This window comes from Pelagicoccus sp. SDUM812005, assembly GCF_031127875.1.
Classification (GTDB): domain Bacteria; phylum Verrucomicrobiota; class Verrucomicrobiia; order Opitutales; family Opitutaceae; genus Pelagicoccus.
The window spans coordinates 115,343-173,013 of the sequence record NZ_JARXIA010000001.1 but is presented as its reverse complement, the minus strand read 5'-3'; the positions used below and the strand labels follow the sequence as shown (position 1 = coordinate 173,013).

41 protein-coding genes and 1 tRNA gene (1 of these 42 cut by a window edge) are annotated in these 57,671 nt (G+C 57.7%); 17 read left to right on the top strand and 25 right to left on the bottom strand.

The genetic code is table 11. The features are described from left to right. Nucleotides 1-4,215, bottom strand: the 5' portion of a protein-coding gene (locus QEH57_RS00650; protein ID WP_309004726.1) for a glycosyl hydrolase. Its footprint begins 222 nt before the window's first position; 4,215 of the gene's 4,437 nt are visible here — the first part of the coding sequence; the start codon lies at nt 4,213-4,215; its stop codon lies off the left edge, out of view. A 293-nt stretch (nt 4,216-4,508) separates the two neighbouring features. On the opposite strand from QEH57_RS00650, the gene QEH57_RS00645 reads away from it, so the two are divergent. The 3 genes from QEH57_RS00645 to QEH57_RS00635 are packed head-to-tail and all read left to right on the top strand — an operon-like array spanning nt 4,509 to nt 11,189. Then, entirely contained in the window at nt 4,509-6,914 is a 2,406-nt protein-coding gene (locus QEH57_RS00645) for a glycoside hydrolase family 2 TIM barrel-domain containing protein (RefSeq protein ID WP_309004725.1), read from the top strand. Next, nucleotides 6,914-10,597: a sialate O-acetylesterase gene (locus tag QEH57_RS00640; protein ID WP_309004724.1), complete on the top strand. Its 3,684-nt coding sequence runs from the start codon at nt 6,914-6,916 to the stop codon at nt 10,595-10,597. Before QEH57_RS00645 ends, QEH57_RS00640 begins: the two co-directional genes overlap by 1 nt. Before the next feature lies 1 nt (nt 10,598). Beyond that, a complete protein-coding gene (locus QEH57_RS00635) occupies nt 10,599-11,189 on the top strand; it encodes a hypothetical protein (protein WP_309004723.1) in 591 nt (196 codons plus the stop codon). Between the two features lie 186 nt (nt 11,190-11,375). Here QEH57_RS00635 and QEH57_RS00630 read toward each other — a convergent pair whose 3' ends face one another. From QEH57_RS00630 to QEH57_RS00610, 5 genes are all read right to left on the bottom strand, one after another. Beyond that, complete coding sequence (locus QEH57_RS00630) at nt 11,376-12,599, bottom strand: hypothetical protein (protein WP_309004722.1); 1,224 nt, start codon at nt 12,597-12,599, stop codon at nt 11,376-11,378. A 214-nt stretch (nt 12,600-12,813) separates the two neighbouring features. After that, nucleotides 12,814-13,467, bottom strand: coding sequence for a DUF3826 domain-containing protein (locus tag QEH57_RS00625; protein WP_309004721.1), 654 nt, complete (start codon nt 13,465-13,467; stop codon nt 12,814-12,816). Between the two features lie 167 nt (nt 13,468-13,634). Beyond that, nucleotides 13,635-16,988, bottom strand: coding sequence for a TonB-dependent receptor (locus QEH57_RS00620; protein WP_309005296.1), 3,354 nt, complete (start codon nt 16,986-16,988; stop codon nt 13,635-13,637). 865 nt (nt 16,989-17,853) lie between these two features. Further along, nucleotides 17,854-20,166, bottom strand: a complete 2,313-nt coding sequence (locus tag QEH57_RS00615; RefSeq protein ID WP_309004720.1) for a TonB family protein — start codon at nt 20,164-20,166, stop codon at nt 17,854-17,856. Between the two features lie 218 nt (nt 20,167-20,384). Next, complete coding sequence (locus QEH57_RS00610; RefSeq protein ID WP_309004719.1) at nt 20,385-21,383, bottom strand: aspartate-semialdehyde dehydrogenase; 999 nt, start codon at nt 21,381-21,383, stop codon at nt 20,385-20,387. A gap of 7 nt (nt 21,384-21,390) precedes the next feature. On the opposite strand from QEH57_RS00610, the gene QEH57_RS00605 reads away from it, so the two are divergent. The 3 genes from QEH57_RS00605 (at nt 21,391) to QEH57_RS00595 (ending at nt 25,097) form a co-directional block, all read left to right on the top strand. After that, nucleotides 21,391-21,927 (top strand): L,D-transpeptidase, encoded by a 537-nt coding sequence (locus QEH57_RS00605; protein ID WP_309004718.1) that lies wholly within the window; start codon nt 21,391-21,393, stop codon nt 21,925-21,927. A gap of 144 nt (nt 21,928-22,071) precedes the next feature. Then, nucleotides 22,072-22,860, top strand: a complete 789-nt coding sequence (locus tag QEH57_RS00600; RefSeq protein ID WP_309004717.1) for a hypothetical protein — start codon at nt 22,072-22,074, stop codon at nt 22,858-22,860. A 128-nt stretch (nt 22,861-22,988) separates the two neighbouring features. Beyond that, a complete protein-coding gene (locus tag QEH57_RS00595; RefSeq protein WP_309004716.1) occupies nt 22,989-25,097 on the top strand; it encodes a helicase C-terminal domain-containing protein in 2,109 nt (702 codons plus the stop codon). 11 nt (nt 25,098-25,108) lie between these two features. Here the strand turns inward: QEH57_RS00595 and QEH57_RS00590 are convergent, their stop codons facing one another. After that, the gene (locus tag QEH57_RS00590; RefSeq protein WP_309004715.1) at nt 25,109-25,399 is read right to left on the bottom strand and encodes a hypothetical protein; all 291 of its coding nucleotides are present in this window, start codon (nt 25,397-25,399) and stop codon (nt 25,109-25,111) included. Between the two features lie 159 nt (nt 25,400-25,558). On the opposite strand from QEH57_RS00590, the gene QEH57_RS00585 reads away from it, so the two are divergent. Next, nucleotides 25,559-25,861: a tetratricopeptide repeat protein gene (locus QEH57_RS00585; RefSeq protein WP_309004714.1), complete on the top strand. Its 303-nt coding sequence runs from the start codon at nt 25,559-25,561 to the stop codon at nt 25,859-25,861. A gap of 268 nt (nt 25,862-26,129) precedes the next feature. On the opposite strand, the gene QEH57_RS00580 is transcribed toward QEH57_RS00585, so the two are convergent. Next, a complete protein-coding gene (locus QEH57_RS00580) occupies nt 26,130-26,582 on the bottom strand; it encodes a helix-turn-helix transcriptional regulator (protein WP_309004713.1) in 453 nt (150 codons plus the stop codon). A gap of 484 nt (nt 26,583-27,066) precedes the next feature. On the opposite strand from QEH57_RS00580, the gene QEH57_RS00575 reads away from it, so the two are divergent. Continuing rightward, on the top strand, nt 27,067-28,290 hold the full coding sequence (locus QEH57_RS00575; RefSeq protein WP_309004712.1) for a DUF455 family protein: 1,224 nt from the start codon (nt 27,067-27,069) through the stop codon (nt 28,288-28,290). Nucleotides 28,291-28,477: 187 nt separating this feature from the next. Here the strand turns inward: QEH57_RS00575 and QEH57_RS00570 are convergent, their stop codons facing one another. From QEH57_RS00570 to QEH57_RS00535, 8 genes are all read right to left on the bottom strand, one after another. Beyond that, a complete protein-coding gene (locus QEH57_RS00570) occupies nt 28,478-29,377 on the bottom strand; it encodes a carbohydrate kinase (RefSeq protein ID WP_309004711.1) in 900 nt (299 codons plus the stop codon). Continuing rightward, entirely contained in the window at nt 29,374-31,437 is a 2,064-nt protein-coding gene (locus tag QEH57_RS00565; RefSeq protein ID WP_309004710.1) for an HAD-IIB family hydrolase, read from the bottom strand. Before QEH57_RS00565 ends, QEH57_RS00570 begins: the two co-directional genes overlap by 4 nt. Before the next feature lie 21 nt (nt 31,438-31,458). Then, complete coding sequence (locus QEH57_RS00560; protein WP_309004709.1) at nt 31,459-32,817, bottom strand: glycosyltransferase; 1,359 nt, start codon at nt 32,815-32,817, stop codon at nt 31,459-31,461. A gap of 250 nt (nt 32,818-33,067) precedes the next feature. Beyond that, on the bottom strand, nt 33,068-33,799 hold the full coding sequence (locus tag QEH57_RS00555) for a PRC-barrel domain-containing protein (protein WP_309004708.1): 732 nt from the start codon (nt 33,797-33,799) through the stop codon (nt 33,068-33,070). A gap of 50 nt (nt 33,800-33,849) precedes the next feature. Beyond that, entirely contained in the window at nt 33,850-34,344 is a 495-nt protein-coding gene (locus QEH57_RS00550) for a hypothetical protein (protein WP_309004707.1), read from the bottom strand. A gap of 265 nt (nt 34,345-34,609) precedes the next feature. Next, nucleotides 34,610-36,376 carry an ATP-binding protein gene (locus QEH57_RS00545; protein WP_309004706.1) on the bottom strand — a complete coding sequence of 589 codons (1,767 nt, stop codon included), beginning with the start codon at nt 36,374-36,376 and terminating at the stop codon, nt 34,610-34,612. 33 nt (nt 36,377-36,409) lie between these two features. After that, a complete protein-coding gene (locus tag QEH57_RS00540) occupies nt 36,410-37,762 on the bottom strand; it encodes a sigma-54 dependent transcriptional regulator (RefSeq protein WP_309004705.1) in 1,353 nt (450 codons plus the stop codon). Between the two features lie 52 nt (nt 37,763-37,814). Beyond that, nucleotides 37,815-38,363 carry a DNA starvation/stationary phase protection protein gene (locus QEH57_RS00535; protein WP_309004704.1) on the bottom strand — a complete coding sequence of 183 codons (549 nt, stop codon included), beginning with the start codon at nt 38,361-38,363 and terminating at the stop codon, nt 37,815-37,817. Between the two features lie 252 nt (nt 38,364-38,615). Between QEH57_RS00535 and QEH57_RS00530 the strand changes: the two genes are divergently transcribed. Both QEH57_RS00530 and nhaC read left to right on the top strand, forming a co-directional pair. Further along, nucleotides 38,616-39,905, top strand: coding sequence for a glycosyltransferase (locus QEH57_RS00530; RefSeq protein ID WP_309004703.1), 1,290 nt, complete (start codon nt 38,616-38,618; stop codon nt 39,903-39,905). A gap of 204 nt (nt 39,906-40,109) precedes the next feature. Then, entirely contained in the window at nt 40,110-41,609 is a 1,500-nt protein-coding gene (gene nhaC / locus QEH57_RS00525) for a Na+/H+ antiporter NhaC (RefSeq protein WP_309004702.1), read from the top strand. Between the two features lie 99 nt (nt 41,610-41,708). On the opposite strand, the gene proB is transcribed toward nhaC, so the two are convergent. The 5 genes from proB to QEH57_RS00500 all read right to left on the bottom strand — a co-directional run bounded on the left by proB (nt 41,709) and on the right by QEH57_RS00500 (nt 48,345). Then, entirely contained in the window at nt 41,709-42,797 is a 1,089-nt protein-coding gene (proB, locus tag QEH57_RS00520; RefSeq protein WP_309004701.1) for a glutamate 5-kinase, read from the bottom strand. A 441-nt stretch (nt 42,798-43,238) separates the two neighbouring features. Continuing rightward, nucleotides 43,239-43,313 (bottom strand) — tRNA-Met (locus QEH57_RS00515). Between the two features lie 129 nt (nt 43,314-43,442). Further along, nucleotides 43,443-44,405 carry an alpha/beta hydrolase-fold protein gene (locus tag QEH57_RS00510; protein WP_309004700.1) on the bottom strand — a complete coding sequence of 321 codons (963 nt, stop codon included), beginning with the start codon at nt 44,403-44,405 and terminating at the stop codon, nt 43,443-43,445. A 23-nt stretch (nt 44,406-44,428) separates the two neighbouring features. Beyond that, a complete protein-coding gene (locus QEH57_RS00505; protein WP_309004699.1) occupies nt 44,429-45,808 on the bottom strand; it encodes a DUF1552 domain-containing protein in 1,380 nt (459 codons plus the stop codon). An 11-nt stretch (nt 45,809-45,819) separates the two neighbouring features. Further along, entirely contained in the window at nt 45,820-48,345 is a 2,526-nt protein-coding gene (locus tag QEH57_RS00500; RefSeq protein ID WP_309004698.1) for a DUF1592 domain-containing protein, read from the bottom strand. A 545-nt stretch (nt 48,346-48,890) separates the two neighbouring features. Between QEH57_RS00500 and QEH57_RS00495 the strand changes: the two genes are divergently transcribed. Next, nucleotides 48,891-49,538, top strand: a complete 648-nt coding sequence (locus tag QEH57_RS00495; protein ID WP_309004697.1) for a response regulator transcription factor — start codon at nt 48,891-48,893, stop codon at nt 49,536-49,538. A gap of 201 nt (nt 49,539-49,739) precedes the next feature. On the opposite strand, the gene QEH57_RS00490 is transcribed toward QEH57_RS00495, so the two are convergent. After that, the gene (locus QEH57_RS00490) at nt 49,740-50,579 is read right to left on the bottom strand and encodes a CbiX/SirB N-terminal domain-containing protein (RefSeq protein ID WP_309004696.1); all 840 of its coding nucleotides are present in this window, start codon (nt 50,577-50,579) and stop codon (nt 49,740-49,742) included. 93 nt (nt 50,580-50,672) lie between these two features. Here QEH57_RS00490 and QEH57_RS00485 point away from each other — a divergent pair, with 93 nt between their 5' ends. Both QEH57_RS00485 and QEH57_RS00480 read left to right on the top strand, forming a co-directional pair. Next, the gene (locus tag QEH57_RS00485) at nt 50,673-51,251 is read left to right on the top strand and encodes an OmpA family protein (protein WP_309004695.1); all 579 of its coding nucleotides are present in this window, start codon (nt 50,673-50,675) and stop codon (nt 51,249-51,251) included. Nucleotides 51,252-51,553: 302 nt separating this feature from the next. Beyond that, nucleotides 51,554-52,024: a hypothetical protein gene (locus tag QEH57_RS00480; protein WP_309004694.1), complete on the top strand. Its 471-nt coding sequence runs from the start codon at nt 51,554-51,556 to the stop codon at nt 52,022-52,024. 85 nt (nt 52,025-52,109) lie between these two features. Here the strand turns inward: QEH57_RS00480 and xerD are convergent, their stop codons facing one another. After that, nucleotides 52,110-53,033: a site-specific tyrosine recombinase XerD gene (gene xerD / locus QEH57_RS00475; protein WP_309004693.1), complete on the bottom strand. Its 924-nt coding sequence runs from the start codon at nt 53,031-53,033 to the stop codon at nt 52,110-52,112. Nucleotides 53,034-53,077: 44 nt separating this feature from the next. Continuing rightward, nucleotides 53,078-53,350 (bottom strand): translation initiation factor IF-1, encoded by a 273-nt coding sequence (gene infA / locus QEH57_RS00470; RefSeq protein ID WP_185659066.1) that lies wholly within the window; start codon nt 53,348-53,350, stop codon nt 53,078-53,080. A gap of 116 nt (nt 53,351-53,466) precedes the next feature. Between infA and tadA the strand changes: the two genes are divergently transcribed. Together tadA and QEH57_RS00460 are read left to right on the top strand one after the other, a co-directional pair. Beyond that, nucleotides 53,467-54,000, top strand: a complete 534-nt coding sequence (tadA, locus tag QEH57_RS00465) for a tRNA adenosine(34) deaminase TadA (protein WP_309004692.1) — start codon at nt 53,467-53,469, stop codon at nt 53,998-54,000. Nucleotides 54,001-54,073: 73 nt separating this feature from the next. Further along, nucleotides 54,074-54,679 (top strand): superoxide dismutase, encoded by a 606-nt coding sequence (locus QEH57_RS00460; RefSeq protein WP_309004691.1) that lies wholly within the window; start codon nt 54,074-54,076, stop codon nt 54,677-54,679. 112 nt (nt 54,680-54,791) lie between these two features. Here the strand turns inward: QEH57_RS00460 and QEH57_RS00455 are convergent, their stop codons facing one another. Beyond that, entirely contained in the window at nt 54,792-56,000 is a 1,209-nt protein-coding gene (locus tag QEH57_RS00455; protein WP_309004690.1) for a hypothetical protein, read from the bottom strand. Between the two features lie 135 nt (nt 56,001-56,135). Between QEH57_RS00455 and QEH57_RS00450 the strand changes: the two genes are divergently transcribed. Then, nucleotides 56,136-57,185, top strand: a complete 1,050-nt coding sequence (locus QEH57_RS00450) for an Mrp/NBP35 family ATP-binding protein (protein ID WP_309004689.1) — start codon at nt 56,136-56,138, stop codon at nt 57,183-57,185. A gap of 171 nt (nt 57,186-57,356) precedes the next feature. Beyond that, a complete protein-coding gene (locus QEH57_RS00445; protein WP_191616210.1) occupies nt 57,357-57,578 on the top strand; it encodes a hypothetical protein in 222 nt (73 codons plus the stop codon). Nucleotides 57,579-57,671 lie beyond the last annotated feature (93 nt).

Below are 57,671 nucleotides of genomic sequence, written 5' to 3'. Positions count from 1 at the left end.
GAACGCGCCGAAATAGAACATCACCCAAACGTCTCCCATCTTAACGATCTGAGGATCGCCGGTAATGGCCCACGGCAGCTCGCCTTTATTGTAGACCACGTTCTTCTCGCCGTAACGATGCCACGCCTTCATGTCGCGCGACACCGCCATGCCGATCGCCTCGTGCCCGCCACCACGCTCTTCCTTGCCATTGTAGTACATGACGAAGGGCCAGCCGAGCTGCTCCGCCTTATCCCAAACGATGTGAGACTTGTAGACGGTCTTCCGCTCGAAGGGCCGCGCGTATTCGTGGTTTGGCGACAAAATAGGGTTGCCCTCGTAACGCGTCCAGGCTTCCACCTTATGCGGATCGCTTGTCCAAGCCAGTCCGGCCGACAGAGGATCCGTCTCGTAGCCCTTCATCGAGCCGCCGATATACGACATCCAATACTTCCCATCGTACTGCTGCAGAGCGGCCGATCCACCCCATTCGTGATCGATCAACGACAGCCCGCCGTCTCCTTGCCACTTGTCCCAGCCGCTTTCCGCAAACGGCAAAATCGTCCCAAGCCGCTTCCAGTGAAGCAGGTCGTCGCTCTCGGCCAGGTAAGTCTGGTAGCCTACACCGTCCGTAATGCCGACGAACATCATGTACCACTTGTCGCCATGTCGGAATACGTTCGGGCAATCGAGCAACTCGCCCTCGCCGCCCGCCAGGACGACACCGTACTTGAACGGCGTTTTCGCCTCCTCGTATATCTCCTGCATTACCGCTGCAGGAACCGGCTGCGAATCGCTTTTCAAGGCTTCTGGAAACGGAATGACTACTCTAGCAGGCGAGCGTCCCGGTACTTCGCAACGAATCAAGACTGGTCCCAACAAGCCTGCCTCCCGCAGAGGCTCATCTTTCAAGCGGAAGGGAGCGTTCGTCCAAAGCTGCTTTTCTTGCGGGCGGCGGGCCTCATCCGCGATCAATTGATTCTTCCAGGTATTGGTCACTTCAATACGAATCTGGTTCTCTCCAGAACGCAGGTGTCCCGTCACCTCCACTTGCCACGGAGCGGTCCAAAGCACACCGAGGGATTCCCCATTTAGGATCACCTCCGCAACATCGGCCACCATTCCGAGGTCGAGCCACACCCGGCCTTGGGCTACCGACGGCTCGTAGTCAAAAGTACGCGAATAAGTCGCCGTGCCAGAAAAATGCTTTACCTCCGCATCTTCGTGCAGGGTCCAACTATCGAGGTAGCGCTTGTACTCCACCGGTTCCGTACGCTCGGGAAACTGCACGGTCCACGGACCATCGAGGCGTTGATGAGGTACCGACTCCGCCGTATTCAAGCTGTCACGACTTCCGCCCCTGGTTCCTTCCTCCTTGAAAACGAAAAATAGGGACTGGTTCGCGTGCAATCGGATCCCGAGCTCCGTCCTGCTAGCCTCGCTTTTCCACGAATCGGCGAAACGCCGTTCTCCGGTCACAGGATCCCAAACCTCCGGACGCAGTCCAGCGACGCGGAAGGAAAGCCGCAAATCCCGCAGCTTCCCCGATTGATTGGAAACGAAATAGAGCTCTCCCTCAGGAGAACGTCGATGCGTCCAGGCCACTTCTCCAGCAAGCGTTCCTCTCGTACCAATGATCCGGATATCCTGCGAAATTCCGAGAGCGTCCAAATCGCTCTCGCTCCATGGACCGAGGTGAACGCTGGGCTGATCGGCCAAATCCCGCGCCAGCGCTCGCAACGCGTCCTCTCCATCCAGCAAGCTGAGCGGCAAGCGCGGTTCTGATTCGAGGATTATCGGCAACCCTTCTTTGGCGAAACTCACCAGAGCACTTGCCAACGCGCTTGACATGCGAACGCCTCCTTCCGGATTCAAGCGATGCTTCCCAGGGACCACCAACACTCCGTACTCTGCGCCGCTTTTTAGTCGCAACCTACCCTCGTGTACGCTCGCTCCGTCCAACAAGACGTCGAGGTTCAAGGATTCGTAGGTGTATCCAGAGAGTGGATCGCACCAGTCAGAAAGGTCGCTAATGCCCGCCGATGCCTTTACCCCTTTCGGCTCTTCCCGCAGCTTGTTTCCGGCGTTCGCCAGGCGTTCAAACTCTTCATGCAAACGTGCCTCGCCCGCTAAACCGGGCAAAACGCCCAAGACACGATCCGGCAGCAGCGCTCGCGCTGGACGCTCCTCGCCCGCAAACACAGCGATATCGACTACCGGCTCCCCGAGCTGCAAAAGGGCCTGACAACGGGAGAGGTACTCTACCCAAGCCTTGCCCTGGTTCCACCAGGTTTGCCCTCTCTGAAAGAAGAGACCGACTCCGTTGAGCGATACGCCGGGAACCTTGTCGACCCATGGCGTCTGCATAAAAACGTGAAACACGAAGCGGTTCACGCCCAAGGCAAAATGCCTATCTCCCAGCGCCTTCAAGTTATGCGGCGCCTCGTCCCATGCGATCCGCAATTGCGTAAAGGCCTCGGCTTGCACGATGCGCTTGCCGTAGATGTGAGCGCCCGAAACCGCATCTCGCATATCCATGGGCTTGTCATGGGTGGGGCTCTTCAACCAAAATTCTCCCATCGGCAAGTCTACCGTTCCATGATGTCTCAGATTATCGGATACCATGGTCGGCGAAACCGACTCTGAACTGAATTCGCAATTATATTGGCGGGCGAGCTCACTCAGGGTTTCGAAATAGGAATCGTTGAGCAGCTCTGAGATGGTCAGACGGAGATCGTAGAGAAATCGCTCCGATCGTTCCGCGCTTTCCACCACCACGCCGGCCATGGCAGGCAGCATTGCGATCGGGTCGTAGCCCCGCCGCGCCCGAAATTCCTCCGCCAGTCCCTGCGTCCAGTTCTGGCTCTCCGCCTCCCAACTGTCCGAGTGCAGCACCCGGACCACTTCCGAAAATAGCTCCGGCCCCACGCGACGCGAGGTTTCCGCAAACCAGGAATCGAACTGCAGTTTAATCGCTTCCGGATTAAGCTTGTCGGCTTCCAAGCCTTCCCCTGCTCCGCCGGTGTAGTTGGTTGCTCCGGTGCTGGTATGCCCCATGCGCAGAAGGGTCCACTTCCCTTCGGGAGCATCCCAACGGAGCGAACCATCAGCCTCCATTCGGGAGCTTAGGTCAATAACGTCCTCGCGAGCCACCGCCAGTCCAGCTGGCACCTGCTCCTCGTCCGTCCACTCTGCAACGCGCCATACCGCAGCGGATTTCCCTTCGAACTGCTCCAAGCGGGGCATACTTGAAAGTTGGATACGCTTCACCTTTAAGATCGGCTTCCACTTCGCCCAGTCCAGGTCCTCCGCCCCGGGCTCGCTTCCCTCCGGATCGAAAACGAAGCGAAATACCTTTGCTCGCGTTTCCGGAACCGAAAAGCTTAAGCTTTGCCCGACGCTCTGGCCCCCGTCCTGCCATCCATGGCGAGGCGGCACGAACTGTTTGACCAAGTCGAAATTCTCTCCGTCCACACTGGCCTCCAATCGCAAACGCAGCGCCTGGTAGGAGTTTCCGTGCGGCCGAATCTTCACGGAGCGGACTGTCACCAATTCTGGATACGCATATTCGATCCATCCAGCCTCGCTCATGCGCAACGGTTCCCCATTCTCCGCAAGGGCCAAGCGCGATACCGACTCTCCCGCGTTCGTCGTCACACGCGGCGCCAAGGAGTCCGCCTTCTTTTCAAAATCCTCGCGCTCGCGCACCGCGAACAAAGCAATATCGCGATAGTAACCCTGCCCCGTCGGCGGCTGATCGAGAGAGATCTCCACCCGCCTTCCGCCTTCCACCGATACCTCGCTCCAAACCACACGCTGCATCGAGAGCTCCGGCGTGATCCATGGACCGCCCGCCAAAGAAAAACCTGGCCCCACATGCAACCCGAGCTTCAGCCCGCGCTCGCGGGCCTCCTCCATGGCATGCCCCACCAGCTCCCAATACTCGTCCGACAACGTCTCCACCGGCGGCTCCCAAAAAGGTTCTTCGTCCGGCGAGATCAACGGCATCAGATAGGCGCCCGCCAGACCGACTTCCTTCATCGCTTCGAGGTCGGCCGCAATGCCCTCCTTCGAAACCGCCCCTTTCAGCCAATACCAAATCGTCCACGGCTTGGCGCTTTCGGGCGGGCGATCGAACGCCCGCTCCCAATCGCTCTCGGCTGCCGCCAAAGCAGGTCCACACCACGCCGAGACCGCGAACGCCGCAAACGCGATGCGGGTCCCTAACGCTCGCATGCCACGCGACACCGTAGAACGGCGTCCCGGCCCTGCAATAGCCTGGAGAATGAGTTTACGAAAGGAAGGGATCAAGGTCTTGAAGGGGTTAAAGACTGGTCTTTATTTCACATGAAATAATTGATATTTCGTTATGTTTCATAAAATCCTTGTGTCAAACGCAATCCCGCCTACTCACTTATAGACCTCAATCTATGGCGAACCTCGCACGCCTAGGTACCTCAGTGAAATATACTTTTGTTTCATTATAGAAACGCCCCAACTCAAGCACTTGAACGATTCGAACTGAAGCGATGTACCCACTTCCCTTGAACCCCGGCTTCCGCGCCGCCAAAGCTCTCGCCCACGGACTCCTGGCTGCGGCCCTCCTCCCTCTCGCCACCGGCCGCGAAACCGTCGAACTAACGCAGGGCTGGGAATTCGCCCGGGTCCAGCCGGGCGCCGCCCCGCGCTGGCAGGAGGTCAGCGTACCGCACGACTGGAGCATAGATTTGGTCCGTTCCGCCGCAGAGCCGAGCGCCGGAGGCGGCGGTTTCTTTCCGACCGGCTCGGGTCGCTACCGACTCGAGCTCCCAGCCCCCAAACGCTGGATCGACCAGAAGCTCATTCTCGACTTCGAAGGCGTCTATCGCAACGCGACCGTCTACGTAAACGGCGCCCAAAAATGGACCACAGAATCCGGCTACACTCCCTTCTCGATCGACATTACCGAAGAGGTGGAGCTCGGCGCCAGCAACCTGATAGAGGTCCACGTCGACAACTCCGCCCAGCCAAACTCGCGTTGGTACACCGGATCCGGCCTCTACCGCCCCGTATCCCTGCGCGTAGTTGATCCAATCCACATCGACCCGCGCGAGGTATCCGTTGCCACATGGTACATCTCGGAAGACGGCATGCTCGGCACCGTCGACATTTCGGCCACCGCCCGAAATCAAAGCGCCGCCGCCGCGGATATCCAGATCGACCTCGCCATTATCGATCCGGATGGACTGCCCATCGCCCATTATTCCGAAACAGGCGAGGCTCCTGCGGGCAAGTCCTTCACCGTCACGCCCAAGCTCGGCGTGCCCCATCCTCGCCTCTGGAGTCCCGACACCCCGCACCTCTACCGCCTGGTCAGCCGCAGCTTCGTCGACGGACGTCTCACCGACCGCCAGGAAACGAGCTTCGGAATCCGCACCCTCAAGTTTTCGGCGAGCGAAGGCTTCCAGCTCAACGGCCAATCCTTTGAACTCTTCGGCGGCAACGCGCATCACGACCACGGCCCGCTCGGCGCCGCAGCGTATCGCGATGCCGAATACAGGAAAGCGCGACTCTTGAAAGAGGCTGGATTCAACGCGGTTCGCACCGCCCACAACCTCCCTTCCACTGCCTTCCTCGACGCCTGCGACCACTACGGGCTTCTCGTGATCGACGAAGCCTTCGACGGCTGGAAGAGCAAGAAGCTCAAGCACGACTACGGCGAGATTTTCGACGCGAACTGGCAACAAGACCTGGAAGCGATGATCCTCCGCGACCGCAACCACCCCAGCGTTATCATGTGGAGCATCGGCAACGAGGTCTACGAGCGCGGCAAGGAGAGCGGCATCGAAATCGCGGAAAAGATGGCGGCCACCATCAAAGCCATCGACAAGACCCGTCCCGTGACCGCCGGCATCAACGGTCTCGGCAAGCCCGAGGATTGGCCCAAGCTCGACCGCCTCTTCTCCCACCTCGACGTAGTTGGATACAACTACGAAATCGACCGCCACGCCGCTGACCACGAGCGCTTGCCCAAACGGATCATTTACGCTTCCGAAAGCTACCTGGACGACGCTTTCAAATCCTGGAAAACCAGCGTCGAAAACAGCTACGTCATCGGCGACTTCGTCTGGAGCGCCATCGACTACCTCGGCGAAGCGGGCATCGGACGCGTCTTCCCTCCCGACCAAGAAGCCCGCCCCCACTGGGAAGGCAGCCACTTCCCTTGGCACGGCGCCGCCTGCGGCGACATCGACATCACCGGCGCCCGAAAGCCCATCTCCCACTACCGAAACATCGTTTGGGATCGCGGCGAAACGCTCTACGCCGCAGTCGAACCGCCCAGCACCGACGGAAAGCCGTGGAACAAGCACAATTGGGCCAGCTCGCCCCGGCTCGCTTCCTGGACCTGGCCCACCGTCAAACCTGGCAGCAAGCTCACCGTGGAAGTCTATTCCCGCCACCCCCGCGTAGCCATCCAGCTCAACGGAAACCGCATCGGAACCCGTCCCACCGGCGAAAAGCAGGAATTCAAAGCCGTATTCGAAGTTCCTTACAAAAAAGGCACCCTCAGCGCCATCGGCCTCGACGAAAACGGCAACGAAGTCGAACGCTTCGAACTAAAAACCGCCGCGGCACCACAAACGCTCAGCCTCATGGCAGAGCAGCCCCTACTCGGCAAAACGCCCAACTCCCTCCGTTTCGTTCACCTCGAGATCGCCGACCAGGAGGGACTCTGGAATCCCGCCCACGACGCGCCAATCAGCTACACCCTCACGGGGCCCGCCCGCATCCTAGCCATCGGCAGCGGCGCTCTCGACAGCAACGAACGCTACGGGGCGAATCCTCGATCCACCCACCAAGGCCGCGCCCTCGTAGTCGTGGAAATCAGCGGCGACGCCCCCGTCACCCTCTCCGCCTCCGCAAACGGCCTAGGATCCGCCCAAATCAACCTCTGATGCTCCCGCCTTTCCAGAATCCCCAAAGCCGCTCAGCTCGTCAGCAGACGTTTCTCGCAAGGCCCTGCCACGGTATCCAGACCTTACTGACGCTTGCAACCGCACTCCTCTCTACGCTCGCATCCGCAGCCGTCGATTGCCCGCCCATCTTCAGCGATCACATGGTCCTGCAACGCGACCAGCCCGTCGCCATCTGGGGAACCGCCGCCCCGCACGAAGCAGTCACGGTCACCTTCGCCGACAAAGAAGCGAAGGCCACCGCAAGCGCCACCGGCGATTGGAAGCTCAAGCTCCCTGCCTTGGCAGCCAGTTTCGAGCCCCGCACGCTTACCATCAGCGGCGAGAACACGATCCGTTTCGAGGACGTGCTCGTAGGTGAAGTTTGGCTACTCTCCGGCCAGTCCAACATGGACAAACCTCTAGGCGAGAAGAGAGGACAAAAGCCCAGCCTCGGCTACCCTGAGGTTCTCGCCGAAGGCGACCTGCCAAGCCTGCGGCTTTTCCGCGTTCCCAACAACGTCAAGATCTCCAACCCCGAACTCGAATCCAACTGGGTCCCCTGCTCCCCTAAGATTCTCGACCCCATGCAATTCTCCGCTGCCGGTTTCCACTTCGGACAAAAACTCCTGGAGGAACTCGACGTACCCATCGGACTGATACATTCCGCCTTCGGCGGTACTATGATCGAGGCCTGGATGCCCGAGTCCGCATTTCGCGCCCACCCCCAGTTAGAACCGCTGCTGCAACGCCCCTACTTCTCCTGGATCGACGGGGTACAAGCCACCGAACTTTACCAAAGCATGATCGAGCCCTTGGCGCCCTACACACTACGCGGCTTCCTGTGGTACCAAGGCGAGTCCAACCTCATGCACGGCGACTCCTCCATCTACGCCCTGAAGATGCAAAGCCTCATCGAGGCCTGGCGAAAAAGGTGGTCCGCCCTCGAAGCACCCTTCTACTTCGCCCAACTTGCCCCCTTCACCTACTCCGAATGGATCGGCCACAAGTCGCTAACCCTGGATGCCCTACCCCTTTTCTGGGAGGCCCAATTGTCAGTAACATACACCACCAAGAACACCGGAATCATCCCAACCATCGACCTCGTGCGAAACGTTCGCGACATCCATCCGATCAACAAAAGAGACGTCGGACTGCGATTCGCAAAACAAGCCCTCTCGGACACCTACCACCTCGCCCAATTCACCCAGGTGATGCCAACGCTACAATCAGTTCGTAAGGGAGCCAAAAACACACTTGTTCTTGAATTCTCAAAAGCTCTCGAGGCCTCGCGCACCATCGAACCGGGCGAACTGGGCTCCTTTGAAATCGCCGGACCAGATTGCCTATATAGAACGGCCAAAGCGACATGGAAAGACGGATACGTCGAGCTCAGCCATCCCGGTATCCCAACTCCCACCTATGCGCGCTACGCTTGGGACGAAAAAGCAAGCCCACCGAAAACTCGTGACGAACTCCCGCTCTACCCATTCCGCACCGACGAAAAATCGCTCTACACGTTGGCTCCCCCATTCTTCAAAGCGAAGCGTTTCGACCTTAGCCCTGAAAACGGCCGCAACGATAACCAAAAAGCAAACTGGACCGAATGGAACGTCAGCGATGCGAATTCCGCCCGCCTAGACGCGGAAGGTCTTAGCATAAGCCTCAGTGCCCTCAGCCAGTCTCCGCTGCAAGGGAACTGGAACAAGGCCGGGCTCGCCACCGGAGCACAACTCGTAAGCGATGGCGTCGCCTCAGCGAAGGGCGATCCACTAAAGCTATCAATCTCCGGACTGCCAAACGGGCGGCACTCTATCGCGACCTACCATAACGCTCCCGGAAGCGACTCCTACGCTGAACTTACGATCAGCCACGACGGCCGGGCCGTAGGCAAAGTCAGCCCAAGCCTTCAAGCTGAGAAGGACGAGGATTCCTCTACTTTCTACTACGAATTCGATATAACCAACAACGATCCAATCGAACTCGTTTTCACGCCCACCGATACCAACGCCGATAAAGGCGTCATGCTAAACGCGTTCGCGATCGACGTTCCCAATCCCCAGACGCGAGCGAGCAATCCATATCCGTCCGATGGCGACATACATGCCGACCTGGATGCAAAGTCGATCACCCTGCACTGGCAAGCCGCCCCCCATTCCATATCCTTCCATGTTTACCTCTATGAGTCCGATTCCCGCCAGGAAGCCTACAAACTCGTCAGCCAGGCGGGCCGCAGCTCTCGATCCTACCTAGGCCAAACCGCTGAAAGCAGCTATACCGTCGAACTGCCAGAGTCCAACAGCCTGCGACACTATGCTTGGCGCGTAGATAGCGTATCCGAAGATGGAATTATCACTCGCGGAGAAGTCTGGACTTTCGCGCCGCGCCAACTCGCATTCCCCGGAGCGGAAGGTTACGGACGATACGCTCGCGGCGGGCGAGGCGGCAAGGTGTTCCACGTAACCAACCTCAACGACAGCGGAGAAGGCAGCTTGCGGGCCGCCATCGAAGCATCCGGACCACGTACCGTCGTTTTCGACGTATCGGGCCGCATCGAACTCAAAAGTAAGCTGACCATTCGAAATCCGTTCATCACCATCGCGGGACAAACTTCCCCCGGAAAAGGTATTTGCATATCGCACTACAACCTCGGCCTACTAGGAACGAACGACGTAGTGCTTCGATACCTACGAGTGCGTCCCGGCGACGCAAGCGGCATGACCATGGACGGCATGGGGATGGCCAGCAGCGACCACAGCATCATCGACCATTGCTCCATTAGCTGGACCCAAGACGAAGCCTTCAGTTCGAGAGGGGCCCGCAATATCACCCTCCAACGCACGCTCATTTCCGAGGCGCTCAACATCGCCGGACACAAGAAATACGCAGCAGGTAAAAAGCACGGCTACGCAGCCAGCATCGGCGGCGACATCGGCAGCTTCCACCATAACCTTCTTGCCCACAACGAAGGACGCAACTGGAGCCTAGCTGGAGCACTCGACCAAGCTAGCCGTCACGCGGGGCGCCTGGATATTCGCAATAACGTCGTCTACAACTGGGGCGGTCGCACCACCGACGGTGGCGCGAAACAAGTCCAGTATGTAAATAACTACTACAAGCCCGGTCCCGCATCTAGAGTTTTCCACTTGCTCAAACCACAACGCGACCTAGTCGCCGCCTTCGGTTCACAAGACTACTTCGTAGAAGGAAACATTATGGAAGGATACGTCAAAGCCCCTAAAAACCGAAAAGGTATCCTGACAAAAGAATACGAGCCGCAACGCAACTACCTTTCAGATAAGCCCTTCTTTCCCGCTTACGTGGAAACGCAAAACGCCGCCGAAGCCTACGGAAACGTACTCGCCGACGTCGGCTGCAACCTTCCCCAACTCGACGAGCACGACCAACGGATCATCCGTGAAACGCGTAGCGGGACGTTCACCTACCGAGGAAGCAAAAGCGGCGATCCCGGGCTCCCCGACTCTCAGGAGGACGTTGGAGGATGGGAAGACTATCCCGAAATTCATCGCCCTAGGGATTGGGACACAGATCGAGACGGCATGCCCAACCACTGGGAGATAGAAAACGGACTCGATCCCTACACCCCCGACGGACACCTACTCGAACCACAAGGCAGTGGATACACTAACCTAGAAATCTATCTAAACGATCAAACTCAAAAATAACATGAAAAACATGCCCAAAATCCTAAAATTCATTCTCGCTGCGAATTGCTTCATCCTTGCAACGACCACCCAACTATCTGCCAAAGACGAAGATCCATCAGGTCTCACGCCAAAAGAGCTGAAAATGCACAAGAGAGAAGCTCGCTCCTATGGATTCGAAACAAGAGTAATCAAAGACAAGACAAACAATCTTTTGCTCATAGAATCTCCTATCGAAGAAGATCCCATACGCGAAACACAACGCTACTACCTCCGAGCTGCAGTCCGCGACAAAAAGGTCCTCGCGGTTCAAATCATCGTAACCAAAACTCATCTCTCCTTCACAGAGTACGATAGCGATTCGATGGACTACTCGAAGGCACAAGCTGACGGGCTCCCTCTTTATGTAGAAATTGCGCCTCCAACTCCAAACCCAGGCCAAGATGCGATCACACAGATGTCGACCGTCAAAGTGTCACTTCCTCTCCTCGAGAAACACGAGTTCAAGGGACTCGAGCTAAAGGTTTTTAACAAAATCGGAGAAACAGAACTAAAGATCAAAGGTAGCCTTATTCACGGTTTTCTCAACAAACTAAACGCACAGCTAAAATAGCTTGATTAGATTCAGGCTACAGGGATTCGCTAAAGCGAATCCCTAGCAAAACAAGTGCGATGGTAAAGCACTCTCTCAACAACAACACAAACAGAGATTCAGATAATAGAGATGCAACGGAGGGAACCTCAATCAGTATCCCTCTCAGGCAACCGTCCTTGAAAAACACGATACCCCACCAAACTGTTAGGGCAGCTTCAATCTTGTATCCAAATAGGCCTCTATTCGCTCAAGCACCCCAGAACTGATCGGAACTTTGTGCCCCATCCCGTCTCCGTCTTCCAAATACACATACTCACTGCCGATATCGCCCAAACGAGCTCTCAATATTTTCATCTGATGCTGAGCATCACGTCCTTCTCCAGAATTAATGCTTAGAAACAAGGGAATCGTCGGAATTTTCAAATAATCGAGCGCCCCATGAGCTTTCCATACTCCATGGGCCGCAGGCGATGAACCCCAAGCTTTTTTATAGCGAAGTAACATGGGGTCCCCATCCAGCAATTCCAAGTAACTAAAACGCCCGGAAAGCACAACTGCTGCCTGTATAGAGCTCTCCTCCCCTAAGCAGAAACCTTTTTTCTCGAAGGACTCGATTCCTTCCGTCGTAGCCAACAAAAGGGCCATTCCACTTCCTCGCGAAAACCCAATGGCGGCAATCTCACCACTCAGCCCTATCCATTTTCCCTCTGCTCGTAGAGTTCGAACAGCAGATTTAACCTTGTAAGCGCTATCGGGCATCGAATCCAAGCCTTTGTAAGGTGGAGCAACCGGGTGATCTGCCATCGCCGTGGCATATCCAGCAAAAGCTAAGCCTTCCAACAACGTATCGCGACAAGCGACCAGTGAAAAGTTTCCCATCCGCTCCCTGTTGTCGCAGGAGAACTCAAGTAAACAGGGCACTCGCGCCCCCTCCTCTTCAATAAGCGGGTAGGTTATGTCCAAATATAGATTCCGATCGCCGTCCTCATAGTGAAGCACATCGGTTTCGACGACTTGCCCTTCCGGTAGGATAAAAACCCGCGCCTGATCCCAGTCCAACCCCAAATCCCGCAAGAGCTTTCCCTGCAAAATATCAGATCGAAGTTGATAGATATCATTGCAAATCGCCGGAAAGGTAGCCGCTACACTTTCTCCATAATCGATCGATACGATCCTGAACCCCTTGCTGCGAAGCAGCACTTTGGCTCGCGTCGACCGAACCTTGCTCACAGGCAGATGAGGTAAGTTTTCCAGAACGATTGCTGTCTTAACATACCCAGCACCTTCGACCTTCACTACCAGAGGCTCGGAAATTCCATCAAGGGTACTTTCCCAGGATCCAGTTTGCCCCGATGCGAAGCAAGCGAAGCTCGCAAAAAGCCAAACAAACACCTTAGCAAACAATGAACACATAGATTTCTCAGTCACAATCCAAAGAGCTAAAAAGAGCGTTTGCTAAAACGCTACCCAAACTTAAATGTGATTTCAAGCGATGCGAATCGCCCCAAAATAAAACATAAACGAGCAATGCAGTAACCTCAATTTTGGAAGCTCGAAAGAATTCGCTCGAGTCCACATATATACAATCCTAAGGAGGATCCGATGGATGCCGCGTTGACAACTCCGATTCTCGAAAACTAGCTTAGCGTTGGGCTTTTTCCCTCTCTGCCAAAGCCCTTTCAGCTTCTTTCATGTTTATACCGAGAGCTGACAGGTAATTATTTATACGCCCCTTGTACTGTCCGAAACGTTTGTGCTTTTCATCCGACGTTCCTTCATTCATCGCGTGCTCGCGAGCTTCAACAAGAGCAGCGTAAATCCAGCGCTTGTGCCCCTCCCCCAAGTCAGGCAACAACATCATGTAACGGCGGTAGGTTTTCGGAACCACGCCATATGTCATACCGTCCTTCACATGCTCCACTTGCGACTGATCTAGTTCGGAGGAGAGCTTAGCGAGGAAGGCGAAGTGCAACTCGAAAATCTCCAGCCTGGCCTTTTGGCGAATATCCATCTCAGTGCCACCGCCATCGATGGCTGCGTCGCGAGCGTCATGAATAGAGCGAAGGTCAACATACTGCCTGGCTACTATTTCGATTACGCGTTCGCTTTTGGCAGGGTCCTCTATCGATAAGTTTGATACGATCCTTTCGCTGCGCTTCAAGACAGTGTTCCAGTAGGCAGCGTCCACGCTTGAAGAATCAGAGTCGCCGCCTACCGCAAAGTTTGCGGGCATGGAAAGTAAGACCGCTGCCATGAAAGCCCGAAGGGGTAGTTTTTGAAAAATTTCAATCTTCATTATAATACTGACGAAAGTGGTGGAACTTTGTCCAAAAATTAGCCTTGAGGGTGAAAAATCAAGATGAGCCACTAGGTGGACAAAAGCTCATCTTGATTTTCGAAAGAAAAGAGGCCCAACACAGACGGTGCTGGGCCTCCGAAACGTTATCTTAAATTCGCTACCTACTAAAAGCGACCGTTGACGCCGAAGGTCATATTGAAGCCGTGTACACGCTTCTCTTGAAGCATCGCGTAGGCTGGCCACATGCCTTCCGCTCCTATGCGCTCGGACTCGTCAGAGATACGGATATTTTCAGAACCAGTGTCAGTGATGTTCGAGGCATTGAAGAAGATCCCATACTTGTCGTTGATCTGGTAGTTCAGGTTGACATCGATACGCTCCTCGGAAGGCGTAAAGGTGTAGTACTGAATGGTTTCGCTATCACTGCGATCTGGGTTTGCGTGCCAGAGACGACCAGAGTTGTTCTTGCGGATCGTTTCTGAACGGTAAGTACCCTTCACGTTCGCGCTGAACTTGCCTATTCGTACTGCTACGCCGCTGGCTGCAGAGTCGTCAGGCGTTTGAACAAGGGAGTCCGTATCTTTCTGAGTCGTGCTCTTGGTGCCATAGCTCGCGTACCAACTAACGTTACGCCCCCAATCTCCGAGAATGCTCAAATCCTGCGTGAAATCGACTTCGTAACCGGAAGTCTTCGCCGTCCCTTCACCATTGACACGCGTTTCCACCGTCCAGAACTCGATATCGTCAAAGTCCGGCAAGTTGAGTTGAGCAATGAGCTCTGGGGTTACGCCTTCACTGATATTCTTGTAGAAGTTTTCAACATGCTTCTCGTAGTACGTAAGCGTAAGCTTACCTCCACGGTCATTGTAGTAGGAAACTGAGAAATCATAGTTATTAGAAGTCCAAGGCTCTAGGCTCGGATTTCCAATCTTGATCTTCCCCCCAGGATCCTCGACGTTGTCATGAATTTCCACTCGATTACCGTTCAAAGTGTCTTCGAAGTCGGGACTAGCGGAAGTCTTAGACCACGCAAAACGAGCCTTCCATTTATGATTGATGTCATAGGCCATGTTCCAGCTGTAGGTTGGCGACTGATCAACCTCACCGCTCGTATAGTAGGTTTTCCACTCTCGGGTCGCCTGGCTAAGCGTATTGCGAACTACGAGTTCATCCCAAGTCTGACCGGACGAAGCAAGGGCAGCTTCGATCTCGGGCTCCTCACCGGCTTGGTAGGACTCCCAAAGACTTTCGTTTCTCATATCAATACGCTGAATGCTTCCTTCGGAATCTTCATAGGTGATGAATTGACCTAGCTCATTTTTAACGAATCCGTAGTTAGTATCGCGGTAAGGCTCGTATCCTTCGCGCTTCTTCTTACTGTCACGCACACCCGTTACGACATTCAACCTACCTGAGAAGAACTTGCCTTCAAGCATAGCATAGAACGAATCGTCTGTCTCCCTCAGGCCCTTGATATTCTTAATGCCCTCCTCGTAGTTGTTGGCAGCAATCGTCTTGCCGTCCGCAACATCCTGCGTGTCGCTCCAGTAGTCTGGATTATCTTCAAAGAATGACCAAAGCTTGTAAGGATCAACCCAAGCGACACCACTCACCCCGTAACCAAGGCTCTGGCCCGAGTAAGCATCATCATAATAGAGCTCCGGATTGAATGCCGACGATGGGCCGACGTAACGGTACTTGTAATTCGTTCCCTTGCCAGATTTAGACTCGTCGAAGACACGACGGTGAAAACCGGTCTTAAACGCGAGCTGCATAGCATCGCTCGGAATAAAATCGAGCTCGCGACGGATATCAATCTTATACGACTCGCGAATACTGGTCGTCTTCGCTTCGCCTGCCAACACAGTCAGGTCTGTACCGCCATCGCTTTGTTCGTCGGGTTCGATTTCGAAGTTATTTATATCACCCCAATCATAAGGATTTCCTTGTTTGTCTACGGCGATGATCGATCCAGGAACCCCGTTCGCGATATCATGGAACTCGATATAACCAAGATTTCCACCCTTTACCTCTAGGCCAGTGAAATGACCATTGCGACCACTTACAAGCTCGCCTTCCGACTTTGAGTGAGAAGCTACGGCGCTAACCTCCCATGGGCCTTGGTCAAATTTGTACTTGAGGTAACTAGAGAGAGTATCCCCGTCCCGATCTAGCATAAAGCCTTCCTGCGCAAGCTGACCACCCGTACCGATAGTATAATCGTCCCCCCATGCATCTGGATTGCGGGCATCGATCTGGAAACGACGTGCACCCTGCACGCTAGAGAAGGTCGACGTCTGCACGTTAAATGTGAATGAATGAGCGTCCGTTGGGGCATAGTCGAATTTCGCGCTATAGGACTTGCGTTTGGAAGAACGTGGATCGTCAGTGATTGAAACTTGCTCCAAATAGGGATTGCGAACGTCATTCTTCAGTCCGGTGTCCTCATTGGTCCGGCGGAAATCATCCTTCCACTTCAACTTGAGGTTATGGTTCTCGTCAAACTGGTTCGAAATCGCAGCGTTCAACGTTAGTCCAAACTTTTCGTTAACCGGAAGCGCATAGGAAAAGCTGTAACTCGGCTTCATCTTCCAAGTCTCACCTTCGCCCGGTCCCGGAGTCTTACCAAACATGAAATCGGAGCTGAGGTTTTCAGAATTAACATTGAAGTAGGCGCTCCAAGACAGGCGCGGCTTGGCGTACTCGAAAGCAGACTTGCTCACGAGGTTGATCTGACCACCAATCGCATCCGATGGCATATCGGGCGTGGGGACCTTCACCAATTCAACGCGAGAAGCATTGTTGATGGACATCATGTCCAGCCCAACAGCGCGAGTCATGCTACCTGGAGTAGCTCCAGCAATCTCGACCCCATCAATAGTTACAGAAGTTTGGTCCGCTCCAAATCCTCGAATCGAAATCGCAGTCGCGTCAGCACCATTGCCGTACGCACCTGAACCATAGTTCACCTGCACGCCTGGCATGAACTTTACGAACTCACCTACATTGCCCTGTGGGACCGCCCCAAAAGCATCGGTAGATACGACGTTCTTCAAGTTCGTAGAAAAGCGCTCTTCATTCGAAGCTAACATCCGAGCATCGAACTCCTTGCTCGCCTCCACCTCGAAAGGCGCAAGTTCGAACACGTCATCGTCATCTACCTTGGAATAGTCCAAATCCTTGGACCAGGGAATCAGTTGCGGATCCAACTGCACAATCTCACCTTCCGAAACCGAAATATTGTAAATGCGAGATTTTGCACCCGTATAATCGATCACAATCTTAACATCACCTTCTGGCACGTTGCGGAGACTGTAGAAACCATCGTTGTCTGTAAGAGTTTCGATCGCCGTGCCTTGTACTTTCACTCGAGCAGAACTGAGAAAGGCCCCCGTCCTAATATTCTTTACGCGGCCAGCAACCTCACCCCGCCCATTCTGAGCGTAAGTGTCCGCTGGGGATGCAAAAAATGTCGCGAGCGTGAGCAAACAAAGGATCAAACGACCGAATCCTCGCATTGAAAAAGCCTGCCCAGAACAAGGGCGGACTCGCGTATTTCCGGATTCGGGAACAGAGTCGCTCCCCCCGGAATAGGCATTGGTGCGACTCCGACGAGCGGACGCACAAGAGGCCAATGTTTTTAGTAGAAACATGGAGTTTGTAGGTTTTTTAGGGTTATGGAGTTCAAGAAATGGCGAAGCGAAACATCAAAGGAGGTACAAGCTCGCCGCAGGGTGGGTATTTATTTCATTTGAAATAACGAGTGAAATAACTGCACGCTATGAAATTAACTGTCAATATTTAAATTTCTAGGGGAGTGTCTCCCGCACTCAGTCGTGCACTCTCTAAAACTAGAATTCCCCCCAAACGCCACTTTGCGGGTCTCACACAGTAAGAAACAACCGATCTCTTGGCACCGAGGCTCATAACGCACGCGTTTTTAGATAGATCCAGCAAGCGACCCAACCACCGGCATTCAGCCACCGTAGATGATTTATTTCATTCTATTTCACTGCATGTAGGCATTTTGGGGTATGGGTGAACAGGCGGTCAGGGGTATTGAATTCCGCTCTCCGCTTCGATCTGCTTCTAATTCCGAGACTTACGAGATGAGAAAACCGGCAAGCGACGCGACAACTAACTCGTGTTAGCAATAGTCATCGCCGAGATTTTTCGAAAAATCAATCCTCTTGATTCCACCGGCAACACAAGTAGCCGAACCTGTACCCTGAATGCTCGGATGCCTCAGAATCTCGTAAACGCATCCCTACCCGACCGCCTGAGATGCCACATCACCCCAACACGAATTAGAACGAATATTCGATGGCTCCGTCCGCTACGCGGAGACGCTGGGGGGGGGGCAAGCTTGAGCACCCTAATCGCCTAGGGCGCAAAGAGGATAGGTATTTTGACGCGGCAGGCCACCGGCCTACCGTCCTTGAGGGCCGGTTCCCACACCGTCTGCACGACGCAACGGACTGCAGGTGCCTCAAAGGCCTCATGCGTAGACTTGACCGGTTTCGCGTCTCGCACTCTCCCGTTTGGCATAAGCACGAACTCAACCACCACCCGGCCCTCCGTGCGGCTCTGCTGCATGGCATATGGATAGAGCGGTGTCGACATTAGCGTCGCCTTTGGCTTTTCGTCCAAGTCGCCTATTTCGTAAACCTTTTCCAGCTCGAAGTCCGCCCTGAGCGGCAACTTCGTACGCAAGCTGACCGAGACCGCCTCGCCATCTTCAACAAAAGGCGCAAACCTCAGCTTCCCAACCGCCGGCTCGATCACGTCCCAAAGCTCCTCCGGCAAGGCCTCGTTCTCCGGCCTCACGAATAATGGCACGCCCTGCTTCGAAACGAGGATTTCAACCTTTTCCGTACGGCTTCCAAAGCGGGCCCGCAAGTCATCGGGATACTCAACCACTATCGGAGTCAGGAGCTGCGGCCGAACCTCCAATTCGCCAGCCGGACGCACCGTGCCCCCGCTCCCCGCGTCGATGCCGTGCTCTTCCAGGTAGGCCAAGATACGGTGCGCCTCCAAAGCCTCCGCCGCCGAGCGAATGCTCAAATCGTCGAACACCAGCTGCCCCCAGTCCAAGCCTCGCTCCATCAGGACCTTCAGCAGCTCCAGCTCGTCCCCCTCGACCACGCGGGCCAGCAAGGTGCTGCCATAACGCCCAGTCGGATCGAGGGTCCCGCCATGCTTGAGCAGAAGACGAGCTATCTCGAACTCTCGCTCCACGATAGCGAAAAGCAGAGGCGTCACTCCGTCGGCCAATTCGAGGTTAACATCGTAGCCATAGCCCAAAAGGCATTCGATCGACGAGTACCGACCCGCCCGGATCGCTTGAGCGATTGACCGAGCCAGCGACTTTTCATCAAGCTCCCCCTCTCGCCGATCGATAAACCAGCAAATGGCGTCCACGTTCCCCTGCCCGAGCGCCAAATCAAGAGGCTCCAAGCCCTTGCCAGATTTGGCGCGCGGATCCAGGCCAAAGGCTGCCACCTTCTGCAAAAGGCTTGCATCGGCGTATCCAGCAACTGAATGCAGCGCTGTCAACCCGTCCACGTCGAAGCTAGGATCGATTTTGTACCGCTCCATCATGCTGAATCCAAGTTCCGGATACCCTTGCATGATCTTATTCAAGACAACCCGCTCGGTTTCCACGCCGTCGTAGTTGATCTTTGGCTTGAAGGGCATCAGGTAGTTGACGATGTCCTCATAATTTTCGTTCAAGGCCTCCGAAGCAGCCCACGAGCAATGCCAAGACCCCGTTGGCCCCTTGAGCTTAGCAGGCACGAGCGCCTTCAGCGTTTCGAAATGACCATGGGTTGCCGCCAACATCACAATAGAATTCAAGGCTCCCCAGCCATCTTCCAGCGGGGACTTCGCCTCCATAAAAAGCGCGGCTACTTCCGTTCGGCCCGTAACCGCCGCATAGCGAAGCGGAAGCTGCTCGTACTCGTCCATGGACTTAACCAGCTTCTTCTTCCCCTCCAACATGCGAGCCAATCGATCCGCTCTGCCATTTGCGGCCGCGTAGAAAAGCTCGTCCCGCCCTTTGCCGTCAATCTCCAGGAGCTCGAGCTCGCCCGCCGCAACCTCGCCTTCTTCGATGATCCAGTCCCAGCTGCACGCCTTGCTCTTCTCAAGCAAAGCTCCGTCCCTCACCTGCCAAAGCGCCGCGTAGCCCGCCTTCATCCGCCCAGGAACAAGAAACTTGCTGTTGTGGAAGAGCTCAACTGCTCCGCCCTTGGCCAACCGCGCCGGCTGCATGCGACGCACCTGCCCCTCGTGCACCCATCCCAAAACGAGCCAATCTCCTACCTTCGGACGACTTAGTGGGGCGGTGGGCATCACGATCTCCCAACTCACGCTCAACGAATATTCCCTCTCCGCATCCCGCTGCCCATAGGGCTGCGGCAGCCGCTTCAGAGTGTAGTCGACCAGAGCAGAGGCCACCTCCCGCTTCAAAGGCAACTCCCCATCGAACCACCACGAGTTATGCAGGGACCCGTCATACTCGATCCCCGACGCATCCACCTCCTTGTCCAGAACTGGAAAGCCGTCCTCAGTGGAATCGACCTCGTAGGCACGCTGGTTCACGAAATGGTAAAACGTGATCGGAGCCGCGCCGAGCGACTCGATTTTCAGCAAAGACAAAATAAGGGACAACAGGAGGAATTTTGTATAGTACATATAACGAGGTAATTAACGTACTGATACGGATCCATAAACCGACGCGACTCAAGCCTCAATTGATAATCCGCCCGCATGCAGCGGGCATTTCCATGCCACTCCCGACGAAAGTTCCACGAAGGGCTTCGAGACGCTTTCCAGCAATCCACACAAAACAAAAAAAAGGCAGCGGATATCCGCTGCCTTTTTCGTATTCAAAATGTAAGGACTGAATCCTGTTACTTGATCAAGTGCTCGGCGATCTGGATCGCGTTGAGGGCTGCCCCCTTCCAGAGCTGGTCGCCGACAACCCAGAAGGCTAAGCCGTTGTCCAAGGCGCTGTCCACCCGGATGCGGCCCACGCCGCAGTTTACCTTTTCCGCGTAGTCCAGCGGCATCGGATAAACCTTGTTTGCAGGATCGTCCACCACGTCCACTCCCGGGAATGCCGCGATCGCCTCGCGAGCCGCTTCCACGGAAACGGGACGCTCGAACTCGGCGTTGATGGAAATAGAGTGGGAACGCATGACCGGTACCCGCACGCAGGTGCACGAAACTTTCAGCTCGGGGAGCGACATGATCTTACGGCCCTCGTTGACCATCTTCATCTCCTCCTTCGTGTATCCATCTTCCAAGAACGCGTCCACGTGCGGCAGCGCGTTGAAGGCGATCTGGTAAGGATACACGCTGTGCTCGATCGGTTCGCCCTTGGCCCAGGCCTTGAGCTGGTCCTCGAGCTCCTGCATCGCTTCCGCGCCCGTGCCGCTTACCGCTTGGTAGGTCGAGGCAACCATGCGCTTCAGCCCGAAAGCCTTGTGCAGCGGATAGGCGCCCATCAGGGAAATTGCCGTCGAACAGTTCGGATTGGCGATGATTCCCTTATGGCCCTTGGCCGCCTCGCCATTGATCTCCGGCACCACCAAAGGCACCTCCGGATCCATACGGAAGGCGGAGCTATTGTCGATCGCCACCGCGCCGGCCTTGGCCGCAGCTGGGCAAAGGGCCTTGGACACCGCGCCGCTCGCGCTGAAAAGCACGAAATCGAGCCCCTCGAAACAGGTTTCCGTGGCTTCCTCGATGGTAATGGTTTGCCCAAGAGCCTCGACCTGCTTTCCTGCAGATCTGGCAGAAGCAAACAGCTTCAGTTCCGACAGAGGGAAATTTCTGTCGCCTAGAAGCTTGATGAACTCTTGGCCAACCGCTCCGGTTGCACCAACGATGCCTACTTTATAACCCATTTTATTTATGTCCTCGGACTTATTGCAGCCGACCACCCATAAGCTTCGCTCCCTGGAGATCAAGCAAACAGCGCGATTCTTGCTCGTATCGATCGAGCGCCAGACCCTCGAATTGCACCAAAACGGGCAACGCATCCGCAGCTTCGACATCTCGACCAGCAGCAATCCGCCCTCCTGCCTGGAGAACTCCTTCGGCACCCCTACCGGCCTGCACCGCATCGCCCAAAAGATCGGCGCCGACGCCCGCCTCGGCGCCGTCTTCAAGGGTCGCGTCGACATCGGCAAGCGCTATTGGGAACTCGAAGAGGAGGAGCAGAAGCCCAACCTCGTCACCACTCGCATCCTCTGGCTGGAAGGCCTCGAACCGGGCCACAACCAAGGAGGAAACCGCGATTCCCACGCCCGCTACATCTACATCCACGGCACCAACCACGAAGACAGGATCGGCTCCCCCGCCAGCGGAGGCTGCGTCCAGCTCCGCAACGCGGAAATGATCGAGCTCTACGACGCCGTTTCCGCCGGCGACCAAGTCTACATCGGCTAGCTCACGCCCCGCCCTTCATTCGCGACCGCTTCGCACCTAGGCAAATACCCAATCGTCCATCGGTATTTCGCCCGCTATTCCCGTCCCTACGCATCCTCCCGCCCCGCTGCTGCGTAGCACGTGAAGATACCCCTTTCACCTACCATGCTCCCCCAAAAACTCGCGCCCCTACTCGGTCGGCTCGCCTCCCCGCGAACCCATGTCTCCACTCTCGCCCTACTAGGCCTGCTGCAGAAGTCCCCCGCCCTGCAGCGCTTCGCCCAGCAAGCCAAGCACTCCGTCGAGCCCGCTACCCGCATCCTGCAAAAGCTCACCCTCGCAGCCGCCAGCCTAGGCAGCTGCCACGCCCTCTCCGGAGCGACCACCGCCGTCTACTCCACCAGTCCCGAGCCTCCCTTCGAATTCGAGACGGGCGATAGCGTCACCATCGCCTTCGGCGTCTCAAACACCGACGCCCCCGCCCGCTCCTGGAGCGTTACCGGTAACCTTCCCCCAGGCCTCACCGTAACCGGCACCCAAGGCCAGCCCCTTTCCAGCTCCGGCGTCTTCAACGCCCAGTTCGGCCAAATAACTGGAAGCCCCAGCCAGGCCGGCGTCTACACCTTCTTCCTGCAGCCCTGGAAGGAACGCAACGGCGCCGGCAACACGGCCGAAGCCCTCGAAGTCACCCTCACCATCACCGCCACGCCCGCCCCCGAGCCCATCGCCCCCGTCGCCTCCATCCATATCGAGCCCACCTCTTTTCTGTTAAGCTGGTCCATCAAAAACGGGCAAAGCTACCGGCTGCAATCGAGCAGCAATCCCCTCGACCCGGACAGCTGGAGCGACTTTCCCGCAGCCATCCAAACCGAGGGCGACTCCCAAAGCGCCACCCTTGCCAAGGACAGCATCCCCTCGCCGCTCTTCCTCCGGGTCGCCACCAGCCAGCAATAGCTCCGCAACCGCTGCCCGAAGCCCATGGTCCCGTCGACGTCCCTGCTCGCCGACCCAAAACGCATTTTCCGCTCGCCCCCACGCAGCTTCCTTCCGAGAACTAGCGGCACTTTCCCAAACTGCCGCCCATGATTTCTCCCAACGACCGCGAGAGCGCCGAATCCTCCATATTCCTCCCGGAAATCATCGGCCGCGTCTTCGCCAAGGGAGGCTTCCTCCAATCCAAGCTCAGCCTCGAACATCGCCCCCAACAGGAGCAGATGGCCCGGGCCGTAGCCGCCGGCATGGAGCACGACGAACCCCTCATCTTCGAGGCCGGCACCGGCGTCGGCAAGTCCCTCGCCTACCTCCTGCCCGGCATCATCCACGCCACGGAGAGCCAGCGCCCCTGCGTCGTCTCCTCCCACACCATCTCCCTGCAGGAGCAGCTCCAGCGCAAGGACCTCGAAATCTGCCGCACCCTCTTCCGCTCCATTCCGGAACTCGAAAAGTACGCCGACTTCAAGTCCGCCGTTCTCGTCGGCAAAGGCAACTACCTCTGCCCTACCCGCCTCGCCAACGCCATCCGCAACAAGACCGAACTCTTCCCCACCGAAGAGATGGAAGAGCTCACCCGCATCGCCGACTGGGCCGAAAAGACCAAGACCGGCCTTCGCCAAGAGCTCAACCCCCTCCCCAACTTCGACGTCTGGGAGCAGATCAACGCCGAGGGCTCCGCCTGCAACCGCAAGAACTGCAACCCCAACACCTGCCACTACCAGCACGCCCGGGCCGAGATGCGCAAAGCCCAGGTCGTCATCGTCAACCACTCCCTGCTCTTCGCCCTGCTCAACGCCGGCGGACTCGCCCCCGGCGCCAAGGGCATCCTCCTCCCCGACGACTTCCTCGTCATCGACGAAGCCCACACCACCGCCGAAGTCGCCACCGAACACTTCGGAGCCCGCATCTCCAGCTACGGCGTCGACCGCCAGCTCAAGATGCTCTTCAACCCCAAGCGCAAGTCCGGCATCGTGCGCAAGTTCGCCTACCCGCAGCAGCTCCAAGCCATCATCGACGCCCAGGAAGCCTGCCAGGAATTCTTCGGCTACCTCATCGCCACCCACCTCGCTAAGCACAAGCTCGTGCGCATCTCCGAGCTCGGCTGGTGCGCGCCCACCCTGCTCGGCCCCCTGCGCGCCTGCGTGCAAACCATGGACGGCATCCTCTCCAAGATCGAAGACGGCCCCATGCACGACGAGATCAAGGACCAGCGCAGCCGTATCCACAGTTACTATACAGGCATCAGACGCTTCATCGACCTCGCCGAAGAAGACCACGTGCACTGGATCGAAAAAAGCGGCCGCACCGGAAACATCTGCACCCTGCGCACCGCCCCCATCGACATCGCCCCCTACCTCCGCGAAGAGCTCTTCAACAAGGAAACCTCCGTCACCCTCACCAGCGCCACCCTCTCCATCGCCCGCGACATGCGCCCCTTCCAGGCCAAGATCGGGGCCGAGAGCGAAACCGCCGAGATGGTAGACTCCCCCTTCGACTACGAGAACAACACCCGCATCTACATCGCGACCGACGTCCCCGTTCCCTCGCCCCAAGACCAGCGCCTCTCCATCGAAGTCCTCATCGACTACATCCGCTACTGCGTATCCAACGTCTCAGGCGGCACCCTCGTCCTCTTCACCAGCTACTCCGACCTGCGCAAAGTCTCCGACGCCCTCCAGTCCGAGTTCCTCGAAGCCGGACGCCCCTTCTTCGCCCAAGGCCAAGGCATGGGCCGCTCCGACATGACAGCCGCGTTCCTCGAAGCCGGCAACGGCGTGCTCTTCGGCACCGACTCCTTCTGGACCGGCGTCGACGTGCCCGGCTCCTCCCTCGAGCAAGTCATCATCACCCGCCTCCCCTTCGACGTTCCCACCCATCCCATCGCCGAAGCCAAGTCCGAGCACATCAAGGAACGCGGCGGCAACCCCTTCGCCGAGCTCAACCTCCCCGAAGCCCTCGTCAAGTTCCGCCAAGGCGTCGGCCGCCTCATCCGCACCCGCGCCGACAAAGGCATCATCACCATCCTCGACTCCCGCATCCTGCAAAAAAGCTACGGTCGCCAGTTCCTACAAAGCCTGCCCAAGCCCAAGTTCATCCGCATCAACCGCCAGGACCGCGACGCCCGCTTCCACGAAATCCACCAAGCTCTCCCCGGACGGAACGAACCCGGCCGCGAGCCACCGCCCGCCAGACCATAGCTCAAGCGCCGCTACCGCGGCTTGGCGTCCACCGCCACGAGCGGCACGCAGCTTCCCTCCGTGAGCTCCCGCACCCGCACGCTATACGCGCTGCCCACCCGGGCGGCCCCTTCGACCTTCCCCCTCTTGAGCGTTACCAAACGGTCGTCCCGCTCCAGCTTCAGGATAACGCTAGCGTCGAAAGATTGCGTGACCACAGCCGGCAGCGTAGCTTCCGCATACTGGCAGTCTCCGCCAGCGCCCGTACAGCCCGCCATCCAGACGGACAGCAGGCCCACCATACCCAGTCCTAAAAACTTCATATCAAAAAACCTTCGCATTCACTAAATATTCCCTAAGAGACCAACGCGCGAATCAAGACTTTCGACCGCAAAAAAACGAAAACATCAAGGATCCACCACGCCAACGCCCGACGCTTAAAGTCCGACCCACTTTTCACACTTCACAAATCACTCTTCAGAATGAAAACCGAACGCTTCCAAACCCTCGTATCCAAAAATCCAGACAACGAGCTCTTCCGCTTCTCGCTGGCCCAGGCCCTCATCGAAGAAGACCGCCACGAAGAAGCCATCGAGCAACTCGACTACTGCATCCAAAAGAAGGACGATTGGATGATGGCCGAAATCCTCAAAGGCAAATCCCTGCTGGCCCTCAAGCGTCCCGCCGACGCCAAACCCGTTCTCGAGCACGCCCTCCACCTCGCCGTGATCCAACACCACGAAGCCCCCGAAGCCGAAATCCGCAAGCTGCTAGAAACCGTCTAGGTGCCACCTTGGTCGCCAACGAGCCCCATCCCCGCGCCACCCGGGGACAAAAAAAGCACAACCGATCAAGCAAAGCCGCCACGCAAGCCGTTACGACCAACGGTTTAATCCCACGAGCGAACAAAGCGTGCTCGAGATATTCGTCCCCACCGCACCCTAGCGCCTTGGCCACCATCGTAACAATCCGAGGGCTGAGCTTCCGTGAAGCTCCTGATTTTGAGAAGCGCTCACCAGGCCGCCAACCTGTCAGCGAATCGATGCTCCAGCCCTATCGCCGCTCTCCCGCTTGCTTGCGAAACGCCCCGGGACTCGTTCGATAGGTGGAACGAAAGAGGCGATAGAAACTCGATATCTCCGCAAATCCGCATTCGAAGCAGATCGAACGAACCGACAGTTGCGTCTCCGTCAGCAAATGCCGCGCATGCTCCATCCGCAGGCGCGTTACGCGAGCGAGCCAACTTTCCCCCGTCACCTCTCGGAAGATTTGGGTAAAGCGCCTGCGACTCAGCCCCAGCGACCGCGCCACCGAATCCAGATCCTCAGTCTTCCAGAAGGAAGACGCCAGGCGCTCCACGTAAGCTTCCACCCTCGCCCGCGAACGAAGCGCCTCATCGGAGGGTTCTTCGTCAAATGGGTTTCGCGTCAACGATGCCAGTAGCTGGCAAACGTAACTGAGCTGCAAATCCTCGGATTCCGGCCGCTCGTTTCGTTCCTCGATCATGATTGCCTTCAGAGCCTTCGAGGCCCCGATTGCCAATACCGTGCCCGTTTCGAGACGGCAACGGCTGCAGGCCGCCTTCACAAGCGAGCGACTCGGAAAACTGGATTTCCCGAAGCAAATCCCATACAGCGAGATGGGGTTTCCCGGCGCATCCGTCAGGCGATGCGAGGTCCCTGCCGGGACGACAATCAAGGAGATTGCCCGTAACGCGAATTCCTTACGGTTCCAATGCAAAGCGCCCTCGCCACCGACAACAAAGAGGATTTTCGGAAACGGATCCTTCCGCCACTCCATAGAAAAGCCCTCTTGATGGTGGCTTTCCAGGATAGCGATACCTGATTTCTTGAAGAAAACAGTTGCCGGCTCTGAGCGAAGCGATGGATTCACGCCTAAGCAAGCAAGGTCTGTTTGCCCGATCTGCAAGTGAAATCATCCCGATCCGTCAATTGCCGGAATTCGTATTGCGCCTATAATACGAGGCCAAATGAAAACAGCAGAGACCCCCAAAGCCCCTAGCCCGCAATCAACCGCTTCCGATGTCCTAGGACAAAACATCGCCGTCGCCGCCGAGCGCCTCCGCAACATCGCCGCCGTCGAACGCGCTCGCTTGAAAATCTTGGCGGGATGGTTTCTCCGAATTGGCGATTTCGAGACCAAATACAAGCTGGCCTACCACCTCTACGACGCCTCGGAGCACATCACTTGGATCCGAACTCGTCTGCAGGAGATGAGAGGCGGAAACACCAACGCGAGCGTACGGCCCGACCTCGTTAACCTTCTGGAGAACGCCTTGCACGCCCCGTCGGATACCGACTTCCTAGCGGGTTTCTACGGAGTCCTGACCAGCGATCTAGCAGAGTCCATTCGAGTCGATCTCAAAAAGATGGATACATCCGCCAACGCGAACGAGATTCGAATCCTGCAACGCACCCTTAGCGACCTAGACGTCCAGCTAGACTGGTACCACTCCTTGAATATCGACCTCAACGCGTCCGCCTGGGCCTTGCAGATTCAGGCTCTGAGTCGCTCCATTGGCGGTATCCACGGGGAAACGAAGCAGGGCCCAACGCCTCCGCCCATTACTGGCGAGCGCTTCGAACGCCCCACCACCATCCTCTTCGACGATTCCATACAGACCGGACAGCTCGAATCCTACGCGAACCGTCAACAAATGGACCCCCAGCAAGCGACCATCGAGCAATTCAAGGTATTCTTCAACGAGTTCTACGCCGCCGCCCTCCTCGCTGGCATTCTCTTCGACGCTCCCGAGGGCCTATATCCCTGGGAATTCTTTGCCGATTTCAGCAGGCACTTCTGGGACGAAACGCGCCATAGCGAATTCGGAGCGAACCGCCTTCGCGAACTGGGCGTCAATCCGAGCAAGGTGAATCCCGTGCTCTTCGAGGAGTCCCAAGGCCTGCCCATTCTCCACCGCGTCACCTATCTCACGCGCGGCTTGGAAGCCTACTTCATGCCGCGGAAACCGAAGCGAATGAAAGAGTATCAAAACAATGGAGACATGCGTAGCCAAATATTCGCGGACCACGACTGGTCCGATGAAATCAACCATGTGCGCTACGGGTCGCGATGGACCAACCACCTACTGGAAAACGACCACCGCGAAATCGACGATGTCATCGAGGAAGTGAAGTCGCATCTTTCGAAGATTCGAAACACCGAAGTGACAACCATTGAAGCGCCGTTCTAGAATATTTTTCGTTTGATCATTCGCATTAGGTAGGGCGGGACCGCCGGGCACGCCGCGTTTCCCTCATCACACAGTACGACTAACTAAACGAAAAACACCATAGAGAAAAGGGTCCCCCTAATCAAAACGCCAAACGGTAGCCATAAGACGAATCCTAGGCCGCAGCGACTTCAGCTTCCAATCCTAGCTATTTACCCTCCTGCAAAGCAGGCTGCAAAACCTCTTCGGCCTCGTAGTCCGGCTGGGCCCCGCTCTTCGACGCGACGAAAGCGCTCAAACGCACGGCCCGACGCAAGCACTCCTCCAAGTCGTACCCGTGCAAGATTCCCATGCAAAGGGCCGCCGTGAAGGAATCTCCGGCGCCGATGGTATCGGCCGTCTCCACTTCGGCCGCCGACTCGGACAGGAACTTGCCGTCACGCCACAACAAAGCGCCCCGCTTTCCCAGCGTCACGCATATCGTGCCAACGCCCGTCAACCGGCCTAAGGCTCGCACTTGCCCCTGCAGGTCGTCGCCGCTAAGCCCCGATAGAACCTCCAGCTCGTCGTCGTTGACCTTGATCACATCCGCTCGGCGGGCTAGCGAAAGAGCGAGCTCCGGATCGTCGTAAGGCGCCCGCAGGTTCACGTCGCAAACCTTCACGGCTTGGGTTCGCTCGAGCAATCCGCTCAGCAGGTCCAAATTCATGCGAGACCGCGCCGCGAGACTCCCGTAAACCAAGGCATCCGCCTTGACCAAAATCTCCGCGTCTTCTTCGCCCAAGGATATCTCATCCCAAGCGACCTCCTCCAGAATATCATAGGTCGCGTCGCCCGCATCGTCCAAGCTCGCAACCGAAGCGCCCGTCGGAAAGCGCGGATGCCGCTTCAGCAAGTTGGTGCCGATCCCTGCCGCCTCCAGCCGACGAAAAGCCTCGTCCCCCAGCAGGTCCTTGCCTACCGAGCTTGCGACATAGCTCTCCGCGCCCAGGCGAGCCGCATGGTAGGCCACATTAAGCGGGGCCCCTCCTAAAAACAGGCCGCTCGGAAGACAGTCCCACAGAACCTCGCCAAAGGCGACCACGCACTTCGTATTCGCAGCGTTCATACAATCTTAAGCATTTGGCAAGCCTTCACAAACTCGGAGCAAGACCAGGCTTGATAGGTTTTGCCCATTGGACGGCCAGTTTCCCCGTGCGCCCATTCGTTGAACTCCCAAGAGGAAGCGATCCCCGCTTCGTTTACCTTGGCCAACTTCATCAGTTCCGCCACAGCCAGATCCCGAAAACCGAGCTTGTGGATAAACTGTACCCACATTCCTCCTACAAACGGCCAGATGCCTCCATTGTGGTAGTGATTGGGTAGATTCAGAAGATTAACCGTGTAGTAGGGCTTCCAGTCCGGATCGCCGGCTTGAACCACTGGATACAAGTTGCGAACGGGATACGGATGGTTGGCCCCGACCCCCCACATAAAACGAAAGGCTTTCTGGGCCTGATCCGTTCCAAGCACGTCGAAGAGGAAGGCCAACACGTTCGCATACACGTCGCAACGCCAGTCGAAAGAGAACGGAGTCGTCTGCGCCAGCAAGTACTGCGTGTCGCCCATGTTAAGCTGCTGGTCGGCGAAGGAATATTCCCAGTCCTTCTGCCCGATGGTCGACGGCCAGAACTTGCGCAGGATGGTCCGCTTGATGTGGCTCGCCCAGCGCAGGTAGTCTCCCGCCATCTCCCACTTGCCGAGCAATTCCATGAGTCGCCCGTAACAGATGTTGGCCCGATACCAAATAACCTCGTCGTAGAGCGGGTTGTAGCTGCGACCGAACAAGTCGGTCCAGTCCCCCGCTTCCGGCACCTCGATCAAGCCGTCGTTGTTCGCGTCCTGAGCGCTCAGCCAATCCATGGCTCGTTGCAGGTTCTTCACGTTGTCCCGCAAGAAATCGAGATCTCCGGTGGCCCGCACGTATTCGAAAACGGCGATGATTAACCAGATGCCGCTGTCGATGGAACAGATGCCGCCCACGCCAGAGTAGTCCGGCTCCTTCGTATCGATAGAAACATTACTGGGCACTTGCCCGGTCAAGGACAGGTGGTCCAGCAAGGTCTGCAGCGTGTTGCGTTGACACTCACGAATTTCCGGATCGTCAAGCTTCAGGGAACCGATCACGGCGATCGAGCCGTCCCGGCCCCAGACGCTACGGTAATTCTCGTCCGTGCCTTCCGTCACGTTGTCCTCGAGCGAACAGGCCGAGAAGCCGATCGGCGTAATGTTTCGCCGCAGTCCCTCCACCGCCTTCTTGTAGGCAAACCTGAGATACTCCCGATCCGCCTCGCTGATGTTGGATACCTTCTCCTCGCTGATCAGACGCAGCGTGTCTTTGTGCATCGAAGGGTCGCGGGGCAGGTCGCAGGTCTCTTGGGCCGGTTCGCAAACAGAATCGATTGCCCCAAAGTGTATCAGCCCTTCCAATACGCCATCCGCGCACACTCCGTCAGCTCGGTAAACGTCGAGCCCGACCGTGCGCTCGTGCAGCTCGGGTTGGGCGTTGCCAACCACGATGCCGCGAATCGACTTCTTGCGAAACATGGCGCTGTCGTTGCCCGTATCGCCGGCGACCACCACTTCCGATGGTGAGATCTTCAGCCGCTTGATTAGCCAAGTCAGGGCGTTCCCCTTGTTCGCGTACTTGGGTACGACGTCCAAGTCCCGATTGGAGGAATAGATGATATTCACATCCAAGTCGGAGTTTTCCAAGGCAACCTCGATTTCGTGCAGCTGCTCCTCGGTCGCGTCCCGCAGAAACCAACTGCTCTTGTACGGTCCTTGAAAATGCTTCGGCTGCACCGTTGTATCAGGAAAGCTGCCCACCGCCGCAGCGGCGCGATCCCGATTCCAGCCCTCCTCCAGGATCTCGGTGAAATCCTTCACCTTCTCCTTCTTGCGGTAGTCGTAAATGAGCGTGCCCACGCCGCAGATGAGGAAGTCGGGAGCCATCAGATCGCCATGCTCGATCAGCTCCAGCATGTCGTCGAGCAGGCGCCCGGTGTTATAGCAGAGCAAAGGCCGACGCTCTTCTGGGCAAGCCATCCAGGACGCGTTGAACCGCTCCAGGGCGTCCGGCTTGCCGATCAAAGTACCGTCGATATCGGTAGAAAAAAGTTTAACCATCTTCCGTGTTTAAAAGGTCTCCTAGGCTACGGGCATCAGTTTTTCCGGACTGCTGGGATCGTTCTCGACCCCCTCTACCGCCGCGATCAGCTGCTGGGCGATTCCGGACCAGGTGAAAAGGCTGCGGGCCTTCTGGGAACCGTTTTCGGAGAGGCGCTGGCTAATAGTAGGATGGGCCAGAGCCTTGCACATGGTAATGCCGTAGTCGAGCGCGTCGAACGAGTCAGCGTAGAGAGCGTCCTTTCCGTATTCGAGCGTTCGATACAGTCCTCCATTCGTCGTTACGATCGTCGGAGCGCCGCTGGCCATCGCTTCCACGGCGGTCATGCCAAAGGGCTCGTAGCGGCTGGGAAGACAGAACAAGTCGCTCGCTCGATAAAAGTCCGGCATCAAATCGTCTTCGAGCGACTGGGTGATCGTTACCCGGTCTTGCAATCCCAGCTCGTGGATCTGCTTCACGATATCGTTCAACATCGGATCCTCCGCCTGCCCTTCCGACTCGGAGCCAAGCGGCATGAAAAGGCGCACGTCGTTAAAGCGCTTCGCTACCACCGCAAACGCATCCACTAACAAGTCGAACCCCTTGTTACGGCTCAGGCGACCGATACTGGTAATCACTCGACCCTCGAAGCCGAACTTTTCCCGGAGCGACTCGCGGGAAGCCTCGCTCACCGGATAGAAGCGTGTATCGTCGTAACCTGGCGGGATCATAGCCACCTTCTCCTCAGGCAGTCCATAATCCTCGAAGAAGAGGTCCATCTGTATCGGAGAAGTGGCGACAACGATCGCGCAGGAATCGTAGATCTTTTGTTCGTGCTCGATGCGGGTCGTGAAGTTGTAGACCTCGTCGAAACTTTCCTTGTCGTTCGGAAAATCCGTTTCCATCTTGCGACGCTTCCAGGTACCCACCGAGTGCGGCGTGTGCACATGCGGGCAACCCAAGTTGTTGGACACGATCTCGCCGGCTATCCCAGCGTCCCAATAGTGAGAATTGACGAACTCGTAGGAAAGGCCTTCCGCATTGATGCGAGCCATGGCGTTGCGGGCCCACTCGGGAATCCACTCGTGCAAAAACTCCTTGGCGATAAACTCGTCGCCTCCGCAAGGAACCCGCAGGATGCGCACCCCCTCGTCTACCTCCTCCTCGGCGACTTGCCCCTCGAACTGACGCGTCCAGATATCGACCTGATAGCCGAGCTGGGCCAACTTGCGCGAGAGCTCGATGACGAAGACCACTTGCCCCCCCGTGTCCGGCATTCCCAGCGGCGGCTCCGCTGCTACGTATCCGTGCGTAGAGATCATGGCGATTCGCTTCTCCGCGTCGTCGGCCTGCTTCTCTAGCTTAAATTTCTCTACAAATGATTCTGGCGTTACTTTCATCGTTTTTCTTTCGTTTCCCAATTCGCCCAAAACGAGATCGGGCAGCTTACAAGGTGGATGTTGCGCTTTGCATTGCGACTTTCACGCTAGAGGCGGTTTCCCTCCTCGCGGCGCTACGGCCACCCACCTCTTCGCTAATTTCGCGCCAAGGCCGAAAACGATAGGCCTCCCGCCCTCGCTTGCGGGGACGAAGGAAGGAAAACGCCAGATCCGTCCCTCGTTTCCCCTAGGCCGCTACCGCGAATTCCCCTCAATAGGACGACAAATCCACCTTCTGTTGATCCCCCAAAGTCAAACGCCCCTCGCTCAGATCCGCGCTGGGGCTCTCCAGCAAGTGATAGGAGCTGCACTTGGTCCTGAAACAGCGGCTCGCTGCATCGACCGACAAGGCCACGTCCTCCTGTCCCGTCGCGATCAGGCGCAGCCCTCCGCGCTTGGACGGCTTCGTATCCACCGCCACATACGCTACCGTAAAGTCGCTCAGGTCCAGAACGAGATCCCGAACTTCGCCGAGAACGTTTTCGCCGTTGCGCAGCTCGTATCCCAGCAGCTCCTTAAGCGAGCGCAGGTCCGGGTCCACCTCCGGCAGGTCCTCCTCTTCAGGCAAGGCGTCATCCGCCGGGTAACCGGACTCCATGCCCGAGGAGGCTTCGATCGAATCGGAAATCCAGTAAGGCGAAAGCCGATAGTGATCCAAAGCCGCAAGCTCCACCGCTCGCGAGAGCGGGACCTGCCCTTCGAACGCCGGGGCCGACTCCAAAGCGTGCTTGCTAATCGTCAAGGGGATCGAGTCTCGGCTGGCCGCCAAGGCGGCACGGTCGATGCTCTGCGGCGAAACAAGGCTCCGTTTTTTGAATACAAATCCATCGTCCACCGCTACGAGGTGACGCAGCTTCCAAGACCCTGCCTCAAAATAAAGGTCTTCACAACGATCGCATCCCTGCCCTTGGCAGAGAAACGGAAGCCCCATCAGATATTTCATGCTGTATAACATAAGCTTTTTTCCTTTTCTTTTCCGTTTCCTAGGAACGTCTACGAACCGCTCACCCTACTCGTCATCTCCTGCACCGATTCTCTCAACGCATTCCAGCTATCCTGGGACTCGAGCTTAACTTCTTCCCAAGTTTCCACGGTCGCCTCCTTCGCTCTCTCAATTTTCAAGCGCAGGTCCGCCCGCTTAGCCTGTAGCTCAACAAGTGATTTTTGCGCCTCCACCTTGCTGGCGTCCGCAAGCCTCTCTACCTCATCGCCGAGGGCTTCGATGTTTCGGTCCAAGTCGACCGACTTGCGTTCTAGGAAGGCGACGGCCTCCGCCTTCCTTTCGATCGTGTATTCGGAAAACTCGGCCCAAGACTCCCTGCCGGCGGCCTTCGCCTCGCTCATCCGCTCCTTCGCCTGATCCGACCAATTGTAGTCGGCATCGGCTGACCCGTCCTTGTCGCTACATGCGGTCCCTAAAAGCAAAACGCTGAGGATCGCCCCGAGACAGGCCGATCCCCTTACCCAAGTTCCAATTCGATTTTTCATAAGTAGTCCTTTCTCCTAGCGAACACCCGCAGGCTCAGTCTCCTACCTTTGGAGACGAGTCTCGGATAATAACGCCCTATCCTTCCCCTCGCATTTCCTGCGCCAGCTGCGAATGCCCTTGCCCCTTCGCCACCTCGGCCATCGGACTCCTGCAGAATGCAGAAAACGCGCTTTGCCTCCCTGCCAATTGCAGCTTCCCGCCCCGTTCCACGGCTCGCGGAACCCAACCAACTGAACCGCCACGGCTAAGCTTCGCCGCCCGAGCTCAGGACTCTTCCGGAGCCGGATCCAGCTCGATGAAAAAGTCGCAGCCTTGGGGCTCCAAGGGCAAACAGCCCACGGTCCCCTCGTGGGCGATTGCGATGTCCTTCACGATGGACAGACCCAGGCCCACTCCATCCACGGCTCGGTGCCGACGGGATCGATAAAACTTTTCGAACACTGTCTCCAAATCTTCGGCGGCAAGGCCAGGGCCTTCGTCCCGAACTCCAAAACGCACCCGCGAACCGGCTAAAGCCGCGTACACCACGACTCGCGAACCAGGCGGGCTGAACTTTATCGCGTTGGACAGATAGTTCGAAAGGCCCACCTCCATGGCCTTCAAGTCCACTAGAACCGGCGGCAGCGACTCCTCCACGTTGGAGACCAATTGAATATCCTTGCCCTGGGCCGGCATCCCGAAGGCATCGATCACCGAAGAAACGATGCGTAGTGGAGATTCCCTGACAGCATGCAAGCGCGGCGATTTGCGCTCCAGGCGAGCGATTTCCAAAAAGTGGTCCAGCATCCGACGCAGCCTCGCAAGGTCGTCCGTCGCGGTCTGCAGCATATCTTCCTGATCCTCGGTCAACTCTCCCAAGCTCTTCTCCAGCACCAGGTGCAGCGCCATGGTGGCGCTGGTCACCGGCGTCTTAATTTCGTGGCTGATCGTCGCCACCATATCGCTCTTCAGCTCGTCCGAAAGGCGCAGCTGGGTGATGTCCTGCAGCACCAGCCCGCATTCGATCTCGTCCACCGCGTCACTGTCCACCCGCACGAACAGCGGCAGGAAAAAACGCGGCTCGTTGCCGATCTTGACCGAAACCGTCTCATCGAAATCCGTCTCCAAGACTTCCTCGCCGGTGCCAAATACCGTCTCCACCCGCACTGCCAGTTGCGGGAGCAATTCGTCCTCCCAACTCACGAGCTCCAACAGTTCCTTCGCCGCCGGATTCTGGTAGGCCAGATCTCGGGCCGCGTTCAGGAAGATCACCGGATTCGGCAGGTTGCTGAAGCACTCCTCCATGCGTCGACGCGTGCGGGCGACCTGCAGATCGCTCAAGCGCTGGTACTCGGCAATGCGAGCCGCCATCTCGACAAAGGCATTCTCGAGCCGGGCGATCTCGTCCTTGCTGCTAGGCGTATAGGCCGCCATGTCGTAGCGGCCGTCTCCGATCCGAGTCGCCGATTCGGTCAGGGCATCGATCGGCTTGAGGATCCTTTGGCTCAGCTGGTAGGAAACGAAGCCCATCAGGAAAACGCTCGCCACGATGGCTGACACGACCACGTAAAAGTGCGTCTGTGAATCGCCTCTCAAAACTTCGTTCGTCGCCTTGATCACCGAATTATTCCCGGAAATGGAGCGAAACCCTTCGTCTTCGATTTGCTCCACCAAGGGCTGCAAGTGGGCCACGATCGCCCGCTCCTTCGTCTCGAAAACCGCCCGTCCCATAGACAACAGATTCCGCAGCAGAGGCGTCAGCTTCTCTTCCTCCTTTCGCGTCGCCACCCATTCCTCCAGAACCGGGCGGCTTCGCTCGTAGGCATTTTTGGCCAATTCCTTCTCGCCCTCCAAATGCAGGAGAATCGCTCGCTCCAGCTGAGAGGTGGCAAGCAGCACGCGCTCCACCTGGGAGATCGATCCATATTGCTCCACCTGTAGGCGGTCCAGCTCGCTGCTCAGCTTCGCGTGGTTATAAACCGAATACATGCAAACGAGGATAAGCAACCCGGCCACCGGAAGCATCCCCATGTATAGTTTCGAACGTAGCATATCAAGTACTCAGCCCCGAATGGTTCATGCCGATCAAAGCAGCCCCAGCTTCTTTCGCTTGCGGTAAAGGGTGGCCGAATCGATGCCCAAGGTACGGGCCGCTTGCTCCAAACTCTCGCTGCGATCCAAGACGCGCTTGATATGTTCGTCCTCCAGTTCCTGCAGCGTCACGTCGCTGCCGAGCCCGGAGATTCCCGTAGCTCCGCCCGATTCCACCTTTCCTCCGCTGATCTCGATCGGCAGATCCGCCAAGGTAACCGTGTTCCCCGAACACAGGATCAAGCACCGCTCCACCACGTTGTTGAGCTCGCGCAGGTTGCCCGGCCAATTGTAGGCAAGGATGGCATCCATCGCGTCCTTTTCCACCTTGGCCACCTCCCGCCCCATCTTGCGCGCATAGAAATCCACGTAGTCGGAGACCAACCTTTCGAGGTCTCCCTTGCGTTCCGACAAACCGGGCAGCTGCAAGGCGATGACGTTCAAGCGATAGAACAAATCCTCCCGGAAGCGCCCTTCCTTGACCTCGTCCTGCAAGTCCTTGTTGGTGGCCGCCAAAATCCGCACGTCCGCCGTTCGCGTCTTGGTTTCTCCAATACGCTCGTAAAGCCGTTCTTGCAGCAGGCGCAGCAATTTCGCCTGAATCTCCAGCGGCAAGTCCGCGACCTCGTCGAGGAAGAGCGTGCCGCCTTCCGCGGCATCCACCTTGCCCCAAGTGTCCTTGACCGCTCCGGTAAAGCTGCCCTTCACATGGCCGAAGAGCTCGCTCTCCAAAAGCTCCTTGGAAAGGCTCGGACAGTGCACCACCACGAAGGGGTTGCCGGCCCTTGGGCTCATTTCATGTATCCGACGGGACAATACAGTCTTACCCGTCCCGCTCGGTCCGAGCAAAAGGATATTCGCGTCGGACTTCGCCGCTTTGGCCGCGACCTCGTACACCTGCTGCATGCGCGGATCCTGCGACTCGAAGCGGATGCCGGGCGACTTGTCCGCGAGGCGCGTCTCCAGTTCCTCGACCTTGTTCGCCAAGGAACGGCTCTCCTCGAGCTTGCGCAAGGCCTGCCTAATTTGCTCCGGTACGAAAGGCTTGGCGACGTAGTCGAAGACCCCCTTGCGCGTGGCTTCGATCGCTGTCTCGATCGACGAATACGCCGTGAACATGATCACCGGCATATCGAAACCCTGCTGACGCATCTCGTCGTAGACCTCCAAGCCGTTCTCCTCTCCCAAACGCAAATCGAGGAACACCGCATCAAAGCGATCTTCCCCGAGCTTGCGCAGCGCTTGGCTGCCGCTGAAGGCCGACACCGACTGGTGGCCCATGGTCTTCAGACTAAGAGCGGTCGTTTTCTGTATATTGCTTTCGTCGTCAACAATCAGGATTTTCATATAGGAGCGGGTATTTCGCATACCCAAATAGATTCAAGCAAGCCGAGCAACCCTAGGATGCCTCCTCCGTCAATCGACGGTAAAGCGAATCATGCCCCAAATAGTGGTCGATCTCGTGCGCCCTTTCCTCCCTCTCTAACAACACCTGCTTCAGCAGCGTTTCCGATCCGTAATCCTTGAGCTCCGCCGCCTTGCCGATCGCCTCGCCGATGAAAGAGATCAGGGCTTGCTCGTTCTCCAAGTCCCGCTTCAGCATCTCGCGAATGGGAAAAACGCCTTCGCTCTCCGCCTCCAACAGGCTCTTGCCGGCCTGGGCTCGCATCGACGCGGTCGGGACCGCTCCCAAGGTCGTCATGCGCTCGGCGATGGTATCCAGATGCTTCTGGGTTTCCCCATACGCCTCTTCGAAAAACACATGCAAGTCGCGGTGCTCCGGACCTTCTACCACCCAGTGATGCTTGAGGTACTGGTGGTACTGGGTTGAAAGGCTCGATACCAAAGTATCCAACAATCCAGACACTTGCTTGGCGGTGAAACTGGGAAGGCCGATCGGATTGCGTTCCAATTCGTCGATATCCTGTACGTGCGTTTTTCGTGCCATAACGCTCCGACTTGCTAGGACCGCGCCAAGCGTATCGAAAGGCTTCGCTACAATCCGCAATCTTCTCCAAACAAGCGACTTACAAAACCAGAAACCTTTCAATCCCCGGCGAGCAGGACCCCTATCGTGCAATTTGCAAGCACCCGGCGAGCGCGGCAAATGCCCTTTGCAGGATCGCGCTAGGGCGACACAGAAACGTTACCTTACCGCCATCGACAAGCGGCGCTCCCCTTCGCTATCTAGCGACCTTAAATGACCATCGTCATCACCACCCACGGGTCGACCGGAGACATCTACCCTCTCATTCGCCTAGCCTTGGCCCTGCAGGATGCCGGACACACGGTCCGCTTCGCTACCAGTCGCCCCTTCAAGCCCGACGTCGAAGCGGCAGGCGTACCCTTTTTTCAAATACCGCCGGACTGGGACAAGTCCGAACTCCAGTACTGGATGGGACGGCTGCAAAAGCTCAAGTCTCCCGTCTCCCAGCTCAAGGAGATGTACAAGGCGGCAACCCCGCACCTGGAAGCCATTCTCGACGCCATGGAAGAAGCGATCGAAGGAGCCGACTGCCTCGTTTCCTCCTACCTTTTTCCCATCAACAAAGCGATCGCGGAAAAGCATAACATCCCCTTCGTCTCCTACGCCTTCGCCCACAACACCGTCCCCTCCCGCTTTTACCCGCCGCACGAGTTCCCTCGCCTACGAGGCATGCCAAACTGGCTGCAGCTACGCTGGAACCGCCTGTGCTGGAAGGTCGGTAATGTCGTCGTCGATACAGCTATCAACACCACGATCTCCCGAGCCTTCAAGCGCAAGGGGCTTCCGGGCGTGAAGGACTTCTTCTCCAAGTCCGCCGAGCTCGTGCTAGTCGCCGTATCTCCCGGCTTGATGCGCCCCAAGATCAAACTCCACCCGCGCTTCCAGTTTACGGGCTACTGCCGCTGGCAATACCCCAGCTCCGACGAAGCCGAGCGAAAGATCCTCGCCTTTCGCGGCAAGGAACTCGTCCCCATCATCACCTTCGGCAGCATGGTCTACGACAAGCCCCAGGCGGTCATGAACCGGTTGCTCGCCGCCTGGCCCGCCGACAAGAAACTGATCGTGCAAACCGGCTGGTCCGGGTTCAAGGTTCCCGAAACCGCAGGCAACATTCTCGAGCTCGGCCCCCTCTCCCACGACCAGCTCCTGCAGCACGCCTCCGTCGTCATCCACCACGGCGGGGCCGGCACCACCGCCTCCGTGCTCTACGCCGGCAAACCCCACATCGTGGTGCCCCATATCGGCGACCAGGACTTTTTCAGCGCCGAAGTGAAACGACTCGGCTGTGGCCTCAAGCTCGGCAAAAAGAACTGGCCCGAAAAGCTGGCCGCCAAAGTCGAGCAAATCGAAACCAATCCAGCGTACCAGGAAGCCGCCCAGCAAGCCCTTCTCACTCTAGACCAAGAGGATGGACCTGCCGAAGCCGTACACCAAATCGAGGCCTACCTCGACCACCGACGCCAGCTAATCGGCGAATTCCTCAGTCCGGACGAAGACTTCTAGGGCTATCAGTATCCTTTCTTCGGATACACAACACGACCCTCGACGCCCGTGATCGATCAAGAATTCCCTTGATCCACGATCTATCGTGTTTAGACGAGTAGGCTGAACCTAGCCGCGAATCATCCCGTCTTCGCAGCTAACATCGGCGCAATGCCCGTTGGGCGCACCCAACGTATTCATTGTAAGAATACGAATATGGCCACCATGAACAAACACGAATTACAACCCAAATTCGCCTTAGCGATCACCCCTGTTGTCCTGACCCTCCTCGTCATCGGACTCCAGATATTCTACTTCGGCGTCTTCGAGCCTCACATCCCGCTCGCCATCGGCCTGGCGATTACCAGCTTGGTCGGCATTCGCCTCGGCTTGAAGTGGAAGGACATCGAGGAAGGCGTTTTCCACGTCATCCACGTGGCCCTGCCCTCCGTATCCGTGCTGATCACGGTCGGCATGATCATCGGCGTCTGGATCGCGAGCGGCACGGTGCCGAGCATCATCTACTTCGGACTCAAGATCCTATCGCCGGAGTACTTTCTAGTAGCGAGCATGATCATCTGCTCCTTCGTTTCGGTTTCGCTGGGCACCTCGTGGGGCACGGTCGGCACCGTCGGCCTGGCCCTGATGGGCATCGGAGCAGGGTTCGACATCCCCATGTACTGGACTGCGGGAGCCGTCGTATCGGGCTCCTTCTTCGGCGACAAGGTATCGCCGCTCTCGGATACCACCAACCTAGCTCCCGCCGTTACGGGCACGGACGTGTTCTCCCATATCAAGAACATGATCCCCACCACCCTACCCGCCATGTTGATCGCTCTCGTGATCTACCTCATCGCCGGCTTCCAGCTGGTGGGCGAAGAAACAGTTTCCTTCGCCAAGATCGACGCCATCACCAGCGCCCTCGAGGCAAACTTCAACATCTCGGGATGGCTGCTTCTGCCAGCCCTGCTGGTAATGGCCCTCGCCCTGAAAAAATATCCGCCCATTCCCTCCCTGTTCGCGGGAGTGGTAGTCGGAGCCATCGTCGCCATGGTGGCCCAGGGCGCCAGCCTCCAATCCATTTTCCAGTATGCCAACAACGGCTACTCCATCGAAACCGGGGTCAGCCAAATCGACGGCCTGCTCAATCGCGGCGGCATCCAATCCATGATGTGGACCATCTCGCTCATCCTCATCGCCCTCGGCTTCGGCGGCGCCCTCGAGCGCACCGGCTGCCTTCGAGCCATCATCAACACCATCCAAAACAAGGTGCAAAGCTTCGGCGGAACCCAAGCCGCCGCCATCGGCACTTCCTTCGCCACCAACCTCGTGGCGGGCGACCCCTACCTCTCCATCGCCTTGCCGGGACGCATGTTTTCCCCGCTCTACCGCGGCCTTCGCTACTCCACGCTCAACCTAGCCCGCGGCATCGAAGAAGGCGGCACCCTCATGTCGCCGCTCATCCCCTGGAACGCCGGCGGCGCCTTCGTCATCTCCGCCCTCGGCCTGCAGATCGGACACGGCCACATGGAAAACCTGCTCTACATTCCCCTCGCCTTCGCTTGCTGGCTAGCCCCCTGCATCGGCGTCTTCTATGCAGCGACCGGCTTCTTCTCGCCCAAGGCGACCCATCAGGAAATGAAACGCTGGAAGCGCGACGACGAGGAAATCGCCGCCGGTTTCCCAGCCATTACCGAAGCGGAAACCCAAGCGCCCAAGTCCTAGACCGAGAATAGCGCCACCACCGCTCAGCCGCGCCGAATCAAAAAAAGGGCTGGTCCCGCAGGCCAGCCCTCTTCGAAAAACGGTTCTACAACGACTTCGCTAGAGAAAGGCGAAGTCGTTTTTATGTACCACGTCGGGCCGCGTGCGGTAACCGAGCACCGAAAAGATATCCGGGCTGCGACGCTCCAGCAAAGCCTGAGCCTCGTGATGGTTGAAGGCTACGATCCCGCGGGCCACCTCGTTTTCGCCCACGCTGATGCTCACGATGTCGCCGCGGTCGAACTCGCCGGAAACCTTGACCAGGTCCTCCGGAAACAAGCTCCTCCCCTCCGTCAGGCTGGGCAAGGACTTGTCCCGAATCTCCAGGAAGCCGCGAATATCCAAGCTGGTGGCGATCCAAAGGTGACGGGCGCTCTCCGGCGTGATGTTGGATTCGATCACCGTGTGCACGCGGGACCCGTCGATGGCGTCCACCACTGGATTGACGCAGCTGCCGCTGGTGATGTGGGTACGGCAGCCTGACGCGAGGGCGATTTCCGCCGCCTGCAGCTTGGTGATCATGCCACCCGTTCCCGGGCCCGAGGCCCCGCCTGCCAGCGAAAAGATGTCCTCGTCCAAATTGTCGACGCGCTCCACGATCCGGCCTTCCCGGTCGAGCAGACCGCCGACATTGGTCAGGATCACCAAATCGTCCGCTTCGACCAGATGGCAAACCTTGGCCGCCAAACGGTCGTTGTCCCCCACCCGCAGGTGCTTGGTGGCGACCGTGTCGTTCTCGTTCACGATCGGCACGATCCCCTGGCGCAGCAATTCCTCCAGGGTATCCTCCGCGTTCACGAAGCGCTTGCGGTCGTCGAAGTCGGAGCGCGTGATCAGGATCTGGGCGATGCGCATGTCGTGCTCCGAGGCGAAATTCTGGTAGGCCGCCATCAGGGCCGGCTGCCCCAAAGCCGCCGCGGCCTGCTTCTGCGGCAAGGTCAGGCTTTCCTCAGGCGTTCTCGCTCCGTAGCGGCGCCCCAGAGCGACCGAGCCGGAGGAAACGAGGACCACCTTGTAATTCCGGGCCCGCAGGCTTACCACGTCATTCATGAGGTGGTAGAGGAAATCCATGCGCAGTTTTCCAGTTTCCTCGCTTACGAGCAAACTCGACCCAATTTTGATGACGATTGTTCTATCTCTCGATTCCATCGATTTTCGAAGTTAACTAGTTCGCAACGATCGGGTGTAGAGGGCCGCCGGCAAAAGGCAGCCACGTTTTAGAGCACGCGAAATCGGAGAAGTCTTTAAAATACAAAACGATGATGTTCTTGAGTTTATAGATAAGGTCTAGGGCCTTCGCAGGACGCGAAAAAGCCCAGTAAGCCCCTCAGTACGCGGAAACTCTCAAATTTGTCAAAACAACGATTCCGAGCCCGCTCAGGACGCCATCGAAGCTACCTACCCTTGTATCCTGTTTCCAGCTACGCAAAAGAAGATCAGTATCCACCCATCAAATACATCCTAAAAGCGCCCCAACTAGCCGCTCAAACGCGATGAGCAGAGTCCGTTCTCCGCCCTGTCCTGCCAAGGTTCCGGGCACGAAAAAGCCGGTCCCCTCGATCGGGAACCGGCTTCAGAAAGTTGAGAGAGTGGTGTCAAGGGGCGGATTTGAACCGCCGACCAAGAGCTTATGAGTCTCCTGCTCTACCACTGAGCTACCCTGACATCTCTCAGAAAGAGATGGAAAACCTGCTGCTGAACAAAGGCAAGTCAAGTCTCTATTGAACACTTTTTTGGGAAATTTCCCCAAGCCCCCGGCAGGCCTCGAAGAGCTAATTCGCTCCGCTCCCCGCCCTAGTCCGCCGCGTCCTGGGCGTACACCCAACGCAGGGCCTCCGGCAGGAGAGCTCCCGCATGGTCGTCATTGTGCACCCCATCGGTCCAAACCGCCTCCACCGCATAGCGAGGGCCCGCCGAGCCGGCGCGATCCGCCTGGGCGTTCGCAAAATCGAAGGCCGCCAGCATCTGCTGGTTCGCCAAAAACCAATTTCCCCAGCGATTGTCCAAATCCCGGTTCCCGTCCTGCAGGTACACCCGCAGAGGCCGAATCGGCTCCCGGCGGATCAAAGCCGGATAGTCCTGCCCGCCCAAGCGCGGAGGAGTCTCGTCGGGACGGAAGCCGATCGAAACGTAGCTGCCGATGAAGCTCAGCACCTTGCGAAACGCATCCGGACGGTGCCAAGCCACCGTGAACGCGCAAATCGCTCCGCTGCTGGTACCGCCGATGCAGCGCTTCTCCGGATCGTCAGTCAATCGATAGGACTTCCCTACCTCCGGCAGCATTTCCTCGATCAGGAAACGGGCATAGCGGTCGTCCATCGCGTCGTACTCCGGGGCGCGGTGGTTCGGATTGCTCCAGCCTAGATCGTCCGGATAGCGCTCGGACAAATTGCCGGGAGTAATAAAAATCCCTATACTCACCGGCATCTCACCTCTCGCGATCGCGTTCTCCATGACCTGATGGACCCGCAGTACCCCCTCCGGGTGCGTGGCCCGTTGGCCATCGTGAAAAACCAGCACCCCAGCCGCTTCGCTACCGTCATACTGGGCCGGCACGAAGATCCAGTACCGCCGCACCGTGCCTTCTATGATCTTGCTGCGAAACTCGAACGGCCCCTCCAAGCGCCCCTTGGGAACGCCCTCCTGGGGAACATGATAGTCCGTAAGCCCGCCGATCCCCGTTCGAATCGGCACCTCCCGAGCGATCAAGGCGGTAAGCGAAAAAAGGGCGCACAACAGCGACAACAACGATTTCATAAGCGCAAGCGTCTTCCCGTTTTCTAGATATTGCCCAAGCGCCCTGTGGAATCGCCGAAACGCTCCAAGCCTGCAACACCCGCCTGATCGGCGAGGCTCAGGAACAAGTTCGTCATCGGCTTCGCTCCATGCTTCACGTAGCGACCTGTATTCAAAGTTCCACCACCTGCCCCTGCCAGAATGATCGGCAAGTTGTCGTGGCTGTGGATATTGCCGTCCGCATTTCCACTGCCGTAGACGATACGCGAGTTGTGCAGGATCGAATTTCCGTCCAGGTCCTTCTCCGCATCCAAGCGATCGAGGAAAGCAGCGAAGCGCTCCACGTACCAACGGTCGATGGCCGCAACCTTGTTTACCCGGTCCTCATTGTTCTGGTGATGCGAAAGGTCGTGATGCCCCTCGCTGATTCCGATCTGGCTGAAAGAACGGTTGTCTCCATCGTGGCCGAGCACAAACGTCGCGATACGCGTCGAGTCCGTCTTGAAGGCCAGCAACATCATATCGTACATGAGGTCCACGTACTCCACGTGGCTGTCGGGAATGCCGTTCGGGGTCGGCAGTTTCGGATCCACGTTCGGACCAAACTGTTCCGCTTTCTGGATACGCAACTCGACATCGCGCACCCCCGTCAAGTACTGGTCCAGCTTCTCCTTGTCCTCCCAACCGAGTCGCTTCTGCATGCGGCGGGCATCGTCCATGACGAAATCGAGAAGCGAGCGACGTCCCATCATGCGGCGCCGGGCGCTCTCCGCGCGTTCGCCATGGTCTCCCGCTCCGAACATGCGCTCGAAGACCAGCCGCGGGTTCGATTCCGGAGTCATGGGAGTATGCTCGTCTTGCCAGGAAATATTGTACTGGTAAGCGCAGGAATAGCCCGAATCGCAATTGGAGGACTGCCGACGCGCATCGCAACTCAACTCCAGCGACGGGAAACGAGTGAGGTGCCCCACCTCGTTCGCCATGGCTTGGTCGATCGAAATCCCCGCCCGAATATCCGTAGCGCTCTTGTTCAAGCGGACACCGGTCAGGTAGACGCCGTTGCCGCGCGCGTGGTCGCCTCCCCCGTCGTTTCCGGGCTTCGCGTTTTCGTGGTCGAGTCCGGAGAGAACCTGCAAGTTTTCTCGCTGCTTCTCCAAGGGACGTAGGGTTTCATTGAATACAAAATCGCGCCCAACCCCTTCCGGCCACCAGCGGGCGGGGATCGCTCCGTTGGGGAACATGACGAAGGCGGTACGTAGCGGAGCTCCCGTGCTAGTGGTCGCCGCTTCCAGAGCGGAGCTGGCCGCCAACAACTTGCTCGGCATCAGAGAATGGAAGGCCGGCAAGGCCACGCAGGCGCCGATTCCCTTGAGGAAATTTCTCCGGCTTACAGATTCAGGCGAAAGGTAGCGTTTTCTTTTCATAGCAGCAGTCGTTAGCGTTCAATATGGGTATGGGCTTCCTCCAAAGTGGAGACTCGGCGTTTCTGGAAAGGGGCGGATTCGATGATCCCGTGAATCAAGACGGACGGCTTTCCTCCGGATTCGCGCAGCTCCGCGACCAGACGGTCCACCGTTTCGACATCGTAGTAGTCAAGCCCTCGTCCGAGGGCATAGGTCAGCAGCTTCTCGGTGAAGCAATAATAGAAGTCGTCGCGGCGTTCCGTCACGAGGATCTCCTTCAGCTCCCGGATGTCGGAAAAGCCCTCTCCCGTAATCAAGCGTCCCTCGGGCTCGATCGGCATGTCCATCTCGGACTCCCGCCAACGCCCCAAGGCGTTGAAGTTCTCGAGCGCCAAGCCAAGCGGATCCATGCGGTTATGGCAGGAGCGGCAGGTACTCTTCTCGGCGTGGAGGGCCAAGGTCTCGCGCAGCGAAAGTTCCTTAAGCTCGTCGGGACTGGCTGCGTCCTCCAACGAAGGGATGTTCGGCGGCGGGGGCGGAGGCGGAGTGCCGAGAATGTTATCGAGAATGAAAACACCGCGCTTTACCGGCGAGGTACGGGTGGGGTTCGAAGTGACAGCGAGCACCGTCCCCTGCGTAAGCACGCCTCCACGCACGCTGTCGTCCGGCAATTGGAAACGCCTCATAGCCTCGCCTTCCACCCCTTCGATCCCGTAGTGGGCTGCCAATTCTTCATTGAGGAAGGTGTAGTCGCTTTTCAGCAACTCGAGCACGCTCCGGTCCTCTTGTAGTATGTATTCGAATACGCTTTCGCTTTCCTCCAGCATGGCCCTCCTCAGCTCGCCGCCGAGCGAAGGCTTTGGGATCCGGTAGGCAGCGCGATAGGCCGCCCGAGCGCGCTCCAGCTCCGCATTGTCCTCATCCGTTCGATCCGCCACGCGGATATCGCGAATTCGCTCGTAGGTCGCGCGAGCCCGCTCGAGCTCCGGATTCGGATTCTCACGCAGCCAAACGGCGAACTCGCTGATCGGCACCGACTCGATATCGCGGGCCTGCAACCACTGGCCAACGAAATTTTCCACCAAGGCGGAGGCCTTCGGATCTGCCAGCATCCGCTGGACTTGTTGCCTCAACTGCGACCTCAGCAGGCCCTGACGCGCCAGATCGAAAAGCGTTTCGTCCGGCATGGTCGACCAAAGAAAATAGGAGAGCCGAGAAGCCAAGGCCCACTCGTCCACCAAGGCGGCATCCCCTTGCAGGCTCTCGCCCAATACCGACTCTTCGCGAAAGAGGAATCGCGGCGAAGCCAAGATAGCCGCGTAAGCTTGGGCGATTCCCGCTTCGAAAGTGGAGTCTTCTCCGGAAGCTGAATACATCGCCAAGGACACCAGACGCTCCAATGTATAGTCCTCCACCGGACGGCGAAAAGCGCGCGTGGCCGCCTTCTCGATCAACTCCCGAGCGTACTCGCGTCGCCCCTTTTCGTCTTCCGGAACGGGACGCGGAAAGAACTTTCGGTAATCCTTCGGCTCGACGAAATGCGATTCCGAGAAAGGCCCGCGCAAGCTCACCTTGTTCAGCCTGAAGCGCAGATCCCGCACTTGCTCCACATCTGGAGTCAGAGGTACCACCTCTGCGGTAAAGCGATGCAAGCCCGGTTCCCAATGGCGCTCCTGCACGAAGGTGTACGCCTGCCAGCCTTCCCGCGTGAATTCCCGCTCCAGCACCACTTCCCCGTCAACTTTGAGAACGAGCGTGCAGCGATTCTGGTCGAACACGTTATCCACGTAGGTCTCGATCGCCATCAGGTCCCAAACGATCTCATAGGTCCCTCCCACTTCCACCCTTCGCTCCGCCGTTACGCTTACCGGCTTGTAATAAGAGAGATCGCGCGTCCACGCCCCCGAACTGGGCGCCGCGGCGCCAGTCGCCACGAAATGCCGTCCCGGCACGACCGTCTCCGCTACCACCCTGGAACGAGTCGGCACCGTAGCTGCAACTATCTGCTGGGCCGCGTCCAAATACTTCTCCAGCAGCATGGGGGAGATTGTCAGCACGTCCCCCATGTTATCGAAGCCATGCCCCGTATCGTCCGCGGGAAACTCCGCGGAGGTATCGTAGTCGTAGCCGAGCAGGTCGCGGATCGTGTTGCGGTACTCGACCCGATTCAAGCGGCGCAGCACCTGGCGACCGGGATCCGGATTCGCCGGATTAAGCTGGAAGACCTTGGCCTTGATCCAAGCCAAGACTTCCTCGCGTTCCGCTTCGCTCGGCTGCAATTCGTCCGCGGGCGGCATCAGGCCGCTACGCAAGTTTTTCAAGGCCCGCAACCAAAGGCCGTGGTCGCGCAACTCCATGGCATTGTCGAATTCGTCCAAGACGACCCCGCCCTTCTCGCTGCCGTATCCATGGCAATCGTAGCAATAGATATCGAGCACCGGTTGAATCTCCTCGGAAAACTCCTCGAAGAAACCGTCCGCCGCGCCTGCAAGGGAGGCGACGGAACCTAAATAAACGAGCGCAAAGGCGCCAGAAACGCGCTTGGTAAAAGGGGGCATAGGCAGTTTGGGGCAAACGAACTAAGATCGGTCGAGCGCGATTCCCGCCCTTGCTTCCGCAAGGAGCGAGCGGACATGGGGAGACAGCTTCGCAAGCAGCCAAAGCTACCGGAACGGGGACATCCCCAGCGCATCAATCCCTCCAGATCCAACGCATCAACTAATGAGGAACATAAGCCGCCCGTGTGGCTCGAAGCAATAACAGGAGAGCCGCCGGCCGGGCTTTCTCCACTCTAACTTAATACTAACGCGGCCGCCCTCCCGCTCCCCACGGCCACCCGAGCGAAGCTAGGGTCACGAAACGTCTCTAATTAGGGTTAAAAACAGGGAGGCCAAGCATAGGGCGTAAGCCCTAATTTATTACAAATAGTCACCTCCGACTTACAATCGTGGTCAAAGCGTTGACCAATTTTTACCCTCAAACTTCAAACGAATGTGAATACAATGCCTCCAGCTTGATATAAGGACTTATCCTTATAGATTGAGTACATAGAGACCACCTCGGGAGAACGAGCTCCCCAAACCACCACTGAATTTACGCCATCATGAAACGACTCTACATAGTTGACGACCTCACAGCCGTAAGGCAAATGCTCGCCGACGTTCTCGAACGCCACAGCTACGAGATCATCGGCGACTGCGGCAACGGGCAGGACGCCCTCAAGGAAATCCTCGAGCTCAAGCCCGACATCGTCATCGTCGACGCTCGGCTTCCCGGCCTCAACGGCCTCGAAATCGTACGCCGCCTCAATCGCCAGCTGCCGGACACCCGCTTCCTCGTATTCTCCGCCTACCAAAATCCGTCCATCGTCAAGGACATGCTGGAAGCCGGAGCCCACGGATTCGTGGAAAAGACCGCGAACCTGCGAGAATTCATCAACGGACTAGGCATCGTCGCCGAAGGCGGCACCTTCTTCGGCCCCAACGTAGCGGAGCTCATCCGCACCGTGGTCGCCAATCCAGGCAACGTCCAGCGCTCCAAGGACAGCCTCACCGAGCGCGAGCGCGAGGTTCTGCAAATGATCGCCGAAGGGCACAGCACCAAGGAAATCGCCCTCAAGCTCGGCCTCAGCATCAAGACCGTCGACAACCACCGCACCAACATGATGCGCAAGCTCGACCTCCACAACGTCGCCAGCATCACCCGCTACGCCATGCAGAACGGCCTCATCGACCTCGAGCCCGCGATCTAGACTTTTTTAGGAGTATTATTCTTTTGCAGGATGGAGGGCCTCGGCCTTCCATCCTTTTTTTGGCTCCATTTATTTTGCAGGGAATCGGTCCCAGCAGAAACTCAAACGCCGCAAGCTGGAGCTGACGCTTGCCGCCCCTCCGCAGTGCAGAACGCGGCCTCGCCCCGCGATAAGCGCTGAAAAACGCAACCCCAGTCGCTCCTACAAAGACTCCCGGTAGCGGCGAGCCAACAAGTCGATGAGCAGCGAGCTCCGTCCAACCAAGGGCGCCGATAGGACTTCGCCACCGCGTTTCACAAAATCGGAGGCAGCCACGATCTCATCGATATCCCCGCCCGCTCCGGCATGCCTTCCAGGCGAAAAGAACATGTAGCTAAGGATAAGCCGCTGCCAACCTCGCTGAGCCGCCATCTCCAGAGCCGATTCGAGCAAGGGCTCGTTGAATGCGTACTCCATGCCTTCCCTCCGTTCCATCGACGCTGCCACAACTCCCAGCACACGCTCCCCCAGACGCTTCTCCAGCTGGGCAGCCACCAAATCCCGACACTTCGCCACCGCTTCCACGGGGCTGCCATGGTCCACCACTACCACTCCGCATGCGGCCTTACTCTCCTGCGTATCCAGTTTCTGAATAAGCAGCTCCTCCAAAATGCAAGCAACCGCATCGTCGCTCCGATTCTCCGCGTCAACCAAGGGGCGAGCGACCTGTAGCTCCACACCTTCCAGAGCACCGATCACCTCGGCAGTCACCTTTGGCAAGTAGTCCGCGATCGCCGAACTCGGACCAAAAAACAAGGGAACAACTCGGAAGCGGACCACTCCCCCTTCTATGCGGCGCCGCAAAAAACGCCTCCACGTCTCCGCTTCCACTCCGCCCAGCTTCTCCGCTGGAATCTTGCTCGAGTGCAGCAGCGACACCGGATGCACCTTTTTGCCGATCGCTCGCTCCAGATTCATCGCAATAGTCCGAAGGCTAAACACCGCCTCCGGACGCAGCGATCCGTTATCCAGTAAAACAATACACTCTTCACTCGCTTCCATATCCCAAAATCGCCTTAAACTCTCGCCAGTAAATTCTTGCCGAACTTTGGCGAATACCGATAGTCCCTTAATACGAAGACCAAGCCCTCCATCATGTTCAAGAAAATCGTCCTAATCGCCACCGCATCTTTGATCGCTCTCGCATTTTCCGGCTGCTCCAAGAAACCGCGCCGTCCGAACCCGCTCGACACCGTGATGGGCCAAGGCTACGGCCAGGGCAACGGCGGCGGAATGGACGACGGCTTCAACCCGATCGACCTCGGCGAAGGCAACATGCTCGAATCTCGCGGCACGGACTGGGACGGAGCGGACATCGCGACCCTCGTCGCCAACGCCGACCGAGGCATGTTCTCCCCCGTGCTCTTCCAGTTCGACTCCTCCGCGATCGCTCCCACTCAACGCGGCACCTTGGAATCGGCAGCCAACTTCCTGAAGCAAAACCCGACAGCCAAGCTCATCCTCGAAGGACACTGCGACTGGCGCGGCACCCAGGAATACAACCTCGCCCTCGGCGATCGTCGCGCCAAGAGCGCCCTCGACTACCTCATCACTCTCGGCGTTTCCGGCAACCGCTTGAAGACGCTCTCCCAAGGCGACCTCAAGGCCACCGAAGGCGCCAGCTCCGCCCAGATGGCCCAAGAGCGCAAGGTCGAGCTGCTCCTCATCCGCTAAGCGGATACCTGTATTGATTTTCCAAACGAGCCCTGCCGATCACCGGCAGGGCTTTTTTGCGTCCCCGCTTAAGCCGAAATGCAGGCTCGCTAATAAGCTTCGATCAGATTTGATTTCTGGCGCGACCACTGCTAATGGAGCGCAACAACGGCGGGCGTCACTCAGGCGTAACGCACGAAGGACATCTCGCTGTTGCTATTGCGCAAAAGTATGTGTTCATTCGCGGAAACTGGGAGCCGGTTGGCATTTCTCACTCCGTTGAATCCAACACCAAAACCGGTACCAAATCAGAAGACAAACTCATGAAAAAGACTACTATCGCCGCTGCCAAGAAGGCCGCAAAGAAAGCCGTCAAAAAGGCCGCCGTCAAAAAGGTAGCCGCCAAGAAAGCTCCCGCCAAGAAGGCCGCCAAGAAGGTTGCCGCTAAGGCTCCTGCCACTAAGGCAGCTGCTCCAGCGCCCGCCAAGAAGGCTCCCGCCAAAAAGGCCGCAGCTAAAAAGCCCGCTAAGAAAGCAGCTCCCAAAACCACTATCGTCGCCAACGTCGATATCGGCTTCGGGAACACCCTCTTCCTACGCGGCAGCGCCAACGGACTCTCCTGGTCCGAAGGCATCCCCATGGATTGCAAGTCCGACTCCAGCTGGAGCATCGACATTGCAGGCGTCACCACGGCCTTCGAGTTCAAGGTACTCATCAACGACGAGTACTGGAGCGGTGGATACAACGACGTCGCCGAGCCAGGCGTGGAAACCACCATCACTCCTTCCTTCTAGGATTCCCTGAATAAACCTTTTCCTTGCGGGCGGTACTCCAACGAGTATCGCCCGTTTTCGTATCCAACGCCCTTGGGCCCGGCGCCTAAAGTCCTGTACCCATTTCTCGACTACGCGGGTGAAACTCCTCGTGAGCGCTTCGCGTACGCTCCGCCTCGACTGTCGTATAGATCTGCGTGGTGGAAATATCCGCATGCCCCAGCAGCTCCTGGATGATGCGCAAATCCGCTCCGCCCGTCAGCAAGTGGGTCGCAAAGGAATGGCGCAGCATGTGGGGCTTGACCGGCTTGTCGATGCCCGCCGCTTGCGTATACTTCTTCACCAAAAACCAAACCGTCTTGCGCGAAATCGCAGTCCCTCGAGCGCTGAGAAAAACCGCGCTCCCCGTCTTGGCCTTCACCAAGGCGGGTCGGGCGTTGCGAAGGTAATTGTCCATGGCCGCCACCGCCTTGCTGCCCATCGGGCAAACCCGCTCCTTGGAACCTTTGCCGAATACCTTCAAAGCCCCGAGGTCCAGATCGATCTGCTGCAGCTGCAGTCCCGACAATTCGGATACACGGAGCCCCGACGAATAAAAGAGCTCCAACATGGCTCGGTCCCGCAAGCCTTGCGGCGTCGTTTCGTCCGGCGCCCTCAAAAGGCGATCCACCTCCTGGATGCTCAAGGTAAACGGCGCCTTGCGACGCAACTTAGGCCCTACCACGATTTCAGTGAACGATTTCTCGATGGAACGATCACGCAGCAAAAAAGCGTCGATCGCCCGCACGGCGCTCAATTTTCTACACAAGCTCGCGTTTGAATAGTCCTCCTCGCTCAGTGAGTAGATCCAGTCCGACACGTCCGCTGCCGTGACCTCTCTCCAACTACTCGGCCGGGAAGTCGCCTGCAAGCGATCCAAGAATTGCCTCAAGTCGCTTTCGTACCCTTGCAGGGTATTTTCCGAAAGCCCCTTCTCCAAGGAAAGGTAGGCGAGGAAATCGTCCACGCCCTCGAGCAGATTGCTAGCCACAGGACTGCAGCTTGGAAGCGAAGCCCTTGCCCCGCAAGGAGCAACTAGCGACGGCGACGCGGTCCGAAGGAACGGATCGGCGCGTTGCGGTTCTGGGCGGCGTTGCGCAGACGGTAGACGATGCGAGCCTTGTTCAGGTCGTAAGGGCTCATCTCCATCTTTACCAAATCGCCAGCCGTGATCTTGATGAAATGCTTACGAAGCTTTCCTGAGATGTGGGCAAGGACCTGGTGTCCATTCTCGAGCTCGACACGGAACATGGTTCCTGGGAGCACTTGGACTATCTTGCCTTCTACTTGGATTGTTTCGTCAGCCATATATAAATCGAGATCTGGCAGAACCGGCCAGGGCGGAATAGATGAAGCGTCGTTCCTTTCATATCCTTGCTATTAGTCAAGAGTATTCATACCCACCTAGCCCTACAGCCTCCACCATGCACAATCCGCCCAAACCAGCCCCGGACTGCCCTTTCGAAAAACGCTACCCCTCCGCCCTGCAGCGGGACGACCGCTACTTCATGGAGCTCGCCTACAACCAAGCCATCGACGCCTGGAGGGAAAACGAAGTGCCCATCGGAGCCGTCATCGAATACGGAGGCGAAGTCGTAGGCGCCGCCCACAACCGAGTCGAGTCTACCAACGACCCCACCGCCCACGCCGAAATGCTAGCCATCACCCAGGCCAGCGACGCCATCAAGAACTGGCGCCTCAACGAAGCCACCCTCTACGTCACCAAGGAACCCTGCCCCATGTGCTCCGGCGCCAGCATGATGTCCCGCCTCAAGCGCGTCGTCTACGCCGTGCCCGACCCCAAGATGGGAGGCCTCGGCGGCCTCTACGACGTGAACAGCTACCCCACCATCAACCACAGCCTCGAAGTCGAGATCGGCGTGCTGCGCGAGGATTGCCTCGAACTCCTGCAAGCTTTCTTCCAACTTAAACGGGACATGGCAAAAGGTTCCATTTGACAAAGTTTTTTCTTTCTTTAATCAAGAGAGCTTCCCTTTTTTCTAAACCAACGAAAACCAACACTATAATATTATGGCATACGAACTCCCTGCACTCGACTACGCATACGACGCGCTCGAACCACACATCGACGCTCGCACGATGGAGATCCATCACACCAAGCATCACCAAACCTACATCAACAACGTCAACGGCATGATCGCCGGCACCGACCTCGAGTCCAAGTCCGTCGAAGACCTCATCGCCAACCTCGACGCAGTTCCTGAAAACATCCGCGGCGGCGTTCGCAACAACGCCGGCGGACACGCCAACCACAGCTTCTTCTGGAAGGTCATCGGACCGAACGGCGGCGGCGCTCCAGTGGGCAAGCTCGCGGAAGCGATCGAGTCCGAGCTCGGCGGTTTCGAAGCCTTCAAGGAAGCCTTCGCCAAGGCAGGCGCCACACGCTTCGGCAGCGGCTGGGCATGGCTCTGCGTTCGCGACGGCAAGCTCTGCGTTTGCTCCACGCCCAACCAAGACTCCCCCATCATGGACGGCGGCAAGCCCGTGCTCGGCCTCGACGTCTGGGAGCACGCCTACTACCTCAACTTCCAAAACCGCCGCCCCGACTACATCGCAGCGTTCTGGAACGTCGTTAACTGGGAAGCGGCCAACGCCAACTACGAAGCCGCCCTCTAAGGCGACTCAACTTTTTGAATACAACAAAGCCGAGCTTCATCAGGAGCTCGGCTTTTTCGCGTCGCGGCGCCTCGAATGGCCGCCGCGATAAAGCGCCGCTGCGGGTCCAAGACTAGCGTACGAAACTCGGCTGGGAAACCTTGGCCCGGCGACCGGAGATGACGTAGCTCTTGCGAGTCAAGGTATCGACGATCTTGATCTCGCTGCGATTCGCCCGGCGGTGCGTGTAGACGAGGTGACGCCCGTCGCTCAGCCAATGCGGCTCGATCGCGTCGCCGCTCTCGTTGGTCACCGCTGGCAAGCTCTTGCCGAGCTTGGAATCGTAAATGATAATCTGGCGACCCGAACCCATCGCCGCGCTGAAAGCGATTTGGTTGTCGAACACCGGATTCCAGTCCGGCTGGGCGCAGTCGCCGCTCACGTTCGTCGCCAAGCGGCGCGAGCTGCCGCCCACCGATGGCATCACATAGAGCTGAGGCCCGCCCCGCTCGTCGGAGGAAAAAACGAGTCGCGTCCCATCCGGCGACCAAGCTGGTGCTGCCTCCAAGCCGCGGGACTTGGTCAGGTTCATCATGCGACCGCTCGCTTCCCGCACCCAAACGTCCGAGTTGGTACCGCCGGAAATGATCATAGCGATGCGAGAGCCATCCGGACTGTAGCGAGCTCCCGTATTCAATCCCTTAAAATTGGCGATGACCTGGCGGCTGTTCGTGCGCAGGTCCAACTTGTAGATATCGGGAAAGCCGGAACGGTAGCTCGTATACAAGATCGCGTTTCCATCCGGCGACCACTTAGGCCCCAAGGCGCTGACGCGATCATTGGTCAACTGCACCACGCTCTGGAAAAGCAGGTCCGAAACGCAAACCTCGGCAGCGCCGGACTCCTCGTTGATAAAGGCTAGCTTGCCCGCCCAAAAACCCTTGTCGCCGCGACGTGTCTTGTAGACCGCACGATCGATCGCTTGGTAAACCGCATTTAGCGACGAGTCGCCAGTAAGCGTTTCCGTAAACATCAACTTCTCCGGCACGCCCGAGTAGATGGACAGGCGAGCGCTGTTGGAGCCGACCGGATCCACCGCAATGGTGTAGTGAGCATCGCTGGCGGAGCGCACGATAGAGAAACGGCCATCGATCTGGAACGCCGTATCCAAAATCGCCTTCGTATTCGAATTTCCCGAACGCACCACCACCGGAGTCGAATCGGGCACCGTGACCACTTCCACCACGCCTCCATCGTATTGGGCTAGCGCAAGGCCGAAAAACGGCGTTGCCATCGCGATTAACAGGGCAGTTCGATAGAGATTGGTTAGACGGAGATTCATGCGGCAACAACGCAGACTTGACAGAGGAGCGAATGTTTCAGGTTTCTGAGAAAAGGCCCTTTATGGTCCGTGTCCTTGCAAGAGCAAGCGCGGGAACCGCAAGGAGGGCAAAATTTAAGAAACACAGCTACCAGAGTGAGCCTCGAAAAAATCAACCAAGCCCTAGCCACCGTCAAGTATCCGGGATTCAGCAGAGACATCGTCTCCTTCGGAATCGTCCGCTCCGTTGATTTCCAAGACGGCAAAGCAAGCGTATCGATCGCGATCACGACCTCCGACAACAGCATCCCTCCCGCCATTCGCGACTCGGTCGAAGCAGCTCTCAAAGCCATCCCGGAAGTCACCGAAGTCGACGTATCCATCGTCCTCACCGCCGGCAAGAAGGCCGCCCCCAAGGACGGATCGGCGCCCACCGAAGGCATCCCCGGCGTCAAGCACGTCATCGCCGTCTCCAGCGGCAAAGGCGGCGTCGGCAAATCGACCTTCGCCGTCAACCTCGCCTGCGCCTTCGCCCAACTCCTCGAAGGGGAAGGCAAAAAGGCAGGCATCATGGACTGCGACATCTACGGCCCCTCCGTTCCGCTGATGCTCGGCCTCTCGGGCCGCCCCTACGTCGAAGGCGACTCCCTCATCCCCATGGAAGGCCACAACCTGAGCGTCATGTCCATGGGCTTCCTCGTCGACGAAGACACCCCCGTGGTCTGGCGCGGACCGATGGTTATGAAAACCATCCAGCAATTTTCCCAAAACGTGAAGTGGGGCGAACTCGAACTCCTCGTGGTCGACCTCCCTCCCGGCACCGGCGACGCCCAGCTCTCCCTCGTGCAGACCATACCGCTCAGCGGAGCCGTCCTGGTGACCACCCCCCAGCCCGCCGCGACCCAAGTCGCCAAGCGCGGAGCCCGCATGCTGGAGAAGACCAACGTCAAGATCCTCGGCGTCGCCGAAAACATGAGCTACCTCGAAGGACCCGACGGATCTCGACAAAACATTTTCGGAGAAGGCGGCGGAGCCCAGACCGCAACCGAGCTCAAGACCGACTTCCTCGGCCAGATTCCGCTCGACCAATCCATCCGCGAAGGCGGCGACGCCGGCAAACCCATCGTGCTCGGTAATCCGGACTCCCAAGCCGCCAAGGTCTTCATGGATATTGCCAAGGGACTTCTCGCAAAGGTACGGAGTTAACGCTCAAATTAGCGGCGCATGGGCACTTTCCTGATGGAAAGCTAAGGCTCCTAGGACGCAAAAAAGGTTGGCCTTGAACAAATTAACCTCAATGCTTTCCACTATAGTAAATGCTCCTTCAGGCAAATCGTCACTAATGGGACGCTCAGCCTGAGCAGCAAATCGCGCCTTATGCCATCTAAGAAAACCAAGTCGAGCGGTCAGCACGAGTTCGTCAAGCAGTCGAGCCTCTACCAGGAGTTTCTCGCCGAGCGTGAAGAGATACTGCGCCACAAGTGGCTCGAGTCCGAGCGGCTCGGCTACGACATCGGTTTCGAACGAGCCCTGCTCGACTGGATCCGCAAGCACCGCGACAGCTGGCGGGCTTCGCGACGTCGCCCCGAAGCCAACTAAAGCTCAGCCTTTTCGGGCCCTCCCCTAGGACCGCACAAAAAAAAGCGACACTCGCAAGTGTCGCTTTTTTGTGAAAATCGAAAAACGCAGGGC

Coding starts and splice junctions, on each gene's coding strand:
- QEH57_RS00645 (WP_309004725.1), top strand. CDS start 4,509: ATGTACCCACTTCCCTTGAACCCCGGCTTCCGCGCCGCCAAAGCTCTC.
- QEH57_RS00640 (WP_309004724.1), top strand. CDS start 6,914: ATGCTCCCGCCTTTCCAGAATCCCCAAAGCCGCTCAGCTCGTCAGCAG.
- QEH57_RS00635 (WP_309004723.1), top strand. CDS start 10,599: ATGAAAAACATGCCCAAAATCCTAAAATTCATTCTCGCTGCGAATTGC.
- QEH57_RS00625 (WP_309004721.1), bottom strand. CDS start 13,467: ATGAAGATTGAAATTTTTCAAAAACTACCCCTTCGGGCTTTCATGGCA.
- QEH57_RS00620 (WP_309005296.1), bottom strand. CDS start 16,988: ATGCGAGGATTCGGTCGTTTGATCCTTTGTTTGCTCACGCTCGCGACA.
- QEH57_RS00615 (WP_309004720.1), bottom strand. CDS start 20,166: ATGTACTATACAAAATTCCTCCTGTTGTCCCTTATTTTGTCTTTGCTG.
- QEH57_RS00610 (WP_309004719.1), bottom strand. CDS start 21,383: ATGGGTTATAAAGTAGGCATCGTTGGTGCAACCGGAGCGGTTGGCCAA.
- QEH57_RS00605 (WP_309004718.1), top strand. CDS start 21,391: ATGTCCTCGGACTTATTGCAGCCGACCACCCATAAGCTTCGCTCCCTG.
- QEH57_RS00600 (WP_309004717.1), top strand. CDS start 22,072: ATGCTCCCCCAAAAACTCGCGCCCCTACTCGGTCGGCTCGCCTCCCCG.
- QEH57_RS00595 (WP_309004716.1), top strand. CDS start 22,989: ATGATTTCTCCCAACGACCGCGAGAGCGCCGAATCCTCCATATTCCTC.
- QEH57_RS00590 (WP_309004715.1), bottom strand. CDS start 25,399: ATGAAGTTTTTAGGACTGGGTATGGTGGGCCTGCTGTCCGTCTGGATG.
- QEH57_RS00585 (WP_309004714.1), top strand. CDS start 25,559: ATGAAAACCGAACGCTTCCAAACCCTCGTATCCAAAAATCCAGACAAC.
- QEH57_RS00580 (WP_309004713.1), bottom strand. CDS start 26,582: ATGATCGAGGAACGAAACGAGCGGCCGGAATCCGAGGATTTGCAGCTC.
- QEH57_RS00575 (WP_309004712.1), top strand. CDS start 27,067: ATGAAAACAGCAGAGACCCCCAAAGCCCCTAGCCCGCAATCAACCGCT.
- QEH57_RS00570 (WP_309004711.1), bottom strand. CDS start 29,377: ATGAACGCTGCGAATACGAAGTGCGTGGTCGCCTTTGGCGAGGTTCTG.
- QEH57_RS00565 (WP_309004710.1), bottom strand. CDS start 31,437: ATGGTTAAACTTTTTTCTACCGATATCGACGGTACTTTGATCGGCAAG.
- QEH57_RS00560 (WP_309004709.1), bottom strand. CDS start 32,817: ATGAAAGTAACGCCAGAATCATTTGTAGAGAAATTTAAGCTAGAGAAG.
- QEH57_RS00555 (WP_309004708.1), bottom strand. CDS start 33,799: ATGAAATATCTGATGGGGCTTCCGTTTCTCTGCCAAGGGCAGGGATGC.
- QEH57_RS00550 (WP_309004707.1), bottom strand. CDS start 34,344: ATGAAAAATCGAATTGGAACTTGGGTAAGGGGATCGGCCTGTCTCGGG.
- QEH57_RS00545 (WP_309004706.1), bottom strand. CDS start 36,376: ATGCTACGTTCGAAACTATACATGGGGATGCTTCCGGTGGCCGGGTTG.
- QEH57_RS00540 (WP_309004705.1), bottom strand. CDS start 37,762: ATGAAAATCCTGATTGTTGACGACGAAAGCAATATACAGAAAACGACC.
- QEH57_RS00535 (WP_309004704.1), bottom strand. CDS start 38,363: ATGGCACGAAAAACGCACGTACAGGATATCGACGAATTGGAACGCAAT.
- QEH57_RS00530 (WP_309004703.1), top strand. CDS start 38,616: ATGACCATCGTCATCACCACCCACGGGTCGACCGGAGACATCTACCCT.
- nhaC (WP_309004702.1), top strand. CDS start 40,110: ATGAACAAACACGAATTACAACCCAAATTCGCCTTAGCGATCACCCCT.
- proB (WP_309004701.1), bottom strand. CDS start 42,797: ATGGAATCGAGAGATAGAACAATCGTCATCAAAATTGGGTCGAGTTTG.
- QEH57_RS00510 (WP_309004700.1), bottom strand. CDS start 44,405: ATGAAATCGTTGTTGTCGCTGTTGTGCGCCCTTTTTTCGCTTACCGCC.
- QEH57_RS00505 (WP_309004699.1), bottom strand. CDS start 45,808: ATGAAAAGAAAACGCTACCTTTCGCCTGAATCTGTAAGCCGGAGAAAT.
- QEH57_RS00500 (WP_309004698.1), bottom strand. CDS start 48,345: ATGCCCCCTTTTACCAAGCGCGTTTCTGGCGCCTTTGCGCTCGTTTAT.
- QEH57_RS00495 (WP_309004697.1), top strand. CDS start 48,891: ATGAAACGACTCTACATAGTTGACGACCTCACAGCCGTAAGGCAAATG.
- QEH57_RS00490 (WP_309004696.1), bottom strand. CDS start 50,579: ATGGAAGCGAGTGAAGAGTGTATTGTTTTACTGGATAACGGATCGCTG.
- QEH57_RS00485 (WP_309004695.1), top strand. CDS start 50,673: ATGTTCAAGAAAATCGTCCTAATCGCCACCGCATCTTTGATCGCTCTC.
- QEH57_RS00480 (WP_309004694.1), top strand. CDS start 51,554: ATGAAAAAGACTACTATCGCCGCTGCCAAGAAGGCCGCAAAGAAAGCC.
- infA (WP_185659066.1), bottom strand. CDS start 53,350: ATGGCTGACGAAACAATCCAAGTAGAAGGCAAGATAGTCCAAGTGCTC.
- tadA (WP_309004692.1), top strand. CDS start 53,467: ATGCACAATCCGCCCAAACCAGCCCCGGACTGCCCTTTCGAAAAACGC.
- QEH57_RS00460 (WP_309004691.1), top strand. CDS start 54,074: ATGGCATACGAACTCCCTGCACTCGACTACGCATACGACGCGCTCGAA.
- QEH57_RS00455 (WP_309004690.1), bottom strand. CDS start 56,000: ATGAATCTCCGTCTAACCAATCTCTATCGAACTGCCCTGTTAATCGCG.
- QEH57_RS00445 (WP_191616210.1), top strand. CDS start 57,357: ATGCCATCTAAGAAAACCAAGTCGAGCGGTCAGCACGAGTTCGTCAAG.